This window comes from Lacisediminihabitans sp., assembly GCF_043726815.1.
Lineage (GTDB): Bacteria > Actinomycetota > Actinomycetes > Actinomycetales > Microbacteriaceae > Lacisediminihabitans.
Map to the genome: position 1 here is coordinate 1 of NZ_JAYSJZ010000001.1, position 56,198 is coordinate 56,198.

Genomic DNA, 56,198 nt, shown 5'->3' on the forward strand with positions numbered 1-56,198 from the left:
CGGGCGGCCTGGACGGCCAGCTGCACCTCGGAAGCGGTGCCGCGCGCGATCTCGCCGAGGAACGAGCCGTCGATCGGCGAAGTGTTGGTGAAAGTCTCAGCCGATGCGATGCGAACGCCGCCGATGTAGTGGCGGGTGTCGACTGCGACCCCGGCGACCTCGATGCGGTCGGGTGCCGTCTGATCTGTGGTGGTCATCGAGTCGCTTCCCGTGTCGAACGACTCCTCGTTAAGTCATTCGGATGCTAATGAATTACCATAGCGAATCCCGGAAGTGTCTACAACCACCGGAGGGTCTGTCCTCTCCAGCACCGACCACGTGACTGGCGACAAACGCACCTTCGTTCTCGCCGGGAGCATGCTTTTCTCGCCAGTCACCCGGGCAGACTGTCCACGAGCCGTCATTGCTGTCAGTCGGTGCGCTGAACCGCGAGTTTGAGCGCACCGAATGACAGTTGTCCGCGGATCGCCGCCCGGCACAGGCCGCGGGACGGCAGGCAGCAGGGCAGGGCGGCCGGGTGCGCCAGTTACTCCGGCTTCTCCACGTGCGCCGTCACGAGGCGCAGCATCTCGGCGAATTCGTCGCGGCGCGAGGGATCGATCGGGCTCGCGATGTGCTGTTCCTGCAGGTTGAACGCCGGGAAGAGCGTGTTCATGAGCGTGCGGCCGGCGGGAGTGAGCCGCACCACCACGAGGCGCCCGTCGCTCGCGCTGCGCTCGCGCACGAGCCATCCGCGGCCCTCGAGCGTCGAGAGCACCCCCGTAAGCGTCGCCTTGGAGAATCCGCCCTCGAGAGCGATCTGGCGCGTCTCGATCGGCTCCCAGATCCAGGTGACCCAGAGCACGACGAACGCCGTCCAGGAGAGGTTGTTCTCGGAGAGCACGGTGCGTTCGAGGTGGTTGCGCACCGCGTTCGCCGCCCGGAAGAGGTTGGAGGCGACGGCCATCGCCGAGTAGTCCAGCGGGAGCTTACCGAGGCGCGCCTCGACCTGTCGCTCCGTCTCGACCAGCGTGTGCGGACCGGTCATGGATTCTCCTTCGGGAAGCGCGGTGGATTCACTCTAAACGACGGCCGTGGCCGGGTTCGAGACGGCGGCGAACTCTCGCGCCGCCAGTGCCTCGGGTGTAGGTTGTTCGCATCCAAACAATATCCCTGGAGGATGAGTTGACTTCACTGGCGAATGTCACCCTGGCCGACCTCGACCTCTTCGAGCACGACCAGCCCTGGGCCGTCTTCGACGAGCTGCGCGCGAAGGCCCCCGTGCACTGGGACGAGGAGGAGGCGCCCAACCACGGGTTCTGGTCCCTCACCCGCTACCACGACATCGTCGGGGTGCTGCGCGACACCGAGACCTTCTCGAGCGAACGCGGCACCGTGAACCTCGAGGAACTCGACGCCGACCAGATCGAGGCCCGCAAGTCGATGCTCGAGACCGACGGCGTGCGCCACCGCGCGCTGCGCAAACTCATGCAGGGCGAGTTCACCCCCCGGGCCGTCGCCGGCTACGAGACCTTCCTGCGCGGGCTCACCGCCACGACCCTCGACACCGCCTTCGCCAAGGGCGAGTTCGACTTCGTCGCCGATGTCGCGGCCGACTTCCCCATCCGCGTGCTCGCGCGCATGCTCGACGTGCCGGACACCGACATCCACAAGCTCATCGACTGGGGCAACCGCATGGTCGGCAACACCGACCCCGAGCACGCCGACGTGCTCTCCACCTCGGCGGAGAGCGAGGAGTACCGGCTGCTTCCGTTCCGCTCCCCCGCCGCCCAGGAGGTGTTCGACTACGGCAACGAACTGGCCAGGCAGCGCCGCGGCAAGAACGGGACCGACCTCGTGTCCCGGCTCGCCAACGAGACTCCGAGCGACGGCATCCCGCTCTCGCAGCGCGACTTCAACAGCTACTTCCTGCTGCTGGTGGTGGCCGGCAACGAGACGACGCGGCACACCATCACCCACTCGATGAACTACCTCATGCAGAACCCCGACCAGATGGCGCTGCTGCAGGAGCGCCCGGAGCTCATCCCGTGGGCTGTCGAGGAGTTCCTGCGTCTGGCGAGCCCGGTCTACCACTTCCGCCGCACCGCCACCCGCGACACCGAGATCAACGGGCAGGCGATCAAGGAGGGCGACAAGGTCGTCACCTGGTTCGCCGCCGGCAACCGCGATCCCGAGGTCTTCGACGACCCGTACCGCATGGATGTGACCCGCAACCCGAACGAGCACATGTCGTTCGGGCGCGGCGGCCCGCACATGTGCCTGGGCAACGCGCTGGCGCGTCTCGAAATCCGCATCATGTACGAAGACCTGCTCGGCCGGGTGGACGGCATGGAGCAGATCGGCGAGCTGTCCCGGCTGCGCAGCAACTTCGTCAACGGCATCAAGCGCTTCCCGGTTCGGGTCGAGTTGGCCAAGTAGGCTCCCCGGCATGACGAATCCGCACCTGCACGCCGAGCCGCATCCGATCTGGGGCGACGAGTCGGCGGTCGTGGAACTCGCCGTCGACTGGTCGGCGAGGCGGGTGGTGCGCCACACCGACCCGCTCTCCACCGCGCGGCCGGCGTCGGCCCTCGCCGCGGATGCCGGACCCACGATCACGCCGTCTGGCATCGGCGGCGCCGAGGCGCTGCGGGTGTTCGACACCGTGCTCGAACCGGCGACCCGCTCCCAGGACGACCCGCTCAACCTCGCCTACATCGCGGCGGCGCCCACCCGCGCCGCCATCGCCTTCGACCTCGTGACGAGCGCCGCAAACATCTTCGGCGGCCTCTGGGAGGCCGGCGCCGGCGCGATCTACGCCGAGAACGAGGCGCTCGCCTGGATCGTCGGCCTGCTCGGCTGGCCGTCCACCGCTGGCGGCTGCTTCGTCTCCGGCGGCACCTCGGGCAACCTCTCCGCGCTGATGACCGCGCGGGAGACCGCCCGCACGAGGCGCGGCGGCCGGCCGGCGGAGGGCTGGCAACTCGCCTGCAGTTCGAACGCGCACTCCTCCATCCAGTCGGCGGCGCGCGCCCTCGACGTGGACATCGTGGACGTGCCGGTCGACGACCGCGGCCACCTCACCGGGGCGGCCCTCCGCACCGTGCTCGAGAACTCGCCCAACGTCTTCGCCGTCGTCGCCTCGGCCGGCACGACCAACGAGGGCGTCGTGGACGACCTCGAGGACATCGCCGACGTCTGCGAGGAGTTCGGGGTCTGGATGCACGTCGACGGCGCGTACGGCGGGGCCGGCCTCGCCGCGCCGAGCGTTCGCGACCTCTTCGCGGGCATCGAGCGGGCGGACAGCTTCATTGTCGACCCGCACAAGTGGCTCTTCGCCCCCTACGACTGCTGCGCGCTGCTCTACCGCGATCCGGAGCTCGCCCGCGCCACCCACGCCCAGCACGCGAGCTACCTCGACCACGTCGACCGCGAGGTCTGGAACCCCAGCGAACTCGCCCTGCACCTCTCCCGCCGGGCGCGCGGCCTGCCGTTCTGGTTCAGCCTCGCCACGCACGGCACCGACCGGTACCGGGATGCCGTGGAGGCGTCCCTCACGACGTCCCGGGTCGTCGCCGACGCCATCCGGTCTTCCGATCATCTGCGTATGGTTCGGGAGCCGGAGCTGTCCGTGCTGCTCTTCGAGCGGGTCGGCTGGACCCAGGCACAGTACCTCGAGTGGTCGAACGCCGCGGCGCACGCCGGGGTGATCCTCTGCGTGCCCACCACCTGGCGCGGGCGCAGCGTGCTGAGGCTCGCGTTCGTGAACCCGGCGACCGAGGCGCAGCGGGTGATCGACGTGCTCGAGACGCTGCGCTAGGTGCCCTGACCGGGCTGGAGCCGCGCGATCCGCTCGACGAAGGCGTCGACCAGGGCGTGCGACCGCGCGGTCGCGGCGCGCTCCTCGGCCCTGGTGTGCTCGAGCAGGGCGACCGGGTCCTGGCCGTCGGCGATCACCTGCTCGGCCCCGCCCTGGGCCAGCCAGCCGTCGAGGGTCGTCGCGGTGAGCTCCGGGTGGAACTGAACCGCGAGGCTCCTACCGACCACGAAGGCCTGGGAGGCGACCGAGTTTCGCGCGATCTCGGTCGCGCCGGCCGGCAGTGTCCACCGGTCGTAGTGGAACTGGAACCAGGGGCCGCTCGACACGACTGACGCATCGTCGGTGTGGATGGCGGTCCAGCCGATCTCCGGCTTGCCGGCTCGCCCGACGGTGCCGCCGAGGGCCCGCGCCATGAGCTGGCCGCCGAAGCAGATGCCGAGCACCGGGAGGTCGCGGGCGAGGGCGTCGCCGATCCACTCGATCTCCGGCAGGAGCCAGCGCCCGATGCAGGCGTCGTCCCAGGCGCCCCAGGGCGCTCCCATCGGCACCAGCAGGTCGTAGTCGCCGAGATCGGGAAAGTCGAAGGTCACGTTCGGGCTGCCGAAGCTGGCCTCGTCGACGACGGTGATCTCGTCCACCTCGAAGCCGCGTTCCCGCAGGCGACCGGCGACCGGCCCGGTCGGGCTCACGTGGTCGTGCTGCACGAACAGGGCCTTCACCGCTCACCTCATCGTCGCCGGAGTGCGCCGGGCTGACAGATTCCCGGCGATGTGCCCTAGTATCGCACTAATCGTTCATGGCCGAACGATTTATCGCCGGAGGTCACATGAGTACCGATGTAGCTGCTCTTCGTTCGCAACTCGAGGCCAGGGGCATCGATGTGCTCCGGCTCATCTACCCCGATGTCCTGGGCATCACGCGGTCGAAGGACCTGCTCGTGAGCCAGCTCGAACGATCGGCGGCCCACGGTCCGGCCTTCTGCCAGGGGGTCTGGGTCACGACCACCCGCGGCGGAGTGCTCGACGGCAACGACATCATGTCGAGCGGCCTTCCCGACCTCGTCACGCGACTCGACGCCTCCACCCTCACGATGATGCCGTGGGAGCCCGGGGTGGCGCTGGTCGTCGCCGACGCGTTCAACCCCGACGAGACGGCGAGCGAGATCGCCCCGCGCTCGGCCCTCCGCCGGGTGATCGCCCAGTACGCGGAGCTCGGCCTCACCCCGATCATCGGGCCGGAGCTCGAGTTCTACATCGCCGAGCGCGGCGAGCAGGGCTGGCAACGCGCCCTCACCCGCACCGGCCGCGTCTACACGACCGGCGCGTGGGTGGACCCGGACGGCACCTTCCTGCACCTGCTCCGGATGCTCGACCAGATGGACATCGGCGTCTTCGCCGGCAACCACGAGTTCAGCCCATCGCAGTACGAGATCAACCTCTGGCACGGCGAGGCGCTCCGCGCGGCCGACCGCACGTTCCTGTTCAAGACGGCGGTGAAGGACATCGTCGCCCGGTCGGGCAAGCTCGCCACCTTCCTCGGCAAGCCGTGGAGCGATGAGGGCGGCAGCGGCTTCCACCTGCACTTCTCGGTGGTCGACGCGAACGGACGCAACCTCATGGCCACCGCCGACGGCGGGCTCTCGGACACCGCGAACCTGCTGATCGCCGGCATCCTCGAGAATGCCGCCGCGCTCACGGCGCTCACCAACCCCACCATCAACGCCTTCAAGCGGCTCGGGCCGGACACTCTCGCGCCCTACCGCGCCAACTGGGGCCACGACAACCGCAGCGCGATGCTGCGCGTGCCGCCGGAGCGTGGGGCCGGAACGCGCCTCGAGGTGCGGGTCGGCGACGGTGCGGCCAACCCGTATCTCATGATCGCGGCGGTGCTCGCCGCCGGCCTGGACGGCATCCGTCGCCAGCTCGCCGTGCCGGAGCCGGCCGAGGGCTGGGCCTACCAGAACGAGGCCGCGGCGGTGCTGCCGACCTCGCTCGAGGCGGCGCTCGACGCCCTGGACGCGAACTCGGTGCTGCGCGACATCATCGGCGCCCCCGTGATCGACGTGTTCGGCGTGCTCAAGCGCGACGAGATCGAGCGCTACGAGAGCGAGGTGCCCGACCCGGCCACCCGGGACGTGACCCAGTGGGAGATCGACGAGTACCTCGAGGACTACTAGCCCCGGCCCTCTCCCCCGCGCTTCTCCCCTCCGCGGCTTCCCTCCGCGGCTTCCGAAATCCATGCAAATCTCGGGCTCGGCGGCGTGTCGCACCCCGACACGCCGCACCGGGCGAAGGAATGCATGGATTTCGGAAGGGTGAAGGGGAAAGCGGGAGGAAGGAGAAAGGGGTTAGACCGGCGGGCCCAGCGCGGGAGGGGTGGCGAGTTTCCTCATCCCCGATTCCTCTCCCCGTTCCGAAATCCATGCATTCCATCAGCCACCGCGGCGTGTTGACACCGACACACCGCACCCGGCGAAGAAATGCATGGATTTCGGAAGGGGGAAGTGCGACGGAAGGAAGCGGGGGCGGGGAAAGGAAGCGGCGGATGCCGCGGCCGCGGTCAGACGGTGCGGGAGCGGTCGGCGATGAGGTCGCCGCCGGCGAACGTGACCCCCACCTCGCGGTGGTACCCGCCGAGGATCTCGTCCACCGGCAGGATGGAGTGCAGCTCGTCCCAGGGCGAGTCGGCGAGCGAGAGCTCGGCGTCGCCGCGCCAGGCCTGGCCGAGGTCGGCGTCGACGCCGCCCATCGCGATGAGCTGGTCCATGGAAAGGCCCTGGCCCTGGCTGATCGACGGCATGAAGCGGTTGTGCAGCATCCGGTGCCCGTTGACGAAGCCGTTGCCCTCCGACGGCTCCCGCAGGGTGACGAGGGCGGAGGCGAGCCGGTGGTCGTACGCCGCGAGCGACGCCCCCAGCTGGGCTCCGGCCTCCAGCCTCGGGCTGGCCTTACCCCGGGAGAAGATGCGAGTGACGTGCACCGAGCCGAGCTTCTTCGGGTAGCCCTGGAACCATCCTCGGCCCATGGCGAAGTCCTTCGTCACCCAGATCGCCACGCACCGGCTGTAGACCTCACCCTGATAGGAGCACCGCACCACAACGAAGGCCTCGAGATACTGCGAGCGGATGGGGTCGAGCAGTTCGAGGCCGCCCTCGCTGCAAGACTGCCAGTCGGCCCAGATGATGGCGACCGCGCCCGGCTGCTCCGGGGCCAGCTCGATGTCGTCCGGCAGGATCGCCCGAACGTTGGCCGGGTCGGTGAGGTATTCGACCGTGAGCAGGGTGCCCGAGTAGTACCAGGGCAGGTTGGGAACGAGAGCGCTGGTTCCGCGGGGCGTCAGCGGCGGCAGGAAGCCATGGAGAGCAGTCATAGCGCCAGAGTGTAGCCCACTTCCGTCATTGTTCGTATCCGAATGACAGGTCTCGATCCGCACATCTTTCTTGCTTCAGCCCTTGACGCGCCCGCCAACCTTCGACAGTGTTTGTGTAAGTCGTTCGGATACGCACGATCTAGGCATCACTACTCAACGAGGAGTAATTCCATGGCGCTTACCCAAGAGTCGTCGGACGAAGACACCAGGACCACACTGCACACCGGGCGCCTCGGCGTGATCGGAATCGTGTTCTTCGTCGTCGCCGCCGCGGCACCGCTCGTCGGCATGACCGGGGCCGTTCCGGTCGCCATCGTTCTCGGCAACGGCGCCGCCGCCCCCGGCGCCTACCTCGTCGTGGGCATCACCCTGCTGCTCTTCAGCGTCGGCTACGCCGCGATGAGCCAGCGCGTCACCAACGCGGGGGCGTTCTTCGCCTACATCGGCCGGGGCCTCGGCCGGCATGCCGGGATCGCGTCGGCCTTCGTCTCGATCCTCGCCTACGTGGCCGTGCAGCTCGCCATCTACGGCTTCTTCGGCGGCCTCATCGCCGCCCAGGTGGGAGTGCTCCCCTGGTGGGCCTGGACGCTCATCGCCTGGATCGTCGTCACCGCGCTCTCGCTGCTGAGCGTGGATGTCGGCGCCAAGGTGCTCGGCGGGCTCATGCTCCTGGAACTCACCGCGCTGGTCGTCACGTGCATCGCCATCCTGGTGAACGGTGGCCCAGAGGGCCTCAACTTCGCGGCCTCCTTCTCGCCGGACAAGATCCTCGTCGGCGGCCTCGCCGGATCGGCCGGCATCGCCTTCGCGTTCGCCTTCGCCTCGTTCATCGGATTCGAGGCCACCGCCATCTACGGCGAGGAGTCCAAGAACCCGAAGAAGGTCGTCCCCCGCGCCACCTACCTCGCCGTCGGCGTGATCACGGTGCTGTTCGCCCTCACCTCCTTCGCGATGGTCACCGGCATGGGCGCCTCCTCGGTGGTCGACAAGACCGCCGAGCTGTCCAACAAGCTCGTGGACCCGGCTGCCGTGCTCTTCTCCCTGGCGACCCAGTACATCGGCCCGTGGATGGCGACGGTCATGAGCATCCTGGTGCTGTCGAGCCTGTTCGCCGGGCTGCTGGCCTTCCAGAACGCGGCGAGCCGCTACATCTTCGCGATGGCCCGCGGAGGAGTGCTCCCGGTCTCGCTCAGCCGAGTGAACCGCCGGGGCGCGCCGAGCAACGCCTCGCTCATCACCTCGGTGATCACCGGGCTCGTGATCGCGGTCTTCGCGATCTTCCAACTCGACCCCGTGCTCACCCTGTTCTTCTGGTTCAGCGGGCTCGCGGTCGTCGCGATCGTGCTGATCGAGATCCTCGTCTGCGTCGCGGTGATCGTCTACTTCCGCCGCAACAAGGGAACCGAGAACGTGTTCGAGGCGATCATCGCTCCCGTGCTCGCGACGATCGGCCTGCTGCTGGGCGAGTACCTGCTCATGTCGCGGTTCGGGCTGCTGGCCGGCACGCCGGCGGCGGGCGTCGACCCCTCGGTCACGGCCTGGGCCCTCAGCCCGGTCGGCTGGGCGCTCGTGCTCCTGCCGTTCGCCCTGCTCGCCGTCGGCTTCGTCGTGTCGGTGAGCCGTCGAAAGGTGAACGACGAGCTCCTGCGAGACGTTCTCTCCTGAGCGGCGGGCCCGGACGAGAGGAACAGACGAGAGGAACGCCCCGCCGGGTTCGGCGGGGCGTTCCTTCGTGCGCGAAAGGCCTAGTAGCCGTCGGGCCAGGCGAACGGCGCCGAGGGGGCTGCCGCCCCGTCGACCGGTCCGTACACGATGTCGATGTCCTGGTGGTTCGCGAACACGATCGACGCCGGATTGCCGGAGAACTTCACGCCGTCCACGAAGGCCGTGAGGCTGTGCCCGTCGGTTGCCGAGTAGCCGCCGATGCGCGTCGCGTCGAGGGCGACATCCCACTCGGTGAAGAACTGCCCGAGGGTGAAGGTGCTCGCCACGGGCGACTCGACGTGGATGATTCCGGTCGAATCATGGGTGTGCAGCGGCGAGATCCGCTGCTTCGCCACGTCGATGCCGATGTCGGCCGGCAGTGCGGAAGATTTCCCCTCGATCGTGACCACCAGGTGGGAGTGGATGTGCAGCTCCGTGCCCTCCGAGCTCAGCATGGGCAGACCAGCCGCCGCCGTTCGCGCCGACGCGTCGGCGGGGGCGGCCCACGGTGCCGACGACTCCGCTCCCGCCGCCGTGGCGGCCGGTGTCGGCGGGATGTCCGTGATCGAGTTCGAGTCGGCCGGCTTCGAGACCGTCGGGGCCGGCGTCGGCTGGGAGCAGCCCAGCAGGGCGACCGTCACGATCGACGCGACGGCGAGCACCCCCAGGGTGCGGGCGGTGCTGGATGATCTCGGCTCGGCATTCACTCCCGCAGGCTACAGGACGCCGATCACGGCTTCTCGTACCGCCCGCTCTTCGAGGTGAGCCGAATGCGGTAGAGCACGGCGTGCTGCGGGGCCTGCCCAGTGGTCGGAGCGTGGGGCTTCGGGCGGTCCGCGTCGGACTCACGGGCCGACACCCTCTGTACGGAACCGGCCGGAACGCTGCCCGGCACGATGTCGTGGTCGGGTCGCGTCGAGGCCTGCGCCATGAGGGGCCTGAGCCGGGCGACCAGCCGCTCCATCGCCGCCTCCGCCTCGGCGCCGGACAGCTCCTCGAACTGTCCCCACGCGATCACGCTGCGCCAGTGGGACAGGTCATCGAATTGGTCGACCTCGAAGCAGACCGTCGGGTTCTGCCGCATGAGGCGCACCTTCTTGCCGTCGGCGCTGTGCCCGTACAGGCTCTCCCCGTCGTAGACGTAGGTCACCGGGACGACGTAGGCCTCACCCCCCGCCGCGCACCCGATGCGGCCGACGAGCGCCTCGTTGAGCAGGTCGTCGATTTGCTGGTCGTTCATCTCAGCGATCATCCATCGATGCTCGCCGACCCGCACGCGCGGGCCAGTGACCTTGGTCCCGCGGGGATGAGGACCTTCGGCTCTGTGAGCCACGCCCGTACTCTGCCTACCGTCGAACATGACGTGCGAGTGCACGCCGGGCACGACCCGACAAGGAGACCGAAATGGCACGCAACCTCGTGCGATTCGACCCGTTCGCGGAGTTGAACGCACTGCAGAAGGAGTATTTCGGGGACGGCTTCCTGCCGGCCCGCGGTAGCAAGTTCCCCACGACCGACGTCTACACCGAAGACGACAAGCAGTTGACCGTCGAGGCGCATCTGCCCAACTTCGCGGAGAAGGACATCTCGGTCGACGTCGACCAGGGCGCCCTCGTCATCCAGGCGGAGAAGCACGAAAAGGAAGAAGACAAGAAGAAGAAGTACGTGGTGCGCGAGAGCAGCAGCAGCTTCTACCGCCGCATCACCCTGCCGGAACAGGCGGACGATTCGCACATCTCCGCCCGGTTCTCGGACGGCGTGCTGAAGGTGGTCGTGCCGTTCAAGGAACTGCCGGCGCCCAAGAAGATCGCCATCAGCTCCGGCGGCGCGTCCTCGTAGTCGGGATGCCGAACGGGTAGTGCGCGAAGCGGCGCCGGGCCAGGGTCCGGTGCCGCTTCTCTGCCCCTCAGGTCTCGTGGTCGGGCGCGGCGTGGTCGTCGTGATGGATCCGGTCGCCGAGCAGGGTGAGCGGGTCGCCGCTGCCGCCCCACTGGGTGGCGATGATCTCCGCCGCGATCGAGACCGCCGTCTCCTCCGGCGTTCGCGATCCGAGGTCGAGTCCGATCGGGCTGTGCAGCCTCGAGAGCTCGGTCTCGCTCACGCCCGCCTCGCGCAGGCGCGCCAACCGGTCCTCGTGCGTGCGCCGGGAGCCCATCGCGCCGATGTACGCGACCGGGCCGGCGTGCAGCGCCACCTCGAGCAGGGGAACGTCGAACTTCGGATCGTGGGTGAGCACGCAGATCACCGTGCGCTGGTCCACGAGACCCTTCTCGAACTGCTCGGCGAGGTAGCGGTGCGGCCAGGCAACGACCACCTCGTCGGCGCTCGGAAAACGCGCGGGCGTCGCGAAGACCGCCCGGGCGTCGCACACCGACACGCGAAAGCCGAGGAACGAGCCCAGCCGGGCGAGAGCCGCCGCGAAGTCGATCGCGCCGAAGACGAGCATCCGCGGCCTCGGGGCGTAGCTGGCGAAGAAGACCCGCATTCCCTCGCCGCGTCGCTCGCCGTCCGGGCCGTAGGTCAACACGCTGTTGCGGCCGGCGGCGAGGAGCCCCTGGGTGTCGTCGCTCACCGCCTCGTTGGCCCGCTCGCTGCCCAGGTCGCCCACGAAGCCGTCGGGACGCACCACGAGGTGGCGGCCGAGCCAGGACTCGTCCGGATGCTCGATCACCGTCGCAACCCCCACCGGTCTCGACGCGTCGATGTCGTCCATCACGTCACCGAGCTCGGCGAAGCCGGCCCGGGACACGGGTTCGACGAAGACATCGAGGATGCCGCCGCAGGTGAGCCCGACCGAGAACGCGTCGTCGTCGCTGATGCCGTAGCGCACGAGCACCGGGCGGCCGTGCTCCTTCACCTGGGTCGCCAGCTCGTACACCGCGCCCTCCACGCACCCGCCGGACACGGAACCGACGACCTCGCCGCCCGCCGTGACGAACATGGATGCCCCGGCCGGCCGCGGCGCTGACTCGAAGGTGCGCACGACGGTCGCGAGCCCCGCCGTGCCGCCGGCGAGCCAGTCCTCCCGCAGGGCGTTCAGCACGTCACGCATGAGACTCCGATCGATGCCGTGCCGAGGCTAGGATCGTCGTCCCCGGCTGAGTCGCCCGAGGAAGAAGGCGATCGAGGCCACGGCGGCGAGCGCTCCGATGAGCTTGCCCGGGTCCTTGAGCTGGTCGGCGATCATCCCCTTGGCGAGGCTGAACGCGTTGAGGCTGTTGTCGGCGGGGGCACTGCCGGCGCGGGGGGCTGCCGGGGCACTGGTCGCGCCGGCGGCCGAGCTCGACGGTGCGGTGCTCGACGGTGCGGTGCTCGAGGCTGCGGTGCTCGAGGCGGCCGACGCTGTCGCGGCCGCGGCCGCGGCGGCCGGCTCCCCCACCATGGTCTGCAGGTTCTCGGCGAAGAGGGCCATCATCTGGTCGGTGACGCTGGTGATCACGCCCTTGCCCATGGCCGCGGCCTTGCCGGAGAGCGACACGTCCGCGCTCACCGTGCCCTCCGTCGTGCCCTTCGACTCGACGAGTTGCAGCGTCACCGTGGCCTCGGCCGTGCCCTGCCCCCTGGTCTCCTGGGCCTTGCCCTGGAATACCGCTCGATGCCCGTCGACATCCCGCTCGATCACGTTCATCTGGCCCCGATACTGCATGCTCACCGGGCCGAGCTTCACCTTCATCCCCACCTGGTACGCGTCCTCGGACAGTTTGTTGAGGATCTGCGCGCCGGGTACGCAGCCCGCAACGCGTTCGAAGTCCATCAGGGTGTTCCACACCGTGTCGATCGGTGCGACGACGGAGAAAGTGCTGTCGAGTTGCATTACCGTGCCCTTCGTTCGTGATCCGTTATTGTACGTTCGGCGGAGATCGCCGCGGCGAGTTCGGTGAGGGCGGCGAGGCTGTGCCCGCTCACGAAGGCGTCGCAATACGGCAGCGCCGCCGCCATCCCGCCGACGAGCGGCCGGTAGCCCGGCGCCACCTTGCGCGGGTTCACCCAGACGATGCGGAAGGCGAGTCGCCGCAGCCGAGCCATCTGGGCGGCGACGAGTTGCGGGTCGTCCTGCGCCCAGCCGTCGGAAAGCACCACCACGACGGCGCCGCGGGCGATCCCCCGGCGGCCGTGCTCGTCGATGAACCGACGGATGCTCTCCGCCAGCCGGGTGCCGCCGGCCCAGTCCGGAGCGCTCGCCGCCGCCCTCGCGAGGGCCTGGTCGGGGTCACGCACGGCGAGCTGCCTGGTCAGCCGGGTCAGCCGGGTGGAGAAGACGAACGCCTCGGCGTGCGCCCCGGCGACCGCGCCCTGGAGCAGCGAGAGGAACACCCGGGAATACGGCTCCATCGACCCGGACACGTCGCAGAGCAGAACGAGCCGACGACGGCGGTCCCGGCGCCGCGTGAACACGAGGCGGGAGGCATCCGCGCCGCTGCGCTGGGCCGCCCGGAGGGTGCGGCGCAGGTCGAGGCGGTCCCGGCTGTGGGTGGACGGCCGGGATCGGCGGCTGCGGCTGAGCGGGGTCGACAGCATGATCCGGCGCACGATCCGCTGCATGCCCACGATCTCGTCCTCGGTGAGTTCGGCGAACGCGGTGTCGTGCAGGCGTTCCTCCGGCGAGGCGACCGCGAGGATGGCGTCCCGCTCGCGGCCCTCATCCTCCGAAGAGTCGCCGCCCGAGCTCGGCGCCGGCGGGCGATCCTCCGGCTCGTGCTCGGCGGCACCGGCCGGCCGCTGGTCGGGCGGCGTCGGCCGGGTGCGCGGTTCTGACCCGACCGGCGGCGGGCCGCTCGTGTCGCCCCGATTGGTCGCCGGGTCGAGCATCCCGTCGAACACCGCGGAGAAGACCGCGTCGAAGACGGGGAGCTGCTCCCGCGAGGTGACGAACACGACCCGGCAGGCCCAGTACAGCCGGTCGCGGTCGGTCGGCGGCACGATGCGCAGGGACTCGGCGAGCCAGGCGGCGCGGTCGGGGGAACTGGGCAGCCCGGCCCGGCGCAGGGCCGTCGCGAACCCCGCGGCGAGCGCGGCGGTCTCGACGTGCGGCAGTGTGGGGAATACCGTTGTAACCTCAGACATCGCCACCGCCGATGAGCCAGTCGGCGCCCCGCGCGCCGGCGAGTTCCAGGTCGTCCCGGTTCTTCAGCACCGACCCCCAGGTGAGGTCGACCGTCTTCGCATCGAGGCGATCCACGCCGAGCACGGCGAGGGCGGAGACCCAGTCGATGGCCTCGGCGATGCCGGGCGGCTTCGCCATGTCGAGCGACCGCAGCCTGGTGATCGCCGAGGCGACCTCGAACGCGAGCGATTCGGCGCTCGACGGCACCCGGCGGCGCACGATCTCGGCGATGCGCGCCGGAGGGGGGTAGTCGATCCAGTGGTAGAGACAGCGCCGGGTGAGGGCGTCGTGCAGGTCCCTGGTGCGGTTGGAGGTGAGGATGACGATGGGCGGATGCGTGGCCCGCACGGTGCCGAGCTCCGGGATCGTCACGGCGGCCTCCGCGAGCAGCTCGAAGGTGAACGCCTCGAACTCGGCGTCCGCCCGGTCGATCTCGTCGAGCAGGAGCACGGCCGGGCGCGGCCCGGGATGCTCGATCGCCTTGAGCAGGGGCCGCCGAAGCAGGTAGTCCTCGGCGAAGAGGTCGGTCTCCTCGAGGTCGGCGTGCCGCGCCTCGGCCAGCCGGATTCCCAGCATCTGCCGCTGGTGGTTCCACTCGTAGAGGGCCTCGCCCGCGTCGATGCCCTCGTAGCACTGCAACCGGTAGAGCGGCGTATCGAGCAGCCGCGCCAGCGCCTTGGCCGCCTCCGTCTTGCCCACCCCGGCCTCACCCTCCAGCAGGATGGGCTGGGGCAGCCGCACCGCCAGGAACAGCGCCGTCGCGAGGCCCACGTCGGCGAGGTAGTCGTCGTCGTCGAGGGCCGCGGCGAGGGAGGCGACATCCGGCACCCGGCGCACGACGTCGTCTTCGGCCCCCGCCCGGGCGGGCGTGGTCACCGGGCACCCTCGAGCTCGGCGAGCAGGTGCCGGTAGTCCTCCTCCGTGTCGACGTCGAGCGGAATCCGCCCCGCGACCGGCACCTCCCGCACGTCGGCCGCTCGCCGTTCGATGAGCTTCCAGACGCCCTTGTCGCCGTGCAGCGAGGCGAGCTCGGCGAAGAGCGGTCGTGCGAAGGCGAAGGGATGCCCGATGCCGTCCTCGTAGCGACACACCGCGATCGGGCTGTCGCCCCGCCCGTCGAGGAGGCGCCGCACCGTCTCCGCCCCCACGCCCGGCTCGTCAGCGAGCAGCAGCACCAGCACCCCGATGTCCGGCCGCACCGCCGGGAGCGCCGCGGCGATCGACGAGGAACATCCCTCGCCGTAGTGCGTGTTCAGCACCACGTCGCACAGGCTCGTGTCCACGACCCGCACCACCTCGCCGGCCGCCCCGCCGAGGGCGAGGACTATCTGGTCGACGCTGCTTTCGCGGGCCGTATCGAGCGCGGCATCCAGGAGCACCCCGCCGCGATAGGGAAGGAGCTGCTTCGGCCGGCCGAGACGCACGGATGCGCCCGCGGCGAGAACGAGGGCGGCGACTCCCGCCTCAGCCGGCGGCGGCATAGCGTTCCGGATCGGCGAGGAAGGCGGTGCGGCAGCCCGCCGAGCAGAAGTAGACGGTCGACCCGCCGTGTTCGACGTGAAGCGATGACGGCACGGCGGCGACCGTCATGCCGCAGACCGGGTCGATCGCCGTTTCGGGCGGCGCGGTGGGGGTGGCCGCCGCGAGCCGGCCGGACGCCCGCTCCTTGACCAGCTGGGCGAGGATGGACAGGGCGATCTCGGCGGGCGTGCGCGCACCGAGCCGGAGCCCGGCCGGCGTGTATACCCGGGCACGCTGCTCGTCGTCGACGTCGAGGGAGGCCAGCACGGCCGCCCCGCGGGTGCCGCTCGCCACGAGCCCCACGTAGGGCACTCCGGCGCGGAGCGCGGCCTCCAGGGCTGGCTCCTCGTCGCGGCCGTGCGAGGCGACGATGAGCGCCGCGTCGTCCGCCCTGGGCATCGCCGAGGCACCGTAGGTGAGCTCCACCTCCAGGCCCAGGCCGGCGCCGAGCACGGCGAGGGCGCGCGCCACGGGGGTCGAACCCACGATCACGAGACGGGCCGCCGGCAGCTGCGGCTCCAGGAAGATCTCGATCCTGCCGCCGCTCAGGCAGGGGTTGGCCACCTCGATGGCGCCCTCCTCCTGCACCCGCGACGGCTCGCCCGGCACCACCCGAAGCAGCACGGGCTCGCCGCTCGCCAGCGCGCGCAGGCCGTACTCGCGCACCGACGCCTCCACGCAGTTGCCGCCCACGAAGCCGTCGATCTCGCCGTTCTCGCGCACGATCGCCGAGTCGCCGGCGTGCGCACTCGTCGGATGCTGGGCGCGCACCACCGTGGCGCGCACGAACGGCTCCCGGCGACTGCTGAGCTCCTGTGCCCGTTCGGCGAGACTTCCACTCACGACGGTCATGTTAGATCGGTGGCCTCGGCCGGCCCTGCATTGCCTCCCAGACCCGACCGGGGGTGCACGGCATGTCCATGTGGACCACACCGAACGGGGCGAGGGCGTCCACGACCGCATTCACCACCGCCGGCGGCGAGCCGACCGTCGCGGATTCCCCGACCCCCTTCGCGCCGATGGGGTGGTGCGGTGACGGGGTCACGGTGAACCCGGTCTCCCAGTTCGGCACCTCCATCGCGGTGGGGATCAGGTAGTCCATGAACGAGCCGCCGAGGTTGTTGCCGTCCTCGTCGAACTGGATGATCTCCATGAGAGCCATGCCCACGCCGTCGGTGAGACCGCCGTGCACCTGGCCCTCGATGATCATCGGATTGATGCGGGTGCCGCAGTCGTCGACGGCGATGAACCGCCGCACCTTGACGTGGCCCGTCCCCGGGTCGATGTCCACCACGCAGATGTACGCCCCGAACGGGAAGGTGAGGTTCGGCGGGTCGTAGGTCACCTCGGCGTCGAGGTTTCCGTCGATGCCCTCCGGAAGCGTGACCGTGCCGTGGGCGCCCATCGAGATCTCGGCGATGGTCTTGCCGATGCTCGGGTCGCCCTTCACGAACCAGCGCCCCTTCTCCCACTCCAGGTCCTCCGGACGGGTCTCCAGCATGGCCGCGGCGATGAACCTGGCCTTGTCGCGCACCTTGCGGGCGACGAGTGCCACGGCCGCCCCGCTCACCGGGGTCGAGCGGCTGCCATAGGTGCCCAGCCCGAACGGGGTCTGGTCGGTGTCGCCGTGCACCACGTCGATGTCCTCCGGCGGGATGCCGAGTTCCTCCGCCACGATCTGGGCGAACGTGGTCTCGTGGCCCTGGCCCTGGCTCTGCACCGAGAGCCGCACCACGGCCTTGCCGGTCGGATGCACCCGCAGCTCCGCGCCATCCGCCATCCCGAGGCCCACGATGTCCATGTGCTTGCGCGGGCCCGCCCCCACCGTCTCGGTGAAGAACGAGACGCCGATGCCCATGAGCTCGCCGCGCTCGCGCTTCTCCTTCTGCTCGCGCCGAAGCTCCTCGTAGCCGGCGATCTGCATCGACAGCCGCATTGCCGGCTCGTAGTTGCCCGAGTCGTACTCCCAGCCCGTCTTGTTCTTGTACGGGAACTGCTCCGGCTGGATGAAGTTCTTGATCCTGAGCTCCGCCGGATCCATCTCGAGCTTCCGGGCGAGGATGTCGACCAGCCGCTCCACGAGGTAGACCGCCTCGGTCACGCGGAAGGAGCAGGCGTAGGCCACCCCGCCCGGCGCCTTGTTCGTATACACCCCGGTGACCTTGCAGTGCGCGGCCTGGAGGTCGTAGCTTCCGGTGAAGATGTGGAAGAAGCCCGCCGGGTACTTGGTCGGCTGGGCGGTGGCGTTGAACGCCCCGTGGTCGGCCAGCACGTTGGTGCGCAGCGCCAAGATCTTGCCGTCCTTCGTGGCGGCGATCTCCCCCTGCATGATGTAGTCCCTGGCGAACGAGGTCGACATGAGGTTCTCGGACCGGTCCTCCACCCACTTCACCGGCTTGCCCGTGACGATCGAGCCGACGACGGCGAGGATGTAGCCCGGGTAGATGCCGACCTTGTTGCCGAAGCCGCCGCCGATGTCCGGCGAGACGATGCGGATCTTGTGCTCCGGGATGCCGGCGACGATCGCGAACAGCGTGCGGTGAGCGTGCGGGGCTTGGGTGGTTTCGTACAGGGTGAGGTGCCCCTCGATCGGTTCGTAGTCGGCCACCGCCCCGCAGGTCTCCATCGGCGCGGGGTGCACCCGCGGGTAGACGATCTCCTGCGATATGACGACGTCCGCCGACGCGAAGACCGCGTCGGTCTCGGCCGCGTCGCCCGCCTCCCAGTCGAAGATGTGGTTGTCGGTCTTGCCCTCGATGTCGGTGCGGATGACGGGGGCACCCGGGTCGAGCGCCTTGCGGGCGTCGATCACCGGTGGCAGCACGTCGTACTCCACGTCGATCAGCTCGAGGGCGTCCCGGGCGGCGTAGCGGTCGTTCGCGACGACGAAGGCCACCTCCTGGCCCTGGAACCGCACCTTGTCCGTCACGAGCACGGCCTGCACATCCGCCGACAGGGTCGGCGCCCAGGCGAGCTTGAGGCCCACGAGGTCTTTGCCGGTGATCACGGCGACGACACCGGGGTGGGCGAGGGCCCTCGTGGTGTCGATCGAGACGAGGGTCGCGTGCGCGACCGGGGCGCGCAGGATCGCGCTGTGCAGCATGCCGGGCAGCACGATGTCGTCGATGTAGTTGCCCTTGCCGCGGATGAACCGGGGATCCTCCTTGCGCTGGATGCGGCCGTAGCCGATCGGTCGGTCGGCGTCGCCCGCCGCCGGGTTCGACGCGCGCTCGTCCGTGATGGTCATGCGTTCACCTCTTCGCCTGTTGCTGCGGCCCCCGCGGGATGTTCGGCCGCCCACTGCACCGAACGGACGATCGTGGCGTACCCGGTGCACCGGCAGATCTGGCCGGAGATGGCCTCGCGGATCTGGTCGTCGTCCGGGTGCGGGTTCCGGTCGAGCAGCGCTCGAGCGGTGAGCATCATGCCGGGCGTGCAGAATCCGCACTGCAGCCCGTGCTCCTCCATGAAGCCCTGCTGCACCGGGTCGAGCACTCCCCCGGTGGCCAGGCCCTCGACGGTGCGGATGTCGTGGCCATCGGCCATCGCGGCCAGGACGGTGCAGGACTTGACCGGCAGTCCGTCCATGAGCACCACGCAGGTTCCGCAGTTCGAGGTGTCACAGCCCCAGTGGGTGCCGGTGAGCCCGAGGATCTCCCGGATGAAGTGCACGAGAAGCACGCGCGGCTCGGCCTCTTTGGTGATCTCGTCGCCGTTGACGGTCATGCTGATCTGCATCGGGTTCAGCCTTCCTGTGCTTCGGCAGCGCGCGAACTCGCGCGTCGCAGGACTCTTCTGGTCAGTTCGTCGGCGAGATGCCGCTTGTAGTCGATGGCTCCCCGCTGGTCGGCGAGGGGATCGCAGGCGAGCGCGGCCAGCCGGCCGGCCTCGACGAAGACCTCCTCCGAGGGCGCCTTGCCGCGGAGCATCGCCTCGGCCTCGGTGACGGTGCCGTCCAGCCCGACCGCGGTCAGGCCGATCGCGACGTGGTCGATCGTGCCGTCCTCCGCGAGGGACACCGAGGCCCCGGCCGCCGCGACTGCCCAGTCCCCCACCCGCCGTTCGACCTTCTCGTAGGCGCTCCCCGACCGGGGGCGGATGGGAAGACGCACCTCGACGAGCAGCTCGTTGTGGGCGACCGACGTCTCGTACGGGCCGACATGGAAGTCGGCCATCGAGACCACCCGCTCGCCGGCCGTGCCCCGGATCACCGCCTCGGCGCCGAGCACGATGCAGACGGTCGACAGGTCCTCGGCCGGGTCGGCCTGGCACAGCGAGCCGCCGATTGTTCCGCGGTTGCGCACCACGGGGTCGGCGATAGTGCGCTCGGCATCCGTGATGATCGGGAAGAGCCGGTTCACCTCGGCCGACTCGAAGAGGGTGGTGTGCCGCGTCATCGCGCCCACCCTGAGGCGGTCGCCGTCGCGCACGATGAAGTCGAGTTCGAACAGGTCGTTGATGTCGATGAGCCACTCTGGCCTGGCCAGCCGGAGCTTCATCATCGGCAGCAGGCTATGGCCTCCGGCGACGATCAGGGACTCTGGGCCGTGTCTCTCGAGCAACGCCAAGGCCTCGTCCACGGAGCTTGCGCGCGCGTAGTCGAATGGAGCCGGAATCTGCATGATGCCCTCCTCGCCCAGATACCCTGCGATGCTGAAGGGCACTGACCTGAGTCTTACTCCGCGCCCGCGACGATGTCAAGATAGACCCCATGGGAAGGGCGGTCAGCGATGACGGTCGTGGCTTTCGTGCTCGCGGTGTGCGGGATGGGCGCGGCCCTCGCGCGGCACCGCCGAGCCCCGCTGCACGCGCTGACCGCCGTCGGAATGGGCGCGGTCATGGTCGCGGTGCTCGCCGCCCCCGCCTTCTCCCGCCTCGCCGCCTCCACCATCACCATCGCGCTGCTGCTGCCGCTCGGGGCGGCGGCACTCGCGCTGCGGGCGCGTTCCGGACGCCATCCCTCCCTCGGCCTGCGCACGGCCGTGGCCGTCTCGATCGTCGACATCGGATTCATGGCGACGGCCGTGTTGGTGATGCCGTTGCATCTCGCCGTCGGGCCGGTCTCGGCGATCGGGCTCACCGGCACGATGATCGGTCATGGAGCGGCGGCCCCAGGCTGGTGGGTGGTCTGGCTCGTGCTGCTCACCTGGGCGGGATGCGCCGCGGCGCTGCTTCATCCCGCGGTGCGCGGGCGGGCGCCGGGCTGGCTGCTCGACGTCGTGTGCTCGGGCAGCATGATCGCGGCGATGGCCGCGATGGCCGCCTGACCGGGGACTCCCGGGTCAGGCCTCCGCCTCGGCGAGGGCGTGCTCCACGGCGACCCAGGCCAGCATCGCGCACTTGACCCGCGCGGGGTACTTCGAGACGCCGGAGAACGCCGCGGCGTCGCCGAGCACCTCCTCGTCGGCCTCCACGGTGCCGCGAGAGCGCATGAGCTCACGGAAGGTCTCGATCTTGGCGCGCAGCTCGGCCACGTTCTCGCCCTCACCGAGTTCGCTGATCACCGAGGCGGCGGCCATCGAGATGGCACACCCGTCGCCGTCCCAGCGGATCTGCTCGATCTTGCCGTCGACCACGGCCACGCGCACCGTGACCTCGTCGCCGCAGGTGGTGTTGATCTGGTGCGACTCGCCGAGGTGCGCGCCGGCTGGCACGGTCGCGGTCGCCAGTCCGCTGCCCTGGCGGGCCTTGGAGTGGTCGAGGATGATCTGCTGGTAGAGGCCGTCGAGTTCGCTCATGATGTGACTCCAAAGTATCCGCGCACCTCGGCGACCGCCGACAGGAAGGCATCCACCTCGTCGGTCGTCGTGTACAGGTAGGTGCTCGCGCGGGTGGTCGCGGTGAGCCCGAGCCGCCGGTGGAGCGGTTGGGCGCAGTGATGGCCGACCCGCACGGCGATCCCTCGGTCGTCGAGGAACTGCCCGACATCGTGGGCGTGTACCCCGTCGACGTCGAACGCCGCGAGACCGATGCGCTCGCGGCCGGGCTTCGGCCCGACCACCCGGATGCCGTCGAGGCCGGCGAGTCCCTCGACGAGGCGCTGCCCCAACTGGGAGTCCCACGCGCGCACGCGATCCATCCCGGCGGCCTCGAGATAGCGCACCGCCTCGGCGAAAGCCACGGCCTGGGAGACGCGCTGGGTGCCCGCCTCGAACCGGTGCGGGGCGGGAAGGTATTCCGCCTCCTCCATCGTGACCGTGGTGATCATCGACCCGCCGGTGAGGAACGGAGGCATGGCGTCGAGAAGTTCCCGTCGTCCGTAGAGCACGCCGATCCCCGTGGGGGCAAGCATCTTGTGGCCGGAGAGCACCGCGAAGTCCACGTCGAGCGCGTGCAGGTCGAGCGGCAGGTGCGGCGCGGACTGGCACGCGTCGAGCACCACGAGGGCGCCCACCCGGCGGGCCAGCGCCACGAGTTCGGCCACCGGGTTGATCGTGCCGAGCACGTTGGAGACGTGCGTCACGGCGAGCACCCTCGTGCGGTCGCCGATGATGCGCTCCGCCTCGTCGAGGCGCAGTTCGCCGTCATCGCTTATCGGGATGAAGCGCAGAGTCGCCCCCGTGCGGAACGCGAGCTCCTGCCACGGGATGAGGTTGGCGTGGTGCTCCATCTCTGTCACCACGATCTCGTCCCCCGGTTGCAGGGCGAAGCGACTCGCGGCCTGGCCGCCCCGGCCGAGGCTGGCATTGGAGAAGGAATACGCCAGGAGGTTGAGTCCCTCGGTGGCGTTCGACGTCCAGACGATCTCCTCGGGGAGGGTGCCGAGGAACCCGGCGAGGGTGGCCCTGGCCGCCTCGAAGGCGTCGGTGGCCTCGACTGCCAGCGTGTGCGAGCCTCGGTTGACCGCCGCATTCGCGTGTTCGTAGAAGTGCCGCTCCACCTCGAGCACCCCGAGCGGGGTCTGCGAGGTCGCCGCCGAGTCGAGGTAGACGAGGGGTTGGCCGTTCACCGAACGGCCGAGGATCGGAAAGTCCGCGCGGAACAGGGCGACCCGCTCGTCGGCGAAGGCCGGGGCATCGCCGGCTGAGGCGTGCGGTGCTGTGCGCGTGCTGGCCACGGTGAGTCTCCCTGATCACCCCACGCCGACGGCGCGGGGCTTCCTCCATTTTAGGCGCCCCCGCCGGTGCGACCCCGGGGTACGTCGACTTCGCGGCAGCGCGCATCGGCGCAGCGCGCGCCTACCCCGCTCGGGGATAGTCTCGGCGCGGTCTGGAGCGCGCACAGCAGTCACCGGAGCTGCCCGCGCGCCCGCGCGCCCGTACCGCCAGCAATCGACTGGGCAATAGCGGCGGCAAGACCGGCCGTTTGGGTGCACTTTTGCCCACTCACCAGGAGGGGGCTCACCAGGAGGGGAAATCACCAGAGGAGGAAGACCGAAGTGGACCAGGTCCCCGGGCTTCCGCTGGGCTGGGGGCTCGGAGAAATCGCGGTCGACGCGCAGAACTGCCAGGGCGTGGCGACGGGGCGGGGCGTGGCGTGGCGGGGCGTGGCGGGGCGTGAGATTCAACCTAGACCCGTGTCTGGAGCGGGGGCGCCTCAGGTCCGAGCAAAGCAAAAGGCCCGGAATCTCAATGATTTCGGGCCTTCTGTTTCGTTATCTGTTGCGGGGACAGGATTTGAACCTGCGACCTCTGGGTTATGAGCCCAGCGAGCTACCGAACTGCTCCACCCCGCGGCACAAGAAGTAACACTACCACAGCTCGCCAGCCCGGATCACGGGCCGTCAGAGTCGGGTGGCCGCGATGCTCATTCCGAGGGGCAGCCATTTCTTCTCCGGCCAGCGCCAGAGGCCAGTGCCGGTGGGCTCGAGCACCTCGAACATGCGCCAGGGCAGTTCGTAGTGCTCGTGGAAGAAGTCGAGGCGCAGGCCGGCGTCGAGCAGGGCGGTCATCGTGTCGGAGAGCGGATGCTGCCACTCGTAGGTGACCGTGTTCTCGAACAGCGCGTCCCGGTCCGCGTAGTCGTAGTTCTCGTCGACGACATCGGCGGCGCCGTCCGTGGAGTACGGGTAGGTGAACGACGGGAGTGCCGTGGTGTCGGCGCGGTCGCTGAAGACGAAGGCGGTCGGATGCCCGTCCGCGAAGTACAGGCGGCCGCCGGGCTTGAGGAACCAGGCCACGATCCTGGCCCACTCCGCGACATCCGGCAGCCAGCCGATGGTGCCCCAGGTCGTGTAGACGGCGTCGAACGACTCCGGCTCCGGCAGGGCGTGCCGCGCGTCGTAGAGGTTCGCCTCGATGAACCGGGAACGGTCGGCGAGGCCGACCTCGTCCGCGAGTTGCCGCGCCTGCCGCACGGCGGGCCTCGAGAAGTCGATGCCGACGACCGTCGCCCCCCGCTGCGCGAGCACGAGGGAGTCCGCGCCGAAGTGGCACTGAAGGTGCAGGATGCGCAGGCCGTCGACCCCCTCGGGGAAGACGAGCGGCAGCTCGGCCTCCTCGATCGGGTACAGCGCGCCCCGACCCGCGCGCAGCTCGGTCTGGTCGTAGAACTCACTCGCGACGTGCACGGGAACGCGCTCGTCCCAGTTCGCGCGATTGGCGTCGAGCCAGTCGCCCGAGTCGAGCGCGATCCCGTCGTTCATGTTTCTACTTCTCCGGGGCTTCCTACTTCTCCAGGGCGAACACCTTGTTGAGGGCCGTCACGAGGGCCTGGTCGGCCGTGGCGTACGCGCTCAGGTCACCCGACTTGAGCGCCGCGGCACGGGCGGTGAGTGCCGACTGCACGTCGGCCAGTGCCGCCTTGAGCGTGGCGTCGGTGCCGGTAGACGGGGTGGTCGGCGTGGGCGTTCCGGTGGCCGGAGGTGTCGCCACCACTCCGCCGTCCCCCGCGCTCGCGCCGGAGTCCCCGCCGAAGAGCGAGTCGAGCGCTGCGTTGAGGGTGTCCTCGAAGGCGATCTTCTCGCCGAACGAGACGAGAATCTTGCGCAGCACCGGGTAGCTCGTCTCGGCCGTCGACTCGACGTAGATCGGCTGCACGTAGAGCAGCCCTCCCCCGACGGGCACCGTCAGCAGGTTGCCCCGCTTCACCTTGGTGTCACCGCGCTGGAGAAGCGCAAGCTGGTTGGCAACGGCCGTGTCGGTGTTGAAGTTGTTCTGCACCTGGCCGGGACCCGGCACGGTGTCCTGCTTCGGCAGCGCGAGAAGGGTGAGCTTTCCGTAGCCGGAGTCGATCTTTCCCGCCGTGCTTCCGGCATCCGCGTTCGCCGCGAGGTAGCCGGTGAGGATGTTCCTCGTGCCGACGCCCTTCGAGTTGGGGATGTAGGTGGAGTACAGGGAGAACGCAGGCTGCTTCGATCCCGGGAGCTTCATCGTGAGGTAGTACGGCGGCTGGAGCTTCGCCGTCGCCGCGTCGGACACCGGGTCGTTCGGCGTGATCCAGGCATCCGTCGACGAGTAGAAGGTGTTCGAGTCCGTGACGTGGTACGTGCCCAGGATCTCGCGCTGCACCTTGAAGAGGTCGGCCGGGTAGCGCACGTGGCTGATGAGCTGCGCGCTCATCTCGCTCACCGGCTTGACCGTGGAGGGGAAGATCTTCTGCCAGGTCTTGAGGATCGGGTCCTTGTCGTCCCAGGCGTAGAGGGTCACCTTTCCGCTGTAGGCGTCCACCGTGGCCTTCACCGAGTTGCGGATGTAGTTGATGTTATCGAGCGCGAAGTCCGGAGCCGGTGTGTAGGTGTCGGAGATCGCGTTGCTGAGCTGCTGGATCGCCGAGTACGGGTAGTTCGCGCTCGTGGTGTAGCCGTCCACGATCCAGACGACCTTGCCGTCCACGACGGCCGGGTACGGATCGCTGTCGAGTGTCAGGTACGGGGCGACCTTCTGGATGCGATCGACCGGCTTGCGGTTGTAGAGGATCTGCGAGTCGTTGTTCACCCCGTTGGAGAGGAAGATCTGCTCCGACTGGAACTTGATCGCGTAGATCAGCTTCTTGAAGACGCTGTCGAGCTTGGGTCCGCCGTTGCCGGAGAACGTCGTCGTGGCGTTCTGGTTGTTGCCCTGGTCGCCGGCCGGATAGTCGAGCTCGATCTTGCTGCCGCCCTTGGGGGCGCCGACGATCGCGTAGGTCGGGGAGTCCTCGCCGAAGTAGATGCGCGGCTGGAACTTGCCGAGGGCGCCGGTGCTCGGGATGCCGGACTCGAGGAACACGGGCAGGCCGTCGCTCGAGCGCTGGTTTCCGTACGCGGCGACGACGCCGTAGCCGTGCGTGTAGACGAGGGTGTTGTTGTACCAGCTCTGCTGGGCACCGGTGTTGGCCTGGTTGAGCTCGCGCACCGCGATCACGGTGTCCTGCGACTTGCCGGCGATCTTGTAGCGGTCGACGTCGAGGTGCGGGGCGAACTGGTAGTACTGCTTGATCTGCTCGAGCTGGGCGAAGGAGTCGGAGACGAGGGCCGGATCGATGATGCGGATGTTGGCGGTGGTCTCGGCGTCGTTGCGCAGGGCGCCCTGGGCGGCCGTGGTGGTGGCCGAATACGGTTCTTCCTTGACGCCCGCGACACCGTAGGCCTCCCTGGTCGCCGCGATGTTCCTGTCGATATAGGGAGCCTCGAGCGTGCGCACGTTCGGCTCCACCTGGAACTTCTGCACGATCCAGGGGTACACAGATCCGATCAGCAGCCCGCTCACCAGCAGGAGCGCCGTGCCGATGATGGGCAGGCGCCAACGGCCGACGATCGCGGTGATCACGAAGAGGATCGCCACGACGGCCGCGATGCCGGCGAGGATCTGCCGCCCGGGGATCACGGCGTTGGCGTCGGCGTATGACGCTCCCTCGAAGAGGGTGCTCGAGGTCTGGCTGCTGAGGGTCGAATACTGGTCCAGCCAGATACTCACGGCCTGAAGCGCGAGGTAGACCGCGCCGGTCGTCGCGAGCTGGATGCGCGCGGAGCGCGAGATGCGCACCTCACGGCCGTTGAAACGCAGCGCCCCGTAGAGGTAGCTCGTGGCGAGGGCGGCGATGCCCGAGATCAGCACGACGGCCGAGGCGAAGGCCGCCGCGGCCTGGTAGAACGGCAACGCGAAGAGGTAGAAGGAGATGTCGAGCCCGAACTGCGGGTCGACCTTGCCCGACGGCACGCCGTTGATCCATTCGAGGGCGAGCTGCCAGCGCGAGGACGTCGCCACTCCGGCGAACAGGCCGAGCACCGCCGGGATGCCGTACATCGCGAGCCGGCGGAGCGGCTCGATCACCTGCTGGTAGCGGTCGAGCTGGGGGTTGAGCTTGGCGTAGACGGGCCGGAAACGGAATGCGAGCTCGATGCTCACGAACACGGGCACCGCCATGCCGATGAAGCCGATGAAGAACATCACCGTGCTCGCCACCCACTGAGTGGTCAGCACGTTGAGGAAGCCCAGTTGGTCGAACCACAGCCAGTCGGTGTAGAGGCTCGAGAAGATGAAGAAGAGGACTACCAGAACGGCGAGAACCGCGATCGTCACGAGAACGGTGACCCTCGATCGCGACGCAGGCTGACGCTCTTCTGTACGGCTGGACGTCACGAGACTGCTCCTGGTTTGTGGCGGATGCTGTGGTCCCTCATCTTAAGGGGTGGTTCTGCGAGGTTCCCGCGGTCAGCCTGCTGGACAGCTGAGCAGCGACGTCGTGCTCGCTCCGCTGGAGATCGCCTTGAGCGCGGCCAGGGAGTCGTCGAGCGTCTTCACCGCGAGCACCCGGATGCCGCTCGGGATGTGCCCGGTCACCTCGTTGCAGTTGCTGTACGGGGCGAGGAACCAGGTCGCTCCGGCGTTCTTGGCGCCGTAGAGCTTCTGCCGGATCCCGCCGATCGCGCCCACGTTCCCGTCGGCGTCGATGGTGCCGGTGCCCGCCACCTTGGCGCCTCCGGTGATCGACCCGGGGGTCAGCTTGTCGATGATGCCGAGCGCGAACATCTGTCCGGCGCTCGGGCCACCGACATCCTGCAGTTGGATCTTGACCTTGAACGGGTAGGTGTACGACACCGCCGGGAAGATGCCGATGATGGGTGCCGGCTTGGGACCGGAGCTCAGCTGCGGCGTCACCTCCACGTTCGAGGTCTTTCCGCCCCGCGCGATGGCGATGGTCACCGGAACGCCGGCTCCCGACTTGGCGATGAGGGCTCGCAGGCCCAGAACGCTGTCGGTCTTCGTGCCGTTGACGCTGAGGATGGTGTCGCCGTTCTGCAGGCGCCCCTTGGACGGCGAGTCCGGCGAGAACCCGGCGACAGACAGGGTGCTCGGCAGGGCGTAGCCGAGCCGGGTGAGGGCCGCGGCGATCGCATCCTTCTGCGAGTTCTGCATGTCGACGGCCGCCTGCTCGTTCGACTGCTTCACGGTCTCGCCCACCGGGTAGATCGCGTCGAGTGGCAGCACCGCCTTGCTGCGGTCGAGCCAGGCCTGCGCCACCTCGAACCAGCTCGGCGACTGCTGGCGGTCGCCGACCACGTTCACCGTGAGCATGTCGAGGGCACCCGTGGTGGGGTACGTCTTCTGGCCCGGGATCTCGATGAGGGGAACACGCTTGTGGTCGAAGTCGACAGTGCCCAGGGTGTTGAAGACCGGCCCTGGCTGCTCGATCACGTAGGGCGCCGGGACCATGGCGAAGCCGAAGGACCCGAGGAGCGCGCCGACGAGAAGCGTCCAGCCGACCCAGCGGGATCGGCGCCGTGCTGGCGCGCCGACCGGAGAATCGTCGGTGAAGATCGCCACCGCTGTCCTTTCGAATGATGTTCGCCACAGGCGCACATCTTCGGGGCCAAGGCACAGGTCAAAACAAGCCGCGTCGAGCGCGCAGCGGCTAGCGTAGTTGCTATGTCTGAAGATTCGGCGCACGACCCGGAAGACGAATTCCGCGACATGCTCAACAAGTTTCTCTCCGGTGACGGCGAGATCGATCCTGAGCGTCTCGCGGCCGCCGCCGGCCTGCCGAACGACCCCGAAATGATCAAGAACCTCATCGGCCAGCTGCAGAGCGCGCTCCAGTCGAGCGGTGACGGCATCAACTGGGGACTCGCCCTCGAGCAGGCGAAGGCGATCGCCGCCAAGGACGTCGTGGCCACCACCCCGGCCGAGCGTGCCGCGCTCGAGCAGGCGTTCCACATCGCCGCCCTGTGGCTCGACGAGGCGACCTACATCTCCGAACTGACCGTGCATCCGCGGCTGCTCAGCCGCACCGAGTGGATCACCGCCACCATGCCAATCTGGACCCAGCTGGCCGAGCCCGTGGCCCTGAGCATCGCGAACTCGCTCACCGACGTGCTTCGCGACCAGGCGCCGGAGGAGATGTCCGGCATGATCGACGGCGCGTCGAGGCTCATGCGCAACGTGGGCGGCACCCTCTTCGCCATGCAGCTCGGCCAGGTCGTGGGCCAGCTCGCGAGCGAGGTCGTCTCCGGCGGCGACGTCGGCATCCCGCTGCTCAGCGCGGGCACGGACGCCGACCAACAGGCGGCGGTGCTCCCCCAGAACGTGGCCGCCTTCGGCGCGGGCCTCGACATCGAGCAGGACCAGGTGCAGCTCTATCTCGCCGTGCGCGAACTCGCCCACGCGAGGCTGTTCCGGCACGCGAAGTGGATGCGGCTGCAGCTCATGACCTCCATCTCGGAGTTCGCCCAGGGCATCCGGATCGACACCGAGCGGCTCGAACAGCTCGCCACCGACTTCGACCCCTCGAACCCGGAGGAACTGCGCGAGGCGATGGTGAGCGGTGCCCTGATCCCGCCCAAGTCAGAGTCGCAACTCGCCGCCCTCGGGCGCCTCGAGACCATGCTCGCCCTGATCGAGGGCTGGGTGGATGTCGTGACCGCCCAGGCGACTACCCGGCTGCCGAAGTCCGGCGCGATCGCCGAGACGGTTCGCCGTCGGCGCGCGGCGGGCGGCCCGGCCGAGTCGGCGTTCTCCACCCTCGTCGGGCTCGAACTCCGGCCGCGACGCCTGCGCGAGGCCGCCGCAATGTGGCAGAAACTCACCGACGAGGTCGGTCCGGAGGCTCGCGATGAGCTCTGGTCGCATCCAGACCTCGTGCCGACGTCGGAGGACATCGACGACCCGGCCGCCCTCGTCGCTCGACTCACCGGCCCCTCGCCGGAACCCGACGACATCGACCAGGCCATCGAGGACCTGCTCAACGACACGACGGATGATCGCCCGCACGAGGCACGCGACGGCTCGGCCGACGACCCCTCGCACTAGCCCTCTCGCGTCCATTTCCTGTTTCTCGCCCCTTCCGAAATCCATGCATTTCTCGGCGACACGCCCTCGACGGCGCACCTGAGCGGCGTGTCAGGCAGGAATGCATGGATTTCGGAAGGTGAGGACGGCGGGCTGTGGACTGCGGGCGACGCCGGGCCGGGCATCCGCGCATCATGGGCGGATGGTTCTGCGACTCGATCCCCGCCTTCCCCTGCTCTGGCGCACGCCCTCGAGCCTGCAGTTCGGCGTCGACGCGCCGCGAGTCGTGCTCGAGGAGGTGTCGGCCGCTGACGAGCGGATGATCGCCGCCCTGCTCGTGGGCGTGAGCCGGTCGGGGCTGGACATGATCGCCGCGTCCGCGGGCGGTGGCCACGACGAGGTGGGCCTCCTGCTCGACCGCCTCGGGCCGGCGCTCGTCGCGGCCGCTGAGGACGCCCCTCCCGGCCGGGTCACGGTGGTGGGCGACGGACCGGCGGCCGAACACATCGCGCACCTGTTGCGCCGCTCGAACGTGGCCGTGGTCCCCGACGGCGACGAGGCATCCCTCGTGGTGATCGTGGCCGGCTACGTGATTCCGCCGGAGCTCCACGGACGCTGGCTGGGCCGAGACCTCCCCCACCTGCCCGTCGTCTTCGGCGACGAGGCGGTGCGCATCGGGCCCCTGGTTGAGCCCGGAATCGGACCGTGCCTGTGGTGCGTCGAACTCGCCAGGACGGATGCCGACCCGGCCTGGCCGGCGATCGCCACCCAGCTGCTGGGCCGCCGCTCGAGCGCGGAGGGCGCACTGCTCGTCGAGGAGGTGGCGGTCAGCGTCGCGCGGCTCGTGCTCGAGAGGATCGCCCGGCCCGAGGAACGTGAGCCCGGTGGCCCAGCCACCTCCCTCGCCATCGGCACCGCGGACGGCGAGAGGCGCAGCGCCGTCTGGTGGCCGCATCCGGACTGCCTGTGCCGGGCCGCGGACGGCCTCGACTCCTGGGGAGGGGAGGGCGTCAGTCCAGCTCGGCGAGGAATCGTGACGGTCGGCGAGCTCCGCCCCGGCCGCCTCCACCGCTCGACCACGACAGGTGCAGCCTTCGACGGGCCCGCGTGACGCCGACATAGAGCAGGCGGCGTTCCTCGTCGATCGCCTCCGGCGTCTTGGCGTAGGTGATCGGCACGAAGCCGTCGCTCAGCCCGATGAGGTAGACGGTGTCCCACTCGAGGCCCTTCGCGGAGTGCAGGGTCGCGAGGGTCACGGCCGACATCGTCGGTTCGTGCTGGGCGGCCGATCGCTCGAACAGCTCGTCCACGAACGCGCGGAGGGTCGTGCCGCTCGGCGAGGCCTCGGCGAGGCCCATGATCGCGTTGAGCGACTCCCACCGGTCGCGCACGGCGCCGCGCACCTCCGGGGCATCCTGGGTCCAGCCGAGCGAGCGCAGAACATCGCTCACGGTCTTGAACAGCAGCTCGCGGGTGGCTCCGACCACGGCGCCCTTGAGCATCATGAGCGCCTGCTTCACCTCTTGCAGCTCGAAGAACCTGGTGCCGCCGCGCAGCTGGAAGGTGATGCCGGCATCGGCGAGGGCGGCCTCGAGCACGGCGGCCTGAACGTTGATGCGGTAGAGGATGGCGATGTCCTGCGGCTTGGCGCCGCCCGCGATCTGTTCGCCGATCTGGGCCGCGACCGCTCGCGCCTCGGCGATGTCGCTCGGGTACGCGGTGACCGAGGGAGTGATGGCCACCGGCGGCTTCACGGCGGCGCGCAGGGCGAGGGCGCCCGGCCGACCGCGCATGAGACGGTTCGCGGTGTGCACGATCGCCGGCGTCGACCGGTAGTTCTGCTCGAGCCGCACGACCGTGGACTCGCGGTACCGGGTGGGGAACCCGAGAAGGTAGTCGGCGGATGCCCCGGCGAAGGAGTAGATGGTCTGGCTCGCGTCGCCCACCACGCAGAGGTCCTGCCGGTCGCCGAGCCAGAGGTCGAGCAGCGCCTGCTGGAGCGGCGAGACGTCCTGGTACTCGTCGACCACGAAGAAGCGGTACTGCTCGCGCACCTGTTGCGCGACCCGCGGCTCGGTCTCGATCATTCCGGCGGTGGCGAGCAGAACATCCTCGAAGTCGAGCTGTCGGCGGTCGTCCTTGATCGCCTCGTACGCCGAGTGCAGCGCGATCATCTTCTCCGCGGTGAGGAGGGCCGGGAGCGGTCGCTGAGCCACGATCTCGGCGTACTGGTCGAGGGTGAGCCGGGAGACCTTGCGCCACTCGATCTCGGCGGCGAGGTCGCGCAGGGTGGCGGTGTCAAGCTTGAGCCGCAGCATCTCGGCGGCCTGGCCGAGGAGCCTGCCCTTGCTGTCGAGGATGCGGGGCATGGTGCCGCCGATCACCTGCGGCCAGAAGAAGCCGAGCTGGGAGAGCGCGGAGGCGTGGAAGGTGCGCGCCGCGACTCCCGTCGCCCCAAGCACCCTGAGGCGGCCGCGCAGCTCGGCGGCCGCGCGCGAGGTGAAGGTGAGCGCCATCACCCGCCCGGGCGCGTAGACGCCGGTGGCCACGCCGTAGGCGATGCGGTGGGTGATCGCGCGGGTCTTGCCGGTGCCGGCTCCCGCGAGCAGGCAGAGCGGTCCGAGCAGGCTCTGGGCCGCGACGCGCTGTTCGGCGTCGAGGCCGTCGAGGAGGGATTCGGCCGAACTCACTTCTGCCCGTCGTCGATCGGGCCGCCGTACCACTTCTCGAGGATCGCCCTCGCGATGGAGGTGGACCCGGGCAGGTAGATCTCGCCGAGCGAGTCGGCGAGCTCCGCGCGGCTGAACCACCGCAGGTCGAGGATCTCGGTGCCGTCGGGCGTGAGGGTGGACTCCCGGTGCGGGTCGACCCGGGCCGAGAACCCGAGCATGAGCGACGCGGGGAACGGCCACGGTTGCGAACCCAGGTACACCGGGTCGACGACGCGGATGCCGGACTCCTCGAACACCTCTCGGATCACCGCGCTCTCGAGCGACTCCCCCGGCTCCACGAAGCCGGCGAGCAGCGAATAGCGGTTGGCGTCCCACATGGCGTTGTGGCCGAGCAGGATGCGGTCCTGCGAGTCGACGATGCCGACGATGATCGCCGGGTCGGTCCTGGGGAAGATCTCGCTGCCGTCATCCACGTTCCGGCGAACCCAGCCGCCCTGCTCCGGCACCGTCGGGGCTCCGGTGCGCGGCGAGAAGCCGTGCGACCTGTGCCAGTTGGCGAGCGCGAGCGCCGCAGTGAAGAGCCCGGCGTCGAGGTCGTTGAGGGTGTTGCCCACCACGCGGAGGTTCGCCCACGCCGCCGGGTCGGAGTTGAGCCGCACCGCCGCCTCGTCGCCGATCTGCGCCGCGACGATGGGCAGACCGAGCGAGTCCCTGGCGAGCGAGCGTCCGAGATAGAGCCGCAGTTCGGCATCCGGCACCCGGTCGGCCGGCAGCAGCGCGAGACGGCCGTTCGCGCCGAGCAGGGCGTTGCCCTTCCAGAGCACGAGCACACGGGTGGCCGGATCCCCCCACAGCTCGTCGAACAGGCCCTCGCGATTGCGGCCGAGATAGTCGCGGTCGAGGGCGTGGCGGGAGAGCGGAAGCGACGAGAACGGGAGGGCGGCCTGCGGCTGCCGGGCCGGGGGCGGAGTGGACATGGGGCGACCAATCGGTGAAGGAGGCGGGAACAGCGTGGCGTTCGTGCCGGCCGGCGACCTACGACCTACCCTGTGAGGTATGGCCAGATCTCATCTCACTCTAGCCGCGCTGGCGACCGCAGCCGTAGCCGGCCTCGACGTGGCGTCCGCCACTAATTTCGGCTCGGGGGTGCACGGCGACTTCGAGGCGGCGTTGCTCACCGGACGCGACGGCCGGCACTGGATCATCCGCGTTCCCACCTCCGAACGGGCCGAGGCCGAACAGTCGGCGGATCTCGTGGCGCTCCGGGCGCTCAGCACCGGAGTACGGGCCAGGCTGCCCTTCAGCGTCACCAACTTCGCCGGCCAGACGCCGATCGGCGGCACCCGCGCCGTCGTCTACGAATTCGTCTACGGCTCGAAGGTGCCCCTGGACTCGATCGAGACGGACGACGGCCTCGCCGACTCAATCGGCCGCGCCATCGCCGCCGTGCACTCGCTGCCGACGAGCTTCATCGCCGACGCCGGCCTCCCCGTCTACACCCCGGTCGAGATCCTGCGCTCGAGTGTCGTGGTGATGGACCGGGCCGCCGCGACCCACCTCGTTCCGGCCGCCCTGCTCGGCCGCTGGGAGCGCGCCACCGAGGATTCCGCCCTCTGGCAGTTCGCCCCGACCGTGGTCAACGGCTCGCTCAGCGCCGAGTCCTTCCTGAGCTCGGACGGCGACGTGACCGGGCTGCTCAACTGGCACACCCTGAGCGTCGGCGACCCCGCCCGCGATCTCTACTGGCTGCTCGGCGCCCACGGCGAGAACGTGGCCGAGGCCGCCTTCGACGCCTACGCCCTGGCCCGCGGGTCGAGCGACCGGCAGGTCAAGCAGCGCGCGATGCTCTACGCGGAGCTCGAGATCGCCAAGTGGCTGCTGCACGGCACCCAGCAGCGCAGCACCGAGATCGTGGACGACGCGGTGGCCATGCTGCACGGCCTCGTCGACACGGTGCAGAACGACCTCGAACAGTCCCTGACCCACAACACCATGCCCGTGATGGCCGTGGACGAGGTCGAGGCGATGCTCGACCGCAACCAGCGTGCCTAACCGCCTCACGCCCCGCACTCGGGCTCGGGGCTCAGGCTCCGGACGCCCGACGCTCGATCACGAACGGACCCCGGTTGCGCCGCAGCTGGAACCGAAGCGCGAGCCGTCCGGTCCTGGCCAGCACCAGCCCGATCACGATCGCGGCGAGTGCCGGAATCGCGCCGGCGACGGTCATCGCCACGTGCACGCCGAGGTGTTCGGCGATCGCGCCGCTGATCGGACCGCCGAGCGCCTGGCCGCCCAGCATGATGATCGAGTACAGGGACATCACGCGACCGCGGATGACGCGGTTGGTCGAGAGCTGCACTATCGACTCGGCGCCCGTGGCGAAGAGCAGACGTGTCACGCCGATGCTCACCAGGAAGACGATGAAGAGCGGCTCCCAGCTGACCGAGCCGGCGAGGATGAGGGCGAGACCGAACAGGCCGGCCGCCACCACGATCGTGCGCAGCCGCACGTTCATCCGGCGGGTGGAGAGCACGGCACCGGAGAGCGCGCCCACCGCGGCCGCCGAGCTGTACAGGCCGTAGCCGGTGGCCCCGGTCTGGTAGACGGTGTCGGCGAAGGAGACGAGGAGCACCGGCAGCGTCATGCCGAAAGTCGACACGAAGGCGAGCATCACCATCGGCCAGAAGATCGTCGGCTTGGAGATCACGTAGCTCAGCCCCTCCCGGATCTGCCCACGGGCACGCTCGGCGCGCGGCGACGGTCGCAGCTCGTGCACCCGCATGCTGGCCAGGGCCACCACCACCAGCACGGCGGCGATCGCGTTCACGCTGATCGACCAGCCGGAGCCCACGAGGGCGATGAGCACGCCGCTGATGGCCGGACCGAGAAGTCCGCCGAGGTGGAAGATCGAGGCGTTGAGGCTGATCGCGTTGCGCAGCCGACCGTGGCCGACCATCTCATTCACGAAGGCGGAGCGCGCCGGGCCCTCCACGACGGCGACGAGGCCGAGCAGGAGCGCGACTCCCCAGACCTGCCAGACCTCGACGATGCCGAAGAGGGTGAGAAGCCCGAGGGTCGCGCAGAGCGCGGCGGTCACGGACTGGGTGGCCATCATGAGCCGGCGCTTGTCCACGCGGTCGGCGATCACCCCGCCCCACACGCCGAACACGAGCACCGGGGCGAACTGCAGGAACACGGTCACGCCGACGAGGGTGATGTTGTGGGTGAGCTCGTTCACCAGCCAGTCGGTGGCGATCTTCTGCATCCAGCCCGAGGTGTTGGCGATGAGCTGCGAGATCACGTAGAGGCGGTAGTTGAAGATGCGCAGCGAGATGAAGGTATCGCGCCAGCGCGGTCGTTCGTGGAGTACGGGGATGGGTTCGGTTGCCGGACTCATGGTCGGCGATTCTGTCGTCACAGTGTGATGTCTCGCGATACTCGTGCGTTTCGTATGGTCACGCCAACGCTAGGCCCGTTGCCACCTATTGCCTTATAGAATCAGCCCTATAAGTACCATTGAGTTTCGTAATGAGAGGCCGTGAATGTTCGACCCGGTGCTGCTCAAGAGCTTCGTCTCGGTGGCCGAGACCCTCTCCTTCACCAAGGCCGCGGCGCTGCTGGGACTCAGCCAGCCCACGGTCAGCCAGCACATCCGCAAGCTCGAGACGGCCGCCGGGCGGATCCTCGTCGCACGGGACACCCGCGAGGTGCGACTCACCGACAACGGCGATGCGATGCTCGGCTTCGCCCGCTCGATCCTCGCCGCCCACGACCAGGCGTCGAGCTACTTCACCGGGTCGGCGATGCGGGGCCGGCTGCGATTCGGCTCGGCCGACGACCTCGCGCTCACCCAGTTGCCGCAGATCCTGCGCGACTTCCGCCAGCTCTACCCGCAGATCAACCTCGAGCTCACCGTGAACCAGAGCGGCGCCCTCGCCCGCCGGCTGCAGGCCGGGCAGCTCGACCTCGTGTTCATCAAGCAGGAGCCGGGCATCGGGGTCGGGCGTCTCGTGCGGCGGGACCGGATGGTGTGGGTGGGCCACCGCACACTGAGTCTCGAACCCGGACAGCACGTTCCCCTCATCGCCTACCAGGCTCCGAGCCTCAGCCGAACTGTCGCCATCAGCGCGCTCGAATCCGCCGGTCGCACCTGGCGCATCACCTGCAACGTGCGCGAGATCAACGGCGTGCTGGCCGCCGCGCGGGCGGGCATCGGCATCGCCGCGTTCCCGCAGAGCCTCATCCCGCCGGACCTGAGCGAACTCTCCCCCGCACTGGAGCTGCCCACCCTCGGCGACGTGGACTTCAGCCTGCTCGACAACCCCGGCACCGCGCGCGAGCCCGTGGACGCCCTCATCGCCGCGATCGTGGCTCGGCAGGGCTCCCCGGCGATCTAGCCGCCCGCCGCTGTGGCCTCTTCTTCTTCCGAAATCCATGCATTCCTTCAAGACACGCCGTGTGTCGGCACCGGGCGGCGGCGTGTCGGGCAGGAATGCATGGATTTCGGAAGGGGGCAGAGGGACGGGAAGGGGGCGAGGGGGCGAAGGGGCCGCGGTCAGGCTACGGCGCGCCACAGGGCGATGAGTTCGTCCCGCGAATAGATGCGCTCGGGACGGATGATGGCGTCGTCACTCACGTAGTAGAAGACGGCGTCGATCAGCTCCGGGTCGATGCCCTTCCACTCCGCGAAGGCCTGCCGGTACAGGGCCAACTGCAGCTGCTTCGCCTCGAGGTCGGCGGCATCCCGCGGCGCCTTGCCGGTCTTCCAGTCGACGATGCGGTAGCGGTCGCCGACCCGGTAGACCGCATCCAGCTTGCAGACCACGATCTCGCCCTCGAGGATCAGGTGGATCTCGATCTCGACGCTCTCCGGCTTGAGGGCCGCGAACTCCGATCGCTCGAAGATCTGCCGCAGGCGCTCGAGGCCCTCCGGCTCGGCGGGCTCGGCGTCCCCGAGCGGTTCAATCCCGTCGAGCCCTTCGATCCCGTCGAGCTCGGTGGAGAGGGCATCGAGCTGCTCGGTCGACCCGTGCACGCCCGAGCGGTGCTCCACCCAGTCGTGGAACACGGTGCCGAGGCTCGTTGCCCTGAACGGCCGCTCCGGCATCGGCCGACACAGCGCGGAGGCGACCGCGGCCGGGTCGGCCACGAAGTCCTTGAACCGGGAGGCCGGAACGCGGGTGGGCAGGTCCACGTATTCTGCCGCGTCCAGCCGGCGGCGCCGCTCCTCGAGCAGCAGGTCGAGCTCGCGATCCCAGGGGCCGGCATCCCCCGGGGCCGAGGCGCGCACCAGGTCGGCCGCGCGTTCGATCGCCGCCCGACGACCGCCGAGCGGATCGAGCGGCCAGAGGAAGAGGTTGACGTCGTCACCCAGCGGGTTCTCCGCGTGCTCACTCGCCGGCGGGAGCGGGCCGATCACGCCGGCCTCCGCGAGCGGGACGATGAACGGGCTGGGCGCGCGCGGGGTCGTCTGGGTCGACCAGAACGACGCGGTGAGCAGGAGGGAGTGCCGGGCGCGGGTGACCGCCACGTAGGCGAGCCGCCGCTCCTCGAGCTCGTGCCGGAGTCTCACGGCGGCCTTGAACTCGTCGACCGAGGCCAGGAGTTCTTTGCGCGAGACCGCCGACTCCCAGTCGAACCGCGGGAGCTCCGCGGCGTCTCCCCGGAACTCGTAGGGCAGGGTGCCGAACGACAGCCAGCCGCCGAAGCCCTCGCGCGGCGAGCCGGGCAGCTCGCTCTCGACGAGCCGGGGAATCACCACCACGTCCCACTCGAGGCCCTTCGCCCCGTGGATGGTGAGCAGCTGCACGGTGCCCGCCTCCGCGTCCTCCGGTCGGGGCGCGAGCCCGTCGCGCCACTCGGCCTCACGCAGCCAGGCCAGGAACCCGCCGAGGCTCGCCGAGTCGTCCACGGCGAGGTAACCGCCGAGCGCGTCGAAGAACGCCTCCATGTTGGCGGACCCGAGCGCGCGGGTCTCGTTCGCCGCGACCTCGATGTCGAGAAGCAGCTCCTGCTCGACCACGGTCACGAAGTCGAGGAGGTCGAGGCTCGCGCGGGATCGCAGTCGCGCGAGCGTGCGGCCGGCGTCCCGGAGTCTCGCCAGGCCCTCCTCGCTGAAACGGGAGAGGGCGGAGTGGCCGGCACGGGCGGAGGCCAGGAAGTCGATCGCGTCGACGATCGAGCCGCCCTCGCCCTCGGCGACCGAGGCGCGCAGGCGGTCCTTGAGTTCGGCATCCAGCGGTCGCTGGGCGTAGTCCCGGTCGCGCAGCCAGGACGCGAGCCGGCGGAGGGCGTGCAGGTCGGCCGCCCCGATGCGCCAGCGCGAGCCGGCGAGCAGCCGCACGAGCTGGGATCCGGCCGTCGGATCGTTGACCACGGTGAGCGCGGAGACCAGGTCGGCGATCTCCGGCTCAGCCATGATGCCGCCGATGCCGAGCACGTGGAACGGCACCCCGTGGGTGCGCAGGGCGTCGATGAACACGCCCTGGGTCTTGCGGGCGCGGAACAGCATCGCCGCGGTGGGTGGCGTCTCGCCCTGGCGGGTCTCGAGTCTCGCCTTGAGCCAGCGCGCCGCCGCATCCGCCTCCTCCTGCAGGGTCTCCTCCACGATGACCTCGACCGGCAGGTCGCTCGCGTTCGGGCCGGCGTCGAGCCGCTCGACTCCCACGGTGGTCGTCTCCTTCAGCGGCTGCACGAGCGCGTTCGCCACCGAGAGGATGTCGTGGCCGTTGCGCCAGCTCGTGCTGAGCGCGAACTCCCGCACCCTCCCACCGCCGAACTGCCCGGCGAACCCCTCCAGGTTCGCGGCGCTCGCCCCCCGCCAGCCGTAGATCGACTGGTTCGGGTCGCCGACGGCCATCACGGCGCGGCCGGCGAAGAGCTCGGACAGCAGCCAGGTCTGCACGACGCTCGTGTCCTGGTACTCGTCAAGCAGGATCACGCGGTGCCTCTCGCGGATCGCCGCGGCCACCTTCGGCATTCCCCGCACGATCTCGAGGGCGAGCGACACCTGGTCGGAGTACTCGACGAAGCCGCGGCGCGCCTTGACCAGCGCGAACTCGCCCGCGAGGCCCACGAGCACCGGGAGCGCCCCGACGGTCTTCGCGAGCGTCACCGCGTCCTCGTAGACCCCGGTCCCGCCCGTGGGCAGCTCGGCCAGCCCGGCGAATCGGACGGCCATCGCGGTGACGTCGCCCGGGTCGACCACGTTCTCGCTCAGCTCGTGGCTGAGCGCCAGCACCGCCTTCGTCACGGAGTCGATGCTCTTGCCGAGCCCCGGCAGGCGCTCGTCGGTGGAGGCGACCACGATCGAGCGGGCGAGCTGCCAGGCGGAGGCCTCGCCGAGCACCGCGCCGTCGCTCTCCCGGCCGAGCAGCACGGCGTTGTCACGGTAGATGGTGTTCGAGAACGCGTTGTAGGTCGCGACGACGGGCGGGTCGAACTCGTCGTAGTCGCCCGGCAGCAGGCCCACCGAGTGCAGTTCGCCGATGCGCTCGCGGATGCGGTTGGAGAGTTCGCCGGCCGCCTTGCGGGTGAAGGTGAGGCCGAGCAGTTCGTTTGCCGCGACCTGCCCGTTGGCGAGCAGCCAGAGCACCCGGTTGGCCATCGTCTCGGTCTTGCCGCTGCCGGCGCCCGCCACGACGATCGCCGGCTCGAGCGGCGACTCGATCACTCGCCGCTGCTGCTCGGTCGGCCGGGGGCGCCCGAGCGCGTCGGCGATGTCGAAGGCACTCACGGGAACACGCGCGCCGTCAGTCACTGGACACCGCCCGCACCCGGTGCAGCTTGCGCGACGCGATGTCGAAGCCGCCCCACTCGCTCAGCTCGACCGCTCCCTCGAAGGCGGCGGCGGCCATCCCGAGCGCCGCCTGCCTGATCCGGGCCCGGAAGCCCTCGAGAGCCTCCTCGTCGAGCGGGGCCTGCACGCCCTCCTGGTAGAGCTTTTTCTTCTTGCCCTTCTTCACGAAAAGCAGCTTCGCTCCCCCGCCGGAGTGCTCGCCGAGGTCATCGAGGAACTCGTCGAGCACCCCCTGCGAATAGGCGAGCTGGTAGGCCCCGAGTTGCGGATGCGCGTCGACGACCTGCTGACGAACGGTGGGGGTGCCCGTCTTGAGGTCCACGATCACGACCGACCCGTCGCTCGAGCGCTCGACCCGGTCGATCGACCCGTTCACCGTGGCGCGGTCGATCTTGAGGCTGAAGCGTCCCTCGGCGGCGACGAGCGACTTGCCCTCGCGCTCGAAGTCGGCGAGGTAGTCGGCGACGCCGGCGGCGAGGATGCGCGCGGCGGAGCGCTGCTGCTCGGCAAACCACGGCGACTCGAAGTAGAGCTCGCTCCAGCGCTGCTCGATGGCGCGCCAGACCGTGTCGACGCTCGAGTCTGTGGCGGTCTCCATCGCCCAGTGCACGATCGTGCCGAGGCCCATCGCCGTGCTCGACTGGGTGCCCGAGACGGTGTCGATGAACCAGTCGAGCGGCGACTGCTCGAACGCGTCGAGCTTGGATGGGGACACCGGCACGGTCTCGTCCCCGTCGAAGAGCGGTTCGGTGGTCGACGGCTCGAGCAGGCCGTGCCACTCGGCCGGGTTCGCGCCGGGCACCCGCTCCTCGGCGAGCCGCGCGAGCGCGGAGGCCACGGCCGCCCGCTCGGGGGCGGTGCGCCGCTCCTGCACGAGCTCGCGACGGAGCCGTCCGGTGAGCGCGCGCAGGGAGAGCGGCCGCACCGTCGCCGCATCGACAACCGGAGTGCCGGGGGGCGTGAGCGCGAAGAGCACGCTCGCGGCGTCGTCCTCGTTCGACACGGCGGCGAGGATCACCTGTTGGCGGGCGCGGGACACGGCCAGCGCGAACATGCGCAGCTCGTCATCCCGCACCTGGCGCCGCTCGTCGATCACCACGTCGTCGAGCCCCGTCATCACCCGCACGAGGTCCTGCGGGTTGAGCAGGGATCCGCGCAGCCGGAGGTTCGGCCAGACGCCCTCCTGCAGGGCGGCGATCACCACCACGTCCACCTCGAGGCCGACGGCACCGGAGGGCGTGGTCACGAGCACCGCCTCGGCGGCGGACTGGGGGGACAGGGTGTCTTCCGGAACCTCGGCGTCGAGCACGTCGTCGAGGAAGACGCTCGGGCCGGTGCCCGGCCGACGCTCGGTGAACCGCCTCGCCGAGGTGAAGAGGGCGACGATGCCGTCGAGGTTGCGGTTGGCCTCCGCGGCCGTGATGCCGGCGCTCGTCGCCTGGGCGAACCAGTCGTCCGCGAGGCCGCTGCGGTGCCAGGCGAGCCAGAGGAGCTCCTCGATGGTGCCGCCGTCCGCGGCGAGCGCCCCGACGGCGCCGAGGGTGGCGGAGAGCCGTTCGGCGTTGCGGCCCACCCGGTGGTCGATGGTGGCGAACCGGCCCGGGGCGCCGAGCCCCTCCACGAGCAGGTCGTCGCTCGCCCGGTTGCGGCCGCCGGCGAGTTCCTCCGCCCGCAGCGCGAGGCGCAGGCGCCGCAGCGCGAGGTGATCGAGACCGCCGAACGGCCCGAGCAGGAGCTCGGCGGCGAGGGCGCCGGTGAGCGGGGTGCGCCCGATGCCGACGTCCACCAGCGAAAGCAGACTGCGGGCGGCGTGGTCGTCGCGCAGGGCCCGCCCGCCGACCGCGGTGCGGGTGGGGACCTCGTTGAGGGCGAGGGCCCGCGCGATCACGGGCACGAGGGCGCCGCTGCGCACGACCACCGCCATGCCGGAGAGCGGGATGCCGCCGATCAGATGGTGTTCCCTCAGCTGCCGGGCGATCGCCGCCCACTGCCTCGCCTGGCTCGTCGCCGTGATTCTGAGCACCGGGGAGGCGCGGTCCGGACCGTGGGTGGTGCCGGCGACCGCTGCGCGCTGGCCGACGGCCCCGGCGGTGCCGATGCGTTCCGTGACCCGCGCGGTGAACTCGCGAAGGGTCGCGCCCTGGCGGTGCGCCGTGCCCAGGGTGATGGTGACGAGGTCTGGAACGCCGAGCACGCTGCCGAGCCGGCCCAGGGCATCCGGTTCGCCGCCGCGGAACGCGTTCGTCGCGACATCCGGATCGCCGAACGCGACGACCGAGACGCCGCGCGCCGCGAGGGCGGCGAGCAGCGAGATCGTCGACTTGGTGGCCTCCTGGAGGTCGTCGACCACCACGAGGCGGAGACCGGCGACGCGCTCCCCGGCCTCGCCCCGGCCGAGGGCCGCGATCGCGAACTGCACGAGCTCCGCCGAGTCGAGCTGGCCGGGCCGTGAGCTGCTCACCACGGAGAGGTAGTCGGAGATGAAGGCCGCCGCGGCGACCCACTCGGGATGGCCGGTGTCCGCGCCGAGGGTCGCGAGTCGCTGGGGGGTCACCCCATATTCCGTTGCGCGCATGATGAGCTCACGGAGCTCGGTGCGGAAGGCGCGCAGGCGGCGCACGTCCTCGTCGAGGTGGGGCGGCCAGGCCGGCGCCACGCCATCCTCGATCTGGCCCTCCAGCAGCTGGCCGATGTCCGCGTCCTGCTCGCCGCCGGTGACGAGCCTCGGCGGAGCGACGCCGGCCGAGGCGGCGGCCGCACCGACGATCTCGAAGGCGAGCGAGTTCACGGTGCGCGCGAGCGGACCGTTGGTGGGCACACCGAGCCGCAGCGCGAGCCGGTCACGCAGCGCGGTGGCCGTCGTGCGGCTGGAGGTGAGCACGATGACCTGCTCGGCGCTCCACCCGCGGTCGAGCACCCGATCGGCCACGAGTTCGACGAGGGTCGTGGTCTTGCCGGTGCCCGGGGCTCCGATCACCGCGGCGGATGCGCCGTCGGCGAGCTGCAGCACCGCCCTCTGGGCGGCATCCGGAACCAGGCGATTCGAGTCGGAACCACCCCGGGAATCCCCGACGGCCGCCCGCCGAAAACCCTTGATCGCCATGCCCCCAACTTAACGGTGGGCACCGACATCGACCCGCACGGCGCGGGCGGTTCCGCTCCCAGAGAACGGCGCGCGGGGCACGGCCGGTTGTGTCGTAATCTGAGCACGTGGACATTCGAATCGGAATCATCAACAGCCCTCGCGAGATCAACTTCGAGTCGTCGCAGTCGTCGGCGGAGATCCAGGCCGTCGTCTCGTCGGCCCTCGACTCCGGCGCGAAATACTTCACCCTTACCGACGTGCGGGGTTCGGTCTACGTCGTGCCGCTCGAGTCGTTCGGCTACCTCGAGATCGGCTCGGAGGAGTCCCGGCGCGTCGGCTTCGTGGCCTGACCATGGAGCTGCTCTTCGTCACCCTGGGCGGAGCGATCATCGGCCTCGGCCTGCGTTACGCGTTCCCGGGGCGCGAGACGCACGGGGCGGCGCTGATCCCCGCGGTCGGCGCGGCGTCGGCATCGGCAATCTGGGCCGCCCTCACCTGGGCCGGCTGGAAGTTCGACGGCGGGTGGATCTGGGTGGTGAGCCTGGTGCTCGCCGCCGCGCTCAGCGTGGTGCTGGCCGTGACGATCTCACGTCGCCGCCGGCACGCGGATGCCGAGATGCTCGCGACGCTCAGCCGCGCCTGACCGAACCGGCCCGCTAGGCCGTGAGGCCGATGGCGTCCATGCGCCTGGTGTGCGCCGCGATGAGCTCGGTGAACACCGGTTCGAGTCGCGCCTCATCCGGATGCCCGTTGGCGGCGAGAGCAGACCGCGCGGCCAGCAGGGTGTCGCCCACGAGCCGCCTGCCCCACAGCGCGAGGCGCGAGGCGAGGCGCGGATTGGCCTCGATCGCCGAACGCAACTCGGCGACGATGATCGCGTGGCCGTCGTCTCCGCCGAGCAGGGCAGCGATGCGCGCCGAGGCGTCGGCGGGCAGTCCGCCGGCCAGCTGCCGGGCGAAGTCGTTGAGAAGCCCCGCGGTGACGTAGCTGGTGACGAGCGTCTCGTACCAGTCGGCGCCCGCGGTGACGCGCACGTAGTTGTCGATGCCCGCCACGTACGGCTGCATAGTCGGACCGGGCTGGGCGCCCTGGCGCACGATCTCGGCCGTGAGCCCGTGGTGCTTGGCGAGCGAGAGCCCGGCCACCCGGCTCATCGCCTCCTTGGAGGCTATCGATGGCGCGGTCGCCACGGCGCGGCTGAGCGTCTCGAAGATCACCAGCTGAAGATAGGCGGCCTGCCCGAGGTAGGAATTGAGGTCGGGGGTCAGCTCCTCGAGGTCTACCCGGTTGACGGCGGCACTGGACGAGCGACGCGTGCCCGAGCGGGCGGCGTCGTTGCGTCTCGGGCGACGACCGAACAGTTTGACCACGCGCATAGCCTATCGGCGCGGCGCCCGACAGGCCGCCCGGCACGGGGAATCCGGCTAACCGGCGAATGACGGCTAAACTAGTGGTAATGCCTCCCATTTCTGGTGGAGGCTCCGCACGCCCCAGGTCAAAGCGGGCGTAGCCGCTTTAGAACAGGGCATCACTCATTACAACTTTCTCAGATCTCAACATCGACCAGGACATGGTCGACGCTCTCGCCACCAAGGGCATCATCGAGCCCTTCCCCATCCAGGTGCAGACGATCCCGATGGGACTCGCCGGCCAGGACATCATCGGCCAGGCCAAGACCGGCACGGGCAAGACCCTCGGCTTCGGGCTCCCCCTGCTGCAGTCGCTCGGCCTGAACCCGGAGCCCGGTGTCAAGGCGCTCGTCGTGGTGCCCACCCGCGAGCTGTGCGTGCAGGTGGCCGAGGACCTCGTGCTCGCGGCGTCCAACCGTGGCACCCAGGTCGCCGCGATCTACGGCGGCAAGGCCTACGAGGGCCAGGTCGAGCAGCTCAAGGCCGGCGCCCAGGTGGTCGTCGGAACCCCCGGCCGCCTCCTCGACCTCGCGAGCCAGCGCATGCTGTCGCTCAAGGACGTCAAGGTCATGGTGCTCGACGAGGCAGACAAGATGCTCGACCTCGGATTCCTCTCCGACATCGAGAAGCTCTTCGCCCAGACCTCCCCCACCCGGCACACCATGCTGTTCTCCGCCACGATGCCCGGCCCGATCGTCGCTCTCGCGCGTCGCTTCATGAACCGGCCAATCCACATCCGCGCGACGGATCCGGACGAGGGCCGCACCCAGGCCAACATCAAGCACGTCGTCTACCGCGCCCACTCGATGGACAAGGACGAGGTCATCGCCCGCATCCTGCAGGCCGAGGGCCGCGGCAAGACCGTGGTCTTCACCCGCACCAAGCGTGCGGCGGCCAAGCTGGTGGAGGAGCTCAACGACCGCGGATTCAACGCCGCCGCCGTGCACGGAGACCTCAACCAGGAGCAGCGCGAGCGGGCCATGGCCGCGTTCAAGGCGGGCAAGAAGGACATCCTCATCGCCACGGACGTCGCGGCTCGCGGCATCGACGTGAACGACGTGACCCACGTGATCAACCACACCATCCCGGACGACGACGACACCTACCTGCACCGCGCCGGCCGCACCGGCCGCGCGGGCAAGACCGGCATCGCCGTCACCTTCGTGGACTGGGATGACATGCACAAGTGGGCCGCCATCAACAAGGCGCTCGACATGGGCCAGCCGGAGCCGGTCGAGACCTACTCGTCGTCGCCGCACCTCTTCACCGACCTCGACATCCCGGAGGGCACCAAGGGGCGCCTCGCCTCGGCCGGCCCCGTGCGTCCCCGCGAGCCGCGGCCGACCGACGGCGACCGTGGAGGCCGCTCGGGCGGCGGCCGCGATGGCGGAGGAGACCGCGGCCGCGGTGCCGACCGCGGTGGCCGTTCCGGCGGGGCACGCCCCGCCACCGGCTCGGGTGGACGCCCGCCGCGCGACCGCGCAGAGGGGTCGACCGACGTCGTGCGCGAGAGTGCAGAGGGCGGCGGAACCCACGATGGAACGTCGCCGACGCGTCGTCGTCGCACCCGTTCGCGTCGCGGCGGAACCGGCAACACGCCGCCGCCCCCCGCCTAGGAGCAGGCCTAGCCCCGAAAGGGCGCCGACCCCGTGCCGGCGGCCACGATGCGCGCCAGCGCGTCCGGCTCCGTCGAATTCTCGCCGAGTCGATTCGGCTTGCCATCGCCGTGGTAGTCGCTCGATCCCGTGACGACCAGGTCGTACTTCGCCGCCAGCTCGTAGAGGCGCACCTTGCCATCCTCGGTGTTGTCCCGATGATGGATCTCGAGACCGAACAGTCCGGCGTCCACGAGTTCGGCGATCACCCGCTCCTCGATCACGCGGTAGAGACCGTGGGTGGCCGGATGCGCCAGCACCGGCACCCCGCCGGCCGCGACGATCATGCGCACGCCCTCGAGCGGCGACGGCGCGTAGTACTTCTCGTAGTAGCCGCTCTGCCAGTGCAGGATGCTCTCGAACGCCGCGCCGCGGGTGGGGACGTGCCCCTTGGCGACCAGCGCGTCGGCGATGTGCGGCCGGCCGAGGGTGCCGCCGTTCGTCGACTGGGCAAGCACGTCGGCCCAGGTGATGTCGTAGTCGACGGCAATGCGCTCGACGATGCGCTCGGCGCGGTGGGCCCGACCGTCGCGGATGCGCGCGGTCTCCCGGCGGATGCCTGCGTCATCCGGATCGAACAGGTAGGCGAGCATGTGCACGCTCGCGGGGCCGTAGTTCGTGCTCAGCTCCATGCCCGGGATCACCGTCAGGCCGGTGCCGGATGCCGCGGCAAAGGCTTCCACCCAGCCGGCCGTCGAGTCGTGGTCGGTGATCGCGACGGCGCCGAGGCCCGCGGCGACGGCCGCCTCCACCAGCGCCGTCGGGGTCTCGGTGCCGTCGGAGACGCTGCTGTGCGTGTGCAGATCGATCGGTCCGGGCATGCTGCAACTCTATTGTCGGATCTTCTTGAGGTTCAGCCCCGGTAGGGCGTCGTGCCGGTGCCCGCGGCGATGATGCGGTCGAGCACCTCCCGGGTCGTCGTGTTCTCGCCGAGCCGATTCGGCTTGCCCTCGCCGTGATAGTCGCTCGATCCGGTGACGGCGAGGCCGAACTCCTCGGCGAGCTCGAAGAGCCGCTGCTTGCCGCTCTCGGTGTTCTCCCGATGGTGGATCTCCAGCCCGAACAGCCCGGCCTCGACGAGCACGGCGATCTTGTCCTCGGGGATCACGTTCTCCCTGCCCCGGGTGGCGGGGTGGGCGAGCACCGGAACGCCGCCCGCCGCGACCACGAGCCGCACGGCCTCGAGCGGGTCCGGCGCGTAGTGCGGTTCGAAGTAGCCGCTTCGCGGGTGCAGGATGCTCTCGAACGCCGCGCTGCGATTGGGCACGTGACCCTTCGCGACGAGGGCGTCCGCGATGTGCGGTCGGCCGACCGTCGCGCCCTCGGTCGTCTGGGCGAGCACGTCCGCCCACTCCAGGTCGTAGTCTGCCGAGAGCCGCTGCACGATGCTCTCGGCGCGGGTGAGCCGCGCATCCCTGATTCTCCCGGTCTCGGCGATGATCCCGCCGTCGAGGGGGTTGAAGAGGTAGGCCAGAAGGTGCACACTGCGCCAGCCGTGCAGCGTGCTGAGCTCCATGCCGGGGATCACGGTGAGGCCGGTTCCCTCGGCCGCCAGACAGGCCGCCTGCCAGCCAGCCGTCGAGTCGTGGTCGGTGATCGCCACGGTGTCGAGACCGGCCGCGATCGCCGCCCGCACGAGTTGGGCCGGGGTCTCCGTGCCGTCGGAGACGCTGCTGTGGGTGTGCAGGTCGATCAGGCCGGACATCCTGCAACTCTAGGCCAGTGACGCGCGCGACAGGCGGCAGGCGGGCCCGGCGTCAGCGGTTAGGGTGAAAGCCCATGTTTCGTCGAGTCCTGGCAGCCGCGCTGCTCCTGCTGCTCGCCGTCGTGCTGCTCATCGCCGCCTGGCCGCAGCTCTTCGGGCTCCAGCGCACCACCGGGCTGGCCCAGCTCATCTCGTTCCGCGGGGCCATGGTCGTCGCCGCTGTCGGCGTGATGGTGGTGGTGGGTGTGGCCGCTGCCCTCAACCGGCAGTTCCGGCGGCTCGGCGCCTCGATCGTTCTGCGCCTCGGCGTGTTCGTGCTCGTCACGGTGGCGGTGCTGGGCTCCCGAGGGTTCGGCAATGAGACCTTCGCGGCGAAGTCGAAGTCCGACCTCACCGTCGTGTCGTGGAACACCCTCGGGGGCGCCCCGGGGGCAGCCACCATCGCCACCCTCGCGCTCGACTCCGACGCGGACATCGTGAGCCTGCCGGAGACGACGAAGTCGACGGCGGATGCCGTTGCCGCGCTCCTGAAGGCCGGCGGGCGGCCGATGTCCGTGCACACCCTCACCTTCGACCGCAACTACGGATCCCGGTCGACCTCCGTACTCGTGAGCGACGACCTCGGCGAATACCACCTCGACAAGACCGCCGGCTCCACCTCCACGGTGCCGACCGTGGTGATCCTTCCGAACGACGGCCGCGGCCCGACGATCGTCGCCGTGCACCCCATCGCCCCGGTCGAGGGCGAGATGCGCAACTGGCGCAGCGACCTCCGGTGGCTGAGCGATGCCTGCGACTCGAAGAACGTGATCATGGCCGGCGACTTCAATGCCACGATCGATCATCTCGCCGGTTTCGTCGACGAACGGGGAAAGACGCTCGGCGGATGCTCGGACGCCGGAGTACAGAGCGGCAACGGTGCCGTCGGCACCTGGCCGTCGTCGATTCCCGCCCTGGCCGGCGCTCCCATCGACCACGTCATGGCCACGGCGAACTGGCGGGTCACCGGCATGCGGGTGGTGACACGCCTGGACGGGAAGGGAAGCGACCACCGGCCGATCGTGGTGCAGTTGCACGCCGTCGGCTGACCCGGGAGAGAATGGGGTCATGGCTGACGACAGGGCCGAGGCCCCCCGCGCAACGACAAACCGCTCGACCGTGCCGGTTTCGAGCACGTTCAAGGATTACATCTCCAGCAAGTGGGCCGAGAGATCCGAGCCGACGCCGGGCGCCCGCGAACAGGCCGCGTACGCGGCGGCACGGCGGACGGCGATCTCCCGCCTGTACCCGGGCAAGTGCCTCATCATCCCGGCGGGGGCGGCGAAGGTGCGGTCGAACGACACCGACTACGCCTACCGCGCCCACTCCGCGTTCGCCCACCTCACCGGCTGGGGTAGCGACTCCGTTCCCGGCAGCGTGCTCGTGCTCGAGCCGACGGCGAGCGGCCACGACGCCACCCTGTACTTTCGCAAGGCGGCCGGGCGCGACTCCGACGAGTTCTACGCCAACCCCGGCATCGGCGAATTCTGGACCGGTCCCCGGCCATCGCTCGCCCATGTCGCCAGCGACCTCGGACTGGCCACGGCATCCCTCGATGAGCTCGACCGGGTGCTCGACGCCGTCGACGCGAGCACGGTCATCGTGCGGGACGGCGATCGCGATCTCACCGACCAGGTGGATGGCCGCCGCCTGCTGGTCGCGGAATCCGAGGCGCTCGAGACGAACGCCGACGCCGATCTCGCCCGCGACCTGTCCGAGCTGCGGCTCGTCAAGGACGCCTACGAGATCGACCAGATGCGCAAGGCCGTCGACGCCACCCGCGCCGGATTCGACGACGTGATCGCCGACCGGCCGGCGATCATCGCCCACCCGCGGGGCGAGCGCCTCGTCGAGGGCACCTTCAACCGGCGGGCCAGGGCCGAGGGCAACGCCGTGGGCTACGACACCATCGCCGCGAGCGGGCCGCACGCCTGCATCCTGCACTGGACACGCAACGATGGACCCGTCGTGCCGGGCGACCTCATCCTCATGGACGCCGGAATCGAGCTCGACAGCTACTACACGGCGGACATCACTCGCACGCTGCCGATCAATGGCGTCTTCGGGCCCACGCAGCGCCTCGTCTACGAGGCGGTGCTCGAGGCGGCGGATGCGGCGTTCGCGATCGTGCGGCCGGGCATCCGGTTCCGCGAGGTCCACGCGACGGCGATGGAGGTCATCGCCCGGCGCACCGCCGAGTGGGGCCTGCTTCCCGTGAGCGCGGAGGAGTCCGTCAAGCCGGAGAACCAGTTCCACCGGCGATACATGGTGCACGGCACGAGCCACCACCTCGGCCTCGACGTGCACGACTGCGCCCAGGCAAGGCGCGACCTCTACCTCGACGGCGTGCTCGAGGCCGGGATGGTCTTCACGATCGAGCCCGGACTGTACTTCCAGCCGGACGACCTGACCGTGCCGGAGGAGTTCCGGGGCATCGGCGTGCGCATCGAGGACAACATCCTCGTGACGCCGTCCGGCGCCGAGAACCTGTCGATCGGCATTCCCCGCACCGTGGATGACGTGGAGGCGTGGCTCGGCGCGTGAGCGCCCTGTGACGGGCATCGTGCGCCTTCGGCTCGATGGCGCGGGGCGCTAGTGCGTGTCGGGCCGCGAGAGCACGTCCTGCGCCTTCATGGTGAGGGACGGGTCGATGATGATCTCGTACTTGCTCGCGAGCACCTGGTGGGTGGAGGTGAAGTCCCTGGTCCGTCGGTTGATCGCGTAGGTGACGATGCCGAACAGCGCGCCGAACCCGGCCCCGATGATCACCGCGGCGAAGACATACTGGAACACGGCGGTCGTCGCCGTAAAGGTGAGCAGCACGCCGAAGAAGAGCCCGAACCACGCGCCGCTCGCCGCGCCGGCCCCGGCGGCCTTGCCCCAGGTGAGCTTGCCGGTCACGCGCTCGACGGTCTTGAGGTCGCTCCCCACGATCGAGACCTTCTTCACCTCGAAGTCGGCCCTGGCCAGACGATCGACGGCGGCCTGCGCCTCGAAGTACGTGTCGTAGGTTCCGAGCACGTCCCCCTTGGGGAGCGTCGGCACGAGGCGGCCACGAGAGGCGAGGGGGCTTTGGTTGGTCATGGCCTCATTATCCTCTCCCACAGTTGCGAAGGTCTAAGTTAGACCTGTGAGCGCCGCGAGAGTCTTCGTCGCCCGTTTGGCCGGGTGCTCCGTTTTCGACCCCGCGGGAGACAAGGTCGGGCGCGTGCGAGACGTGCTCATCGTCTACCGCCAGAAGGAGCCGCCGCGCGTCGTCGGACTCATCGTGGAGGTCCCGGGCAAGCGCCGCGTCTTCCTCTCGATCGGTCGCGTCACGAGCATCGGCAGCGGCCAGATCATCACCACCGGCCTCATCAACCTGCGCCGCTTCGAGCAGCGCGGCGGCGAGGTGCGGGTGATCGCCGAGGTTCTCGGCCGCCAGATGGAGCTCGTCGACCGGTCGGGAACCGCCACGATCGAAGACGTCGCGATCGAGGAGAGCGGCCAGGGCGAGTGGGCGGTGAGCGAACTGTTCCTCCGCCGGCCCAAGACCAGCGCCTCGCCATTCGCCAAGGGCGTCACCATCTTCGCCAAGTGGTCGGAGGTGCGCGAGCGGTCGACCGGCGAGGCCCAGTCGGCCACCCAGCTGCTCGCCACCTACGAGGACCTGCTGCCCGCCGACCTCGCGAACGCCCTCCTCGACCTGCCCGAGCAGCGCATGCTCGAGGTCGCCGAGGAGATGAGCGACGAGCGTCTCGCCGACGTGCTCGAAGAGATGCCCGAGAGCGAACAGGTCGACATCCTCGGCCACCTCGACGACGACCGGGCCGCCGACGTGCTCGACCAGATGCAGCCGGATGACGCGGCCGACCTCATCGCGCAGCTCTCCGACGAGCGCGGAGAGGCCCTCCTCGACCTCATGCAGCCCGAGGAGGCGGACGACGTGCGGATGCTGCTGCTCTACGCTCCGGACACCGCTGGCGGCCTCATGACGACGGAGCCGATCATCGTCTCCGCCGACACGACGGTGGCCGAGGGGCTCGCCCTCATCCGTCGCCACGAACTCGCGCCGGCCCTCGGCGCCGCGGTCTGCGTGACGCTGCCGCCGTACGAGCCCCCCACCGGACGCTTCCTCGGAATGGTGCACTTCCAGCGGATGCTGCGCTACCCGCCCATGGAGCGGCTCGGCACGCTGCTCGACCAAAAGCTCGAGCCCGTGCGGGCGAGCGCCTCGGCCGCCGAGGTCGCGCGCACCCTCGCAAGCTACAACCTCGTGTCCCTTCCGGTTGTCGACGACAACCACCGACTGGTCGGGGTGGTGACCATTGACGATGTTCTCGACTACCTTCTGCCCGACGACTGGCGAAGTCACGACGACGACCCCTCCCCCGCGGTGTCTGCTGACACCAGCACCATCCCCGTAGTCGTCTCATCCGGAAGGAGGCACCTCAATGGCCCGTCGCACTGACTCGGGACTCGACTCGCCCAAGGGTCTTCGCACCTCGTTCGTCCCCCGCCTGGGCGGACGCGACCGCGTCGGACGGTTCAGCGAGGGCTTCGCCCGCGCGATGGGCACGACGGGCTTCCTCGTCGGCATGACCGTGTTCGTGGTGGTCTGGATCGCCTACAACACCTACGCCCCGCCCGCGGCGCAATTCGACCCCCGCACGCTTAACTACACCCTGCTGACCCTGATCCTGTCGCTCCAGGCCTCCTACGCCGCCCCCCTCATCCTGCTCGCCCAGAACCGCCAGGACGACCGCGACCGGGTGCAGTTCGAACAGGACCGCCAGCGGGCGGAGCGCAACCTGGCCGACACCGAGTACCTCGCCCGCGAGGTGGTGGCGCTGCGGCTCGCCGTGCGCGAGCTCGCGAGCAAGGACTTCATCCGCGCCGAACTGCGCGCCCTGCTGGCCGAGCTCGAAGACCAGCGAAGCCTCGAGCGCGACAGGAACCCCGAAGGGGCCGCGTGACGAGCGAGCAGCTTCGGGCCGGCATCCTGTCGGCTCTCGCCCGGGTGATCGACCCCGAAATCCGCAAGCCCATCACCGAGCTGGACATGATCGGGGCGGTGACGGTCTCCCCGGAAGGACAGGCGACCGTCGGCCTCCGGCTGACGATCGTCGGATGCCCGGCCGCCGACACGATCGAGCGGGACGTTCGCGAGGCGGCCGCCTCGGTCACCGGGATCTCCTCCGTCGCCGTCGAGGTGTCCGTCATGTCGCGGGAGCAGCGCACGGCCCTCACCGAGAAGCTCCGGGGTGGGCGTACGCGGGTTGCGCAGTTCGGGCCCGACTCGCTCACCCGCATCTACGCGATCACGAGCGGGAAGGGCGGGGTGGGCAAGTCCTCCATCACCGCGAACCTCGCCGTCGCGCTGGTCGACCGCGGTCTCACCGTGGGCATCGTTGATGCGGATGTCTTCGGCTTCTCGATCCCGGGGATCCTCGGCCTCGCGGGCGCCCGACCCACCAGGGTGGGCGAGATGATCCTGCCCCCGATCGGCTGCGGGGTGAAGGTGATCTCCATCGGCATGTTCCTCGAGCCGTCTGAGTCGGCCAGGGCCGTCTCCTGGCGAGGGCCCATGCTCCATCGCACCATGCAGCAGTTCCTCACCGACGTCTATTTCGGGGACCTCGACGTGCTGCTGCTCGACCTGCCGCCGGGAACCGGCGACGTCGCGATCTCGCTCGGCCAACTCTTGCCGCAGGCGGAGGTCATCGTCGTGACGACGCCGCAGCCGGCCGCGGCCGAGGTGGCCGAACGCAGCGCCATCGTGGCGCGGCAGACGGGCCAGAAAGTGATCGGCGTCATCGAGAACATGGCCGGACTCGTACAGCCGGACGGGTCGATCCTGGACCTCTTCGGCAGCGGAGGCGGCGACGAGGTCGCGGCGAGGCTCTCCCGCGGCCAGGACGATCCGGTCACGGTGCTCGCATCGATCCCGATCAGCGTCGCGCTGCGAGAGGGCGGGGATGCCGGCGTGCCGATCGTTCGATCGGCCCCGACGGATCCCGCGTCTGTCGCCATCGCCTCGGTCGCCGATGGGCTGGCCTCACGGGGACGTGGCCTGGCCGGTCGAAAGCTCGGTCTGAGCGTTCGCTAGCGCCGGCCCACGCGTGGGTGCGGCCTAGTGGCGGCTGGGAACCTGGCGGTAGTCATCACGGACCGTCACGACAATGCTGGCCGCGGCGCCCCACACGGCGATGATGGCGAAGACTGCTGGAACGATGACGCTGGACATGATGACCTCGGTGTACTGAAACGTGCCCCGGATGGGCAGGTTGTGATTGATCTCATTCCACACCCATTGAAGCTGTAGCACAATCAAATAGTTCTTGCATGATTGTGTAGTCTGGCTTAATGGACGTGCGCCGACTCGAACTGCTTCGCGAACTCGCCGAGCGCGGCAGCATCACGGCCGTGGCGCGGGCCACGAACCGCACGGTCTCCGCGGTCTCCCAGCAGCTCAAGGTGCTCGAACGGGAGGCGGGGATCCCGCTCACCGAGCGCAGCGGGCGCGGCATCGTGCTCACCGGGGCGGGGCGGATGCTGGCCCAGACGGCCACGGACGTCGCGATCGCGCTCGAGCGCGCCGACGCCCTCTGGGAGGACTTCAAGCAGGCCCCGCGGGGCGAGGTGACCCTCACCACCTTTCCCACCGGAGGCCAGATGCTGCTGCCGGGACTCCTCACCGCCGTGGCCCAGATCCCGGGACTCGTGCTCATCGCCACCGACCAGGACCCGCTGCACCCGGACTTCGCCGACCTCACCCCCGACTTCGACATCGTGCTCGCCGACTCTCCCGGCATGCTGCCCGCCTGGCGCGAGCGCGGGCTCACGGTGGTCAAGCTCATGGAGGAGCCCCTCGACATCGCCCTGCCCGAGGGGCATCCGCTCGCCGAGAAGGCGAGCCTCTCGGCGCGGGACCTCATGGGCGAGACCTGGATCGGCACGCCCCTCGGGTTCCCATACGACCGCATCCTGCGCCAGCTCGAGGCCGTCACGGGCGTGCCGGCGATCATCGGCCAGCGCTTTCTCGACAACGGCATCGTGGAGGCGATCGTCGCGGCCGGCCACGGCATCGCGATCCTGCCGCGGTTCACCACCCGGGACCACGAGAACGGACTCGTCACCCGGCCGCTCTCCGGGGTGCGCGCGGTGCGCCAGATCTCGGCCCTCCTGCGCCCGGACCGCGCCGAGCGCCCGTCGGTGTGCCTCGTGGTCGAGGCGTTGCGCGACGAGGCCCGGGGAGTGCTCGCCCAGCATCCCGGCCGCTAGCGCCCGCTCAGGAGACGAAGGCCGAGCTCGGCAGGTCCCGCTCGCCGTCGACGATCGCGCGCACGATCCGGGCCGCGACGGCATCCGGATCGAGTCCCGGGGCGAACGCGGGCGCGACGCCGGCGATCGGATGCCCGGCGAGTCCCGTCTCGGTGTGTCCGGGACGGGCATCCAGCACCCGGATGCCGGACCGGCGCAGTTCGCGGGCCGACGCGGCGGCGAGGGCCGCGAGCGCCGCCTTCGACGCGGAGTATGCCGAGAGGCCGGCCGTGGGCGTCTCCGCCACGATCCCGCTCAGCGTCACGATGAACGGCTCGCGGCCGGCCGAGGCCGAGGCGGCGAGGTAGGGAACCGCCTCGCGCACGAGTCTCGCGGGGGCGAGGGCGTTCACCGCGAAGAGGGTCGAGAGGGTGTCGTCGGCGAGCTCGGAGAGTGGACCGAACGCCACGACTCCCGCCGCGATCACGAGCCCGTCGAGACGACCCTTCGCCGAGGCGGCCGCCGCGACGAGGTTAGCCGCGGCGCCCTCCTGGCGCAGGTCGGCCGCAAAGGAGTCGACCCGGGAGTCCGGCAGGCGGGTCGCCCGCAACACCGTGGCCCCGGCATCGGCGAGCAGGATCGAGAGGCGCGACCCGATTCCCCCGCTGGCCCCCACCACCAGCACCACCGCGCCCCGAAGATCCGTCATCGCCGGCCTCAGGTCGCTTCGTTGTCGAACGGGGCCGCTTCGCCCTCGGCGGCCAGTCGCTGGCGCTTGACGTAGGCGGACTCCCCGGCCGGCCGCACGACAGACACCGGTTTCGGGTCGTCGTCGATCAGGGCCTCGCGGATGATGCGGCGCGGGTCGTACTGCCGCGGGTCGAGTTTCTTCCAGTCGACCTCGTCGAACTCCGGGCCCATCTCGTCCCGCAGGCGGTCCTTCGCGCCG

At 70.0% G+C, this 56,198-nt stretch carries 50 protein-coding genes, 1 tRNA gene and 1 pseudogene (1 of these 52 running past the window's edge); 19 read left to right on the plus strand and 33 right to left on the minus strand.

Annotation, left to right across the window (positions count from 1 at the left end):
* Together ACHZD8_RS00005 and ACHZD8_RS00010 are read right to left on the minus strand one after the other, a co-directional pair.
* Positions 1-197: pseudogene (locus ACHZD8_RS00005) on the minus strand (betaine-aldehyde dehydrogenase); the annotation flags it as partial.
* Positions 198-526: 329 nt separating this feature from the next.
* A complete protein-coding gene (locus ACHZD8_RS00010) occupies positions 527-1,027 on the minus strand; it encodes a MarR family winged helix-turn-helix transcriptional regulator (RefSeq protein WP_394768028.1) in 501 nt (166 codons plus the stop codon).
* 137 nt (positions 1,028-1,164) lie between these two features.
* On the opposite strand from ACHZD8_RS00010, the gene ACHZD8_RS00015 reads away from it, so the two are divergent.
* Both ACHZD8_RS00015 and ACHZD8_RS00020 read left to right on the plus strand, forming a co-directional pair.
* Complete coding sequence (locus tag ACHZD8_RS00015) at positions 1,165-2,418, plus strand: cytochrome P450 (protein ID WP_394768029.1); 1,254 nt, start codon at positions 1,165-1,167, stop codon at positions 2,416-2,418.
* Positions 2,419-2,428: 10 nt separating this feature from the next.
* Positions 2,429-3,799, plus strand: coding sequence for a pyridoxal phosphate-dependent decarboxylase family protein (locus tag ACHZD8_RS00020; RefSeq protein ID WP_394768030.1), 1,371 nt, complete (start codon positions 2,429-2,431; stop codon positions 3,797-3,799).
* Here ACHZD8_RS00020 and ACHZD8_RS00025 read toward each other — a convergent pair.
* On the minus strand, positions 3,796-4,518 hold the full coding sequence (locus ACHZD8_RS00025) for a type 1 glutamine amidotransferase (RefSeq protein WP_394768031.1): 723 nt from the start codon (positions 4,516-4,518) through the stop codon (positions 3,796-3,798). The two genes, ACHZD8_RS00020 and ACHZD8_RS00025, sit on opposite strands and share 4 nt — an antisense overlap.
* Before the next feature lie 107 nt (positions 4,519-4,625).
* Here ACHZD8_RS00025 and ACHZD8_RS00030 point away from each other — a divergent pair, with 107 nt between their 5' ends.
* Complete coding sequence (locus tag ACHZD8_RS00030) at positions 4,626-5,975, plus strand: glutamine synthetase family protein (protein WP_394768032.1); 1,350 nt, start codon at positions 4,626-4,628, stop codon at positions 5,973-5,975.
* Positions 5,976-6,358: 383 nt separating this feature from the next.
* Here the strand turns inward: ACHZD8_RS00030 and ACHZD8_RS00035 are convergent, their stop codons facing one another.
* A complete protein-coding gene (locus ACHZD8_RS00035) occupies positions 6,359-7,168 on the minus strand; it encodes an acetoacetate decarboxylase family protein (protein WP_394768033.1) in 810 nt (269 codons plus the stop codon).
* 171 nt (positions 7,169-7,339) lie between these two features.
* Between ACHZD8_RS00035 and ACHZD8_RS00040 the strand changes: the two genes are divergently transcribed.
* Positions 7,340-8,833: an APC family permease gene (locus ACHZD8_RS00040; protein WP_394768034.1), complete on the plus strand. Its 1,494-nt coding sequence runs from the start codon at positions 7,340-7,342 to the stop codon at positions 8,831-8,833.
* Positions 8,834-8,913: 80 nt separating this feature from the next.
* Here the strand turns inward: ACHZD8_RS00040 and ACHZD8_RS00045 are convergent, their stop codons facing one another.
* Positions 8,914-9,579 carry a hypothetical protein gene (locus ACHZD8_RS00045; protein ID WP_394768035.1) on the minus strand — a complete coding sequence of 222 codons (666 nt, stop codon included), beginning with the start codon at positions 9,577-9,579 and terminating at the stop codon, positions 8,914-8,916.
* Positions 9,580-9,602: 23 nt separating this feature from the next.
* Positions 9,603-10,112 (minus strand): pyridoxamine 5'-phosphate oxidase family protein, encoded by a 510-nt coding sequence (locus tag ACHZD8_RS00050; protein WP_394768036.1) that lies wholly within the window; start codon positions 10,110-10,112, stop codon positions 9,603-9,605.
* A gap of 164 nt (positions 10,113-10,276) precedes the next feature.
* Here ACHZD8_RS00050 and ACHZD8_RS00055 point away from each other — a divergent pair, with 164 nt between their 5' ends.
* Positions 10,277-10,711: an Hsp20/alpha crystallin family protein gene (locus ACHZD8_RS00055; protein ID WP_394768037.1), complete on the plus strand. Its 435-nt coding sequence runs from the start codon at positions 10,277-10,279 to the stop codon at positions 10,709-10,711.
* Between the two features lie 67 nt (positions 10,712-10,778).
* Here ACHZD8_RS00055 and ACHZD8_RS00060 read toward each other — a convergent pair whose 3' ends face one another.
* From ACHZD8_RS00060 to ACHZD8_RS00100, 9 genes are read right to left on the minus strand one after another with little or no spacing between them, the layout of a single operon-like run.
* Complete coding sequence (locus tag ACHZD8_RS00060) at positions 10,779-11,924, minus strand: XdhC family protein (RefSeq protein WP_394768038.1); 1,146 nt, start codon at positions 11,922-11,924, stop codon at positions 10,779-10,781.
* A gap of 27 nt (positions 11,925-11,951) precedes the next feature.
* Positions 11,952-12,686, minus strand: a complete 735-nt coding sequence (locus ACHZD8_RS00065) for an SRPBCC family protein (RefSeq protein WP_394768039.1) — start codon at positions 12,684-12,686, stop codon at positions 11,952-11,954.
* Complete coding sequence (locus ACHZD8_RS00070; RefSeq protein WP_394768040.1) at positions 12,686-13,936, minus strand: VWA domain-containing protein; 1,251 nt, start codon at positions 13,934-13,936, stop codon at positions 12,686-12,688. The genes ACHZD8_RS00065 and ACHZD8_RS00070 overlap by 1 nt, the downstream gene beginning before the upstream one ends.
* A complete protein-coding gene (locus ACHZD8_RS00075; protein WP_394768041.1) occupies positions 13,929-14,852 on the minus strand; it encodes an AAA family ATPase in 924 nt (307 codons plus the stop codon). The genes ACHZD8_RS00070 and ACHZD8_RS00075 overlap by 8 nt, the downstream gene beginning before the upstream one ends.
* A complete protein-coding gene (locus ACHZD8_RS00080) occupies positions 14,849-15,457 on the minus strand; it encodes an NTP transferase domain-containing protein (RefSeq protein WP_394768042.1) in 609 nt (202 codons plus the stop codon). Before ACHZD8_RS00080 ends, ACHZD8_RS00075 begins: the two co-directional genes overlap by 4 nt.
* Positions 15,441-16,349, minus strand: a complete 909-nt coding sequence (locus ACHZD8_RS00085; protein ID WP_394768043.1) for an XdhC family protein — start codon at positions 16,347-16,349, stop codon at positions 15,441-15,443. Before ACHZD8_RS00085 ends, ACHZD8_RS00080 begins: the two co-directional genes overlap by 17 nt.
* A 1-nt stretch (position 16,350) precedes the next feature.
* Positions 16,351-18,744: an aerobic carbon-monoxide dehydrogenase large subunit gene (locus ACHZD8_RS00090; RefSeq protein WP_394768044.1), complete on the minus strand. Its 2,394-nt coding sequence runs from the start codon at positions 18,742-18,744 to the stop codon at positions 16,351-16,353.
* Positions 18,741-19,235 (minus strand): (2Fe-2S)-binding protein, encoded by a 495-nt coding sequence (locus tag ACHZD8_RS00095; RefSeq protein WP_394768045.1) that lies wholly within the window; start codon positions 19,233-19,235, stop codon positions 18,741-18,743. The genes ACHZD8_RS00090 and ACHZD8_RS00095 overlap by 4 nt, the downstream gene beginning before the upstream one ends.
* A 5-nt stretch (positions 19,236-19,240) precedes the next feature.
* Positions 19,241-20,161 carry an FAD binding domain-containing protein gene (locus tag ACHZD8_RS00100; RefSeq protein WP_394768046.1) on the minus strand — a complete coding sequence of 307 codons (921 nt, stop codon included), beginning with the start codon at positions 20,159-20,161 and terminating at the stop codon, positions 19,241-19,243.
* Positions 20,162-20,227: 66 nt separating this feature from the next.
* Here ACHZD8_RS00100 and ACHZD8_RS00105 point away from each other — a divergent pair, with 66 nt between their 5' ends.
* Positions 20,228-20,764: a hypothetical protein gene (locus ACHZD8_RS00105; RefSeq protein WP_394768047.1), complete on the plus strand. Its 537-nt coding sequence runs from the start codon at positions 20,228-20,230 to the stop codon at positions 20,762-20,764.
* A gap of 15 nt (positions 20,765-20,779) precedes the next feature.
* Here ACHZD8_RS00105 and sufU read toward each other — a convergent pair whose 3' ends face one another.
* The 6 genes from sufU to ACHZD8_RS00135 all read right to left on the minus strand — a co-directional run bounded on the left by sufU (position 20,780) and on the right by ACHZD8_RS00135 (position 28,183).
* Positions 20,780-21,235: a Fe-S cluster assembly sulfur transfer protein SufU gene (gene sufU, locus ACHZD8_RS00110; RefSeq protein WP_394768048.1), complete on the minus strand. Its 456-nt coding sequence runs from the start codon at positions 21,233-21,235 to the stop codon at positions 20,780-20,782.
* A complete protein-coding gene (locus ACHZD8_RS00115) occupies positions 21,232-22,482 on the minus strand; it encodes a cysteine desulfurase (RefSeq protein ID WP_394768089.1) in 1,251 nt (416 codons plus the stop codon). The genes sufU and ACHZD8_RS00115 overlap by 4 nt, the downstream gene beginning before the upstream one ends.
* A gap of 616 nt (positions 22,483-23,098) precedes the next feature.
* Positions 23,099-23,172: transfer RNA gene (locus tag ACHZD8_RS00120), tRNA-Met, on the minus strand.
* A gap of 48 nt (positions 23,173-23,220) precedes the next feature.
* Positions 23,221-24,081, minus strand: coding sequence for a class I SAM-dependent methyltransferase (locus ACHZD8_RS00125; RefSeq protein WP_394768049.1), 861 nt, complete (start codon positions 24,079-24,081; stop codon positions 23,221-23,223).
* A gap of 22 nt (positions 24,082-24,103) precedes the next feature.
* Positions 24,104-26,938: a UPF0182 family protein gene (locus ACHZD8_RS00130; protein ID WP_394768050.1), complete on the minus strand. Its 2,835-nt coding sequence runs from the start codon at positions 26,936-26,938 to the stop codon at positions 24,104-24,106.
* 132 nt (positions 26,939-27,070) lie between these two features.
* Positions 27,071-28,183: a PDZ domain-containing protein gene (locus ACHZD8_RS00135; RefSeq protein ID WP_394768051.1), complete on the minus strand. Its 1,113-nt coding sequence runs from the start codon at positions 28,181-28,183 to the stop codon at positions 27,071-27,073.
* Between the two features lie 102 nt (positions 28,184-28,285).
* Here ACHZD8_RS00135 and ACHZD8_RS00140 point away from each other — a divergent pair, with 102 nt between their 5' ends.
* Both ACHZD8_RS00140 and ACHZD8_RS00145 read left to right on the plus strand, forming a co-directional pair.
* Entirely contained in the window at positions 28,286-29,665 is a 1,380-nt protein-coding gene (locus ACHZD8_RS00140) for a zinc-dependent metalloprotease (RefSeq protein ID WP_394768052.1), read from the plus strand.
* A gap of 181 nt (positions 29,666-29,846) precedes the next feature.
* Complete coding sequence (locus ACHZD8_RS00145; protein ID WP_394768053.1) at positions 29,847-30,755, plus strand: hypothetical protein; 909 nt, start codon at positions 29,847-29,849, stop codon at positions 30,753-30,755.
* Here ACHZD8_RS00145 and ACHZD8_RS00150 read toward each other — a convergent pair.
* Together ACHZD8_RS00150 and nudC are read right to left on the minus strand one after the other, a co-directional pair.
* Positions 30,655-32,367, minus strand: coding sequence for an ATP-dependent helicase (locus ACHZD8_RS00150; RefSeq protein ID WP_394768054.1), 1,713 nt, complete (start codon positions 32,365-32,367; stop codon positions 30,655-30,657). The two genes, ACHZD8_RS00145 and ACHZD8_RS00150, sit on opposite strands and share 101 nt — an antisense overlap.
* A complete protein-coding gene (gene nudC, locus ACHZD8_RS00155; RefSeq protein ID WP_394768055.1) occupies positions 32,331-33,293 on the minus strand; it encodes an NAD(+) diphosphatase in 963 nt (320 codons plus the stop codon). The genes ACHZD8_RS00150 and nudC overlap by 37 nt, the downstream gene beginning before the upstream one ends.
* A 79-nt stretch (positions 33,294-33,372) precedes the next feature.
* On the opposite strand from nudC, the gene ACHZD8_RS00160 reads away from it, so the two are divergent.
* Complete coding sequence (locus ACHZD8_RS00160) at positions 33,373-34,368, plus strand: phosphotransferase (protein ID WP_394768056.1); 996 nt, start codon at positions 33,373-33,375, stop codon at positions 34,366-34,368.
* 31 nt (positions 34,369-34,399) lie between these two features.
* Here the strand turns inward: ACHZD8_RS00160 and ACHZD8_RS00165 are convergent, their stop codons facing one another.
* Complete coding sequence (locus ACHZD8_RS00165; RefSeq protein ID WP_394768057.1) at positions 34,400-35,713, minus strand: MFS transporter; 1,314 nt, start codon at positions 35,711-35,713, stop codon at positions 34,400-34,402.
* Between the two features lie 145 nt (positions 35,714-35,858).
* Here ACHZD8_RS00165 and ACHZD8_RS00170 point away from each other — a divergent pair, with 145 nt between their 5' ends.
* Positions 35,859-36,713 carry a LysR family transcriptional regulator gene (locus ACHZD8_RS00170; RefSeq protein WP_394768058.1) on the plus strand — a complete coding sequence of 285 codons (855 nt, stop codon included), beginning with the start codon at positions 35,859-35,861 and terminating at the stop codon, positions 36,711-36,713.
* Between the two features lie 158 nt (positions 36,714-36,871).
* Here the strand turns inward: ACHZD8_RS00170 and ACHZD8_RS00175 are convergent, their stop codons facing one another.
* Both ACHZD8_RS00175 and ACHZD8_RS00180 read right to left on the minus strand, forming a co-directional pair.
* Positions 36,872-40,051 carry a UvrD-helicase domain-containing protein gene (locus ACHZD8_RS00175; RefSeq protein ID WP_394768059.1) on the minus strand — a complete coding sequence of 1,060 codons (3,180 nt, stop codon included), beginning with the start codon at positions 40,049-40,051 and terminating at the stop codon, positions 36,872-36,874.
* Between the two features lie 16 nt (positions 40,052-40,067).
* Entirely contained in the window at positions 40,068-43,217 is a 3,150-nt protein-coding gene (locus ACHZD8_RS00180; RefSeq protein WP_394768060.1) for a PD-(D/E)XK nuclease family protein, read from the minus strand.
* A gap of 107 nt (positions 43,218-43,324) precedes the next feature.
* Between ACHZD8_RS00180 and ACHZD8_RS00185 the strand changes: the two genes are divergently transcribed.
* Complete coding sequence (locus tag ACHZD8_RS00185) at positions 43,325-43,549, plus strand: DUF3107 domain-containing protein (protein WP_147782808.1); 225 nt, start codon at positions 43,325-43,327, stop codon at positions 43,547-43,549.
* A 2-nt stretch (positions 43,550-43,551) separates the two neighbouring features.
* Positions 43,552-43,842, plus strand: coding sequence for a hypothetical protein (locus ACHZD8_RS00190; protein ID WP_394768061.1), 291 nt, complete (start codon positions 43,552-43,554; stop codon positions 43,840-43,842).
* Positions 43,843-43,855: 13 nt separating this feature from the next.
* On the opposite strand, the gene ACHZD8_RS00195 is transcribed toward ACHZD8_RS00190, so the two are convergent.
* On the minus strand, positions 43,856-44,569 hold the full coding sequence (locus ACHZD8_RS00195; RefSeq protein WP_394768062.1) for a ferritin-like fold-containing protein: 714 nt from the start codon (positions 44,567-44,569) through the stop codon (positions 43,856-43,858).
* A gap of 200 nt (positions 44,570-44,769) precedes the next feature.
* Here ACHZD8_RS00195 and ACHZD8_RS00200 point away from each other — a divergent pair, with 200 nt between their 5' ends.
* Positions 44,770-46,224 (plus strand): DEAD/DEAH box helicase, encoded by a 1,455-nt coding sequence (locus ACHZD8_RS00200; RefSeq protein ID WP_394768063.1) that lies wholly within the window; start codon positions 44,770-44,772, stop codon positions 46,222-46,224.
* Between the two features lie 8 nt (positions 46,225-46,232).
* Here ACHZD8_RS00200 and ACHZD8_RS00205 read toward each other — a convergent pair whose 3' ends face one another.
* Both ACHZD8_RS00205 and ACHZD8_RS00210 read right to left on the minus strand, forming a co-directional pair.
* The gene (locus ACHZD8_RS00205; protein WP_394768064.1) at positions 46,233-47,084 is read right to left on the minus strand and encodes a PHP domain-containing protein; all 852 of its coding nucleotides are present in this window, start codon (positions 47,082-47,084) and stop codon (positions 46,233-46,235) included.
* A gap of 32 nt (positions 47,085-47,116) precedes the next feature.
* Positions 47,117-47,968, minus strand: coding sequence for a PHP domain-containing protein (locus ACHZD8_RS00210; protein WP_394768065.1), 852 nt, complete (start codon positions 47,966-47,968; stop codon positions 47,117-47,119).
* A gap of 74 nt (positions 47,969-48,042) precedes the next feature.
* Here ACHZD8_RS00210 and ACHZD8_RS00215 point away from each other — a divergent pair, with 74 nt between their 5' ends.
* Both ACHZD8_RS00215 and ACHZD8_RS00220 read left to right on the plus strand, forming a co-directional pair.
* The gene (locus ACHZD8_RS00215) at positions 48,043-49,056 is read left to right on the plus strand and encodes an endonuclease/exonuclease/phosphatase family protein (protein ID WP_394768066.1); all 1,014 of its coding nucleotides are present in this window, start codon (positions 48,043-48,045) and stop codon (positions 49,054-49,056) included.
* Between the two features lie 19 nt (positions 49,057-49,075).
* On the plus strand, positions 49,076-50,551 hold the full coding sequence (locus tag ACHZD8_RS00220) for an aminopeptidase P family protein (protein WP_394768067.1): 1,476 nt from the start codon (positions 49,076-49,078) through the stop codon (positions 50,549-50,551).
* Positions 50,552-50,599: 48 nt separating this feature from the next.
* Here the strand turns inward: ACHZD8_RS00220 and ACHZD8_RS00225 are convergent, their stop codons facing one another.
* A complete protein-coding gene (locus tag ACHZD8_RS00225) occupies positions 50,600-51,091 on the minus strand; it encodes a general stress protein (RefSeq protein WP_394768068.1) in 492 nt (163 codons plus the stop codon).
* A 46-nt stretch (positions 51,092-51,137) separates the two neighbouring features.
* On the opposite strand from ACHZD8_RS00225, the gene ACHZD8_RS00230 reads away from it, so the two are divergent.
* The 3 genes from ACHZD8_RS00230 to ACHZD8_RS00240 are packed head-to-tail and all read left to right on the plus strand — an operon-like array spanning position 51,138 to position 54,095.
* Positions 51,138-52,457 (plus strand): magnesium transporter MgtE N-terminal domain-containing protein, encoded by a 1,320-nt coding sequence (locus ACHZD8_RS00230; RefSeq protein ID WP_394768069.1) that lies wholly within the window; start codon positions 51,138-51,140, stop codon positions 52,455-52,457.
* Positions 52,441-52,962 (plus strand): DUF1003 domain-containing protein, encoded by a 522-nt coding sequence (locus ACHZD8_RS00235; RefSeq protein WP_394768070.1) that lies wholly within the window; start codon positions 52,441-52,443, stop codon positions 52,960-52,962. Before ACHZD8_RS00230 ends, ACHZD8_RS00235 begins: the two co-directional genes overlap by 17 nt.
* Positions 52,959-54,095 carry a P-loop NTPase gene (locus ACHZD8_RS00240; protein ID WP_394768071.1) on the plus strand — a complete coding sequence of 379 codons (1,137 nt, stop codon included), beginning with the start codon at positions 52,959-52,961 and terminating at the stop codon, positions 54,093-54,095. Before ACHZD8_RS00235 ends, ACHZD8_RS00240 begins: the two co-directional genes overlap by 4 nt.
* Before the next feature lie 24 nt (positions 54,096-54,119).
* Here ACHZD8_RS00240 and ACHZD8_RS00245 read toward each other — a convergent pair whose 3' ends face one another.
* Positions 54,120-54,296: a hypothetical protein gene (locus tag ACHZD8_RS00245; RefSeq protein WP_394768072.1), complete on the minus strand. Its 177-nt coding sequence runs from the start codon at positions 54,294-54,296 to the stop codon at positions 54,120-54,122.
* Between the two features lie 56 nt (positions 54,297-54,352).
* Between ACHZD8_RS00245 and ACHZD8_RS00250 the strand changes: the two genes are divergently transcribed.
* Positions 54,353-55,270 (plus strand): LysR family transcriptional regulator, encoded by a 918-nt coding sequence (locus ACHZD8_RS00250; protein ID WP_394768073.1) that lies wholly within the window; start codon positions 54,353-54,355, stop codon positions 55,268-55,270.
* Positions 55,271-55,277: 7 nt separating this feature from the next.
* Here ACHZD8_RS00250 and ACHZD8_RS00255 read toward each other — a convergent pair whose 3' ends face one another.
* Both ACHZD8_RS00255 and ACHZD8_RS00260 read right to left on the minus strand, forming a co-directional pair.
* On the minus strand, positions 55,278-55,958 hold the full coding sequence (locus tag ACHZD8_RS00255) for an SDR family NAD(P)-dependent oxidoreductase (RefSeq protein ID WP_394768074.1): 681 nt from the start codon (positions 55,956-55,958) through the stop codon (positions 55,278-55,280).
* An 8-nt stretch (positions 55,959-55,966) separates the two neighbouring features.
* Positions 55,967-56,198, minus strand: the 3' portion of a protein-coding gene (locus ACHZD8_RS00260; protein WP_394768075.1) for a sec-independent translocase. The gene runs 131 nt beyond the window's last position; 232 of the gene's 363 nt are visible here — the last part of the coding sequence; its start codon lies beyond the right edge, outside the window — the gene reads right to left on this strand; its stop codon occupies positions 55,967-55,969.

Excerpts from the sequence above, each read along its gene's own strand:
- ACHZD8_RS00055 (WP_394768037.1), top strand. The coding sequence starts at position 10,277 with ATGGCACGCAACCTCGTGCGATTCGACCCGTTCGCGGAGTTGAACGCA.
- ACHZD8_RS00165 (WP_394768057.1), bottom strand. The coding sequence starts at position 35,713 with ATGAGTCCGGCAACCGAACCCATCCCCGTACTCCACGAACGACCGCGC.
- ACHZD8_RS00035 (WP_394768033.1), bottom strand. The coding sequence starts at position 7,168 with ATGACTGCTCTCCATGGCTTCCTGCCGCCGCTGACGCCCCGCGGAACC.
- ACHZD8_RS00235 (WP_394768070.1), top strand. The coding sequence starts at position 52,441 with ATGGCCCGTCGCACTGACTCGGGACTCGACTCGCCCAAGGGTCTTCGC.
- ACHZD8_RS00020 (WP_394768030.1), top strand. The coding sequence starts at position 2,429 with ATGACGAATCCGCACCTGCACGCCGAGCCGCATCCGATCTGGGGCGAC.
- ACHZD8_RS00060 (WP_394768038.1), bottom strand. The coding sequence starts at position 11,924 with ATGCGTGACGTGCTGAACGCCCTGCGGGAGGACTGGCTCGCCGGCGGC.
- ACHZD8_RS00170 (WP_394768058.1), top strand. The coding sequence starts at position 35,859 with ATGTTCGACCCGGTGCTGCTCAAGAGCTTCGTCTCGGTGGCCGAGACC.
- ACHZD8_RS00070 (WP_394768040.1), bottom strand. The coding sequence starts at position 13,936 with ATGTCTGAGGTTACAACGGTATTCCCCACACTGCCGCACGTCGAGACC.
- ACHZD8_RS00205 (WP_394768064.1), bottom strand. The coding sequence starts at position 47,084 with ATGCCCGGACCGATCGATCTGCACACGCACAGCAGCGTCTCCGACGGC.
- ACHZD8_RS00200 (WP_394768063.1), top strand. The coding sequence starts at position 44,770 with ATGGTCGACGCTCTCGCCACCAAGGGCATCATCGAGCCCTTCCCCATC.
- ACHZD8_RS00190 (WP_394768061.1), top strand. The coding sequence starts at position 43,552 with ATGGAGCTGCTCTTCGTCACCCTGGGCGGAGCGATCATCGGCCTCGGC.
- ACHZD8_RS00180 (WP_394768060.1), bottom strand. The coding sequence starts at position 43,217 with ATGGCGATCAAGGGTTTTCGGCGGGCGGCCGTCGGGGATTCCCGGGGT.
- ACHZD8_RS00010 (WP_394768028.1), bottom strand. The coding sequence starts at position 1,027 with ATGACCGGTCCGCACACGCTGGTCGAGACGGAGCGACAGGTCGAGGCG.
- ACHZD8_RS00030 (WP_394768032.1), top strand. The coding sequence starts at position 4,626 with ATGAGTACCGATGTAGCTGCTCTTCGTTCGCAACTCGAGGCCAGGGGC.
- ACHZD8_RS00225 (WP_394768068.1), bottom strand. The coding sequence starts at position 51,091 with ATGACCAACCAAAGCCCCCTCGCCTCTCGTGGCCGCCTCGTGCCGACG.
- ACHZD8_RS00105 (WP_394768047.1), top strand. The coding sequence starts at position 20,228 with ATGACGGTCGTGGCTTTCGTGCTCGCGGTGTGCGGGATGGGCGCGGCC.
- ACHZD8_RS00040 (WP_394768034.1), top strand. The coding sequence starts at position 7,340 with ATGGCGCTTACCCAAGAGTCGTCGGACGAAGACACCAGGACCACACTG.
- ACHZD8_RS00210 (WP_394768065.1), bottom strand. The coding sequence starts at position 47,968 with ATGTCCGGCCTGATCGACCTGCACACCCACAGCAGCGTCTCCGACGGC.
- ACHZD8_RS00050 (WP_394768036.1), bottom strand. The coding sequence starts at position 10,112 with ATGAACGACCAGCAAATCGACGACCTGCTCAACGAGGCGCTCGTCGGC.
- ACHZD8_RS00140 (WP_394768052.1), top strand. The coding sequence starts at position 28,286 with ATGTCTGAAGATTCGGCGCACGACCCGGAAGACGAATTCCGCGACATG.
- sufU (WP_394768048.1), bottom strand. The coding sequence starts at position 21,235 with ATGAGCGAACTCGACGGCCTCTACCAGCAGATCATCCTCGACCACTCC.
- ACHZD8_RS00160 (WP_394768056.1), top strand. The coding sequence starts at position 33,373 with ATGGCCAGATCTCATCTCACTCTAGCCGCGCTGGCGACCGCAGCCGTA.
- nudC (WP_394768055.1), bottom strand. The coding sequence starts at position 33,293 with ATGTCCACTCCGCCCCCGGCCCGGCAGCCGCAGGCCGCCCTCCCGTTC.
- ACHZD8_RS00085 (WP_394768043.1), bottom strand. The coding sequence starts at position 16,349 with ATGACCGTCGTGAGTGGAAGTCTCGCCGAACGGGCACAGGAGCTCAGC.
- ACHZD8_RS00215 (WP_394768066.1), top strand. The coding sequence starts at position 48,043 with ATGTTTCGTCGAGTCCTGGCAGCCGCGCTGCTCCTGCTGCTCGCCGTC.
- ACHZD8_RS00255 (WP_394768074.1), bottom strand. The coding sequence starts at position 55,958 with ATGACGGATCTTCGGGGCGCGGTGGTGCTGGTGGTGGGGGCCAGCGGG.
- ACHZD8_RS00220 (WP_394768067.1), top strand. The coding sequence starts at position 49,076 with ATGGCTGACGACAGGGCCGAGGCCCCCCGCGCAACGACAAACCGCTCG.
- ACHZD8_RS00250 (WP_394768073.1), top strand. The coding sequence starts at position 54,353 with ATGGACGTGCGCCGACTCGAACTGCTTCGCGAACTCGCCGAGCGCGGC.
- ACHZD8_RS00090 (WP_394768044.1), bottom strand. The coding sequence starts at position 18,744 with ATGACCATCACGGACGAGCGCGCGTCGAACCCGGCGGCGGGCGACGCC.
- ACHZD8_RS00080 (WP_394768042.1), bottom strand. The coding sequence starts at position 15,457 with ATGCCGCCGCCGGCTGAGGCGGGAGTCGCCGCCCTCGTTCTCGCCGCG.
- ACHZD8_RS00095 (WP_394768045.1), bottom strand. The coding sequence starts at position 19,235 with ATGCAGATCAGCATGACCGTCAACGGCGACGAGATCACCAAAGAGGCC.
- ACHZD8_RS00125 (WP_394768049.1), bottom strand. The coding sequence starts at position 24,081 with ATGAACGACGGGATCGCGCTCGACTCGGGCGACTGGCTCGACGCCAAT.
- ACHZD8_RS00145 (WP_394768053.1), top strand. The coding sequence starts at position 29,847 with ATGGTTCTGCGACTCGATCCCCGCCTTCCCCTGCTCTGGCGCACGCCC.
- ACHZD8_RS00065 (WP_394768039.1), bottom strand. The coding sequence starts at position 12,686 with ATGCAACTCGACAGCACTTTCTCCGTCGTCGCACCGATCGACACGGTG.